Here is a 57671-nt window from a genome sequence, read left to right on the forward strand (position 1 = left end):
TTCCCCTGTGTGATCCCGTACCTACGGGATCATGGGCATTTCATCTGTTTAATTTTGACTAAAAACCCTGATGTTGATACTTGTTCCAAATACTAGTCAAAATTCATTAAAAAGAAAAGAATGAACGAAAAGGCTTTGTGAAGGAATCGTCAATTACCTGCCTTCACTGAAGGTTCTTTTGAAAATAACCTGGGAATCTTCAGGCAAAACAGTCCCAAAATGACTGCAATGGCCAAAACTCCAACAAGAATCCATTTGGAAGTAGTAAAAATGGATGCTAAAAAGGCGAGACTATCGTGTCTTTCAGGCAAATAATAAAGGATATTCAAGGCTAAAATATTCTCAAAAAAATCCATAATCATAATGGAAATCGGAATCCAGACAAATCCCCTCCTACCCCAAAGCTTTATCAAAACTCCGGAAAAGAATAGGCCATAGACAAACAGGTACGGCATATCCAATGCCCATAGTCCAAAACTGTACAGCTTCCGCTGTTCTGCATCCAATTGGCCCAATGAAGCATAAGCATCATCGGCAGAATAGGCAAACATCAAATCCAAGGCGTGGTCTTTTGGCATAAACTGACCAAGAAGGACGTTGGCAAGAACAAAAAGACAAAACAGCAACAGAAGATTCTTCCACTTGCTGAGGAATACATAAACAGAATTCATGGGTGATGTAACGTTGGGTTCGATGGATAAGGTCAAAAAAAACAAGTTATTTTCAAACTATTTTTTTGTTTTTTTATCGATCTCACAAAAAAAATAGTCAAACCTTACGTTCCAGAAAAACCGGCTAAGAATTACAGTTTAAATATTTTTTCATCATCCTTAAACCAAGCTGCATACATCGGGTAATTCTTGGCCGTCCGGAGTATGACCGCTTCCATCTCAGTACCCGTGTCTTTCACTTTTTTTGCAGGCATCCCTGCATAGATCGAGTTAGCTTCCACCACAGTATTTGCGAGTACCACCGCACCGGCAGCTATCACTGCCCCTGAATGAACCACGGCCCCATCCATTACGATGGCACCCATTCCTATCAGCACTCGATCATGGATCGTACAGCCGTGGACGCAAGCATTATGCGCTATTGAAACTTGACTTCCAATATGGGTTGGCGCTTTTTGATAAGTACAATGAATGATGGCCCCGTCCTGAATATTGGTATCATCGCCGATACGGATTTCATGTACGTCTCCCCGTACCACCGCATTAAACCAAACAGTACAGTTTTTTCCCATCACCACATCTCCGACTACAGTTGCGTTAGGAGCCAACCAACAGTCTTCTCCAAATTCAGGCATTTTGCCCTTTACTTTCATGATTAATGCCATTGATTCAATTTTTTTATCTTCTTATTAACAAAACCTTAATGCAAATCTGAATTATTATTTTCCTTCTGAATGAACTTTTTTTTTCCTACCGGGTTTTACGTGTATATACATATAAAATTGAGAAATCAATCCAAAAAAAACACAATGAAATTAACCAAACAAATCGGACTATTCGTAGCCGCGTCAATGATGGCATTTGCCTGTGGCGCTCCAAGTGACACTGTAAAAACTGGCGATGCTCAAGAAGTATCAGAATCCACAGGTCAAGTATTGGCACTAAAAACAGATGCATCAACTATCGCCTGGAGAGGCTATAAGCCAACAGGCCAACACTTTGGTCAAATCCCAGCCACTACAGGTTCTCTTGTAGTAGCCGACGGAACAATCAAAGGAGGCACTGTAACCTTTGATATTACAGGTCTGACTATTGAAGACTTGGAAGCAGGTTCAGAAAATCACGGCAAATTGTATGGACACCTTCAGTCTGCGGATTTCTTTGATGCAGGAAATCATCCAACAGCTACTTTCGAAATTACAGGTGCTGAGCCATTTACTGCCACTGATGTGGTTGAAAGCAAAGAAGAGTTCACTTCTGCGAACACACCTAGCTCCGCAAGTTCTTTGTCTCCTCAGGCACCTACACATTGGATCAGCGGAAACCTGACCATGAGAGGTACTACCAAAAACATTAAGTTTCCTGCTGCAGTTACTATTGCTGACGGAACTGTAAAAGCAAAGGCAGGTTTCAACATAGACAGAACGGCTTGGGGTCTTGCTTACGGTGACGAAGCTACTGCTGCTGACAAAGCGAAAGACCAGTTTATCTACAATACCGTATCCCTGGTATTGGATGTAACTGCTCAATAAATACCAAAACCCAATGTTAATAGGAGGGATTCTACGGGATTCCTCCTTTTTTTGTATCAAAATGAGCGCATATCCCTTTTTCTATCCGATGGCCTTTCCGCAATGGAAGGAAAAATTACTCTACTGGGCTGATAGCAGGTTTTCCTATTTCGCACTTACACAAGGGAATGAGCACAGTTATCCTCAGAATCCTTTTGACTCCTGTTTCTTTGCGGGCAATAAAGAGCTGTCGGAAAATGATTTATGGCAGAAAAGAGCTTTTAAAGTTGGAGTCCTTGGCTATGATTTCAAAAATCAAATTGAAAAATTGGAAAGCAACAATCCTGAATTTTTCAGTTTGCCTGATCTATGTTTTTTTGTGCCTGAGTTGATTTTCAAAATTGATTCAGAAGGAATTTATGCCTCAAGCAGGCTTTCCGCGGAATTTTTGAGCGAAATCGAGACTCAAGTCATTCCGGAAACGGGATCCGTCACCTGCAAAATTTCTCCGCAGATTACCAGAGAAAGTTACCTCAAAAGTGTCCAAAACATCCAAAATGAAATCTCGGAAGGTAATACCTACGAAGCCAATTTCTGTCAGGCCTACTCCGGGGAATTTGAAACATGGAGTCCGATTGCTGCATTTTTGAGATTGAATCAACTTTCAAGAATGCCCTTTGCAGCACTTTTTAAGGCCAAAAACAACTGGCTGGTGTCAGCATCACCTGAGCGTTTTTTAAAAAAATCCGGGTCATCGCTGATCGCACAACCCATCAAAGGGACAATACGAAGAGGTGAAACAGCGTCTCAAGACTCGGAAAATCGTAAAAAATTGTTGGCAAGTGAAAAAGAGCGAGCCGAAAACCTGATGATCACTGACCTGATGCGAAATGATCTTGCACGCGTTTCCAAAACAGGCACAGTCCGAGTAGAGGAGCTTTTTGGGATTTATCCCTTTCCGAGAGTTTTGCAGATGATCAGTACGGTGTGCTCAGAACTGAATCCCGATACTTCGCTCAAAGAAATCATCCGGGCAACGTTTCCGATGGGAAGTATGACCGGAGCACCGAAGATCAGCACGATGAAAATCATTGAACGGGAGGAAAGCTTCAAGCGGGGCTGGTTTTCGGGAGCATTTGGCTGGATTGATGAATCTGGAGACTTTGATTTTTCAGTGATCATCCGTTCTATCATTGCTGATTCGGAAGCAAAAAAGCTCTATTTTGGAGTGGGAAGCGCGATCACCATTGATGCGTCAGCAGCGCAGGAATATGAAGAATGCGAGCTGAAAGCCCAAGCCATTTTGGAACTGCTTCGTGGAAACTAATCAAGAAAACCTCCCCTCTATTCGCAAAATTATCCATGTGGATATGGATGCATTCTATGCCTCCGTGGAGCAGTTGGATCATCCGGAATGGAGAGGAAAACCGCTTGCAGTGGGAGGAAATGAAGTACGGGGTGTAGTAGCTGCGGCAAGCTACGAAGCACGGAAGTTCGGTGTCTATTCTGCTATGTCCTCTGCATTGGCGGTAAAGAAATGTCCAAATCTAATCTTTGCAAGGCCACGGTTTGATCGCTACAAGGAGATTTCAAATCAGATCCGGGAGATATTCTACGAATACACGGACTTAGTCGAGCCATTATCTTTGGATGAAGCTTTTCTGGATGTCACCGAAAATAAAATGGGATTGAAATCTGCAATTCTGATCGCTAGGCAAATCAGGGCCAAAATCAAGGAAAAAACAGGGCTCAATGCCTCAGCGGGTGTCAGCTACAATAAGTTCCTGGCAAAAACCGCCTCAGATCTCAACAAACCCAACGGACAGGCTGTAATTCTTCCTGAAGAAGCAGCCGCATTTTTGGAAAAATTGCCCATCGGGAAATTCTTCGGTATCGGCAAAGTAACTGCCGAAAAGATGCAAAATCTGGGCATCCACACAGGTAAGGATCTCAAAGAATATTCACTTCAATTTCTCATCAAAAAGTTTGGCAAATCGGGCCTCCACTATTTCAATATTGTACGGGGGATCCACCTGTCAGAAGTCCAGCCACACCGGGTCAGAAAATCATTGAGTGCTGAAAACACCTTTGAAAAAGACCTGATCACGCTTCAAGAGTTGGAAGAAAATCTCCGGCCTGTTTTTGAGGAAGTCATCAAACGTATCGAGCGGAATGGAATCAAAGGACGCACAGTCACCTTGAAAATCAAGCATTCCGATTTTACTTTACAGACTCGCAGTAGAACATTGGAACAATATCCGGATGAAAAAACCTTTTGGAAAATTGCGCTGGAATTACTTCATCAAGAAGAGATTTTGCAGTCCGTCCGGCTTTTGGGACTCGGGCTATCCAACTTGAATGTCACCGAAGAACAAATTCATTTTGGGGAACAGTTGAGGATACCTTTTGAATCAACTGCTTTTTGATCCCAAAGTATTTTTCTGGAATGGGCTACCATTTTTTAATTTCTTCCTCCATATCCTCCTTAGACAGGAAATTTCCAGCATTGATTCTAGCCTTTGCTAATCGAACTCTTTCTATCAATTCATTTTTAGAAATACGAAATCCATAAGTTGAAAAATCTTCCGCAGAAAGTTCTTTTGCAAAGTCCAAAAGTATTCTTAGGAAATCTGCATCCCCACGATCGATCAAGGAATGAAGTTCTTCTCTCAATTCGGCAGTTTCCATCTTCAATTTAGTTTAGTCCAAGATATTAGATTTTGTATGCTAAGTTTTTGAATTCCTTCTTTTAGTTATTTCGATTTAGAAAGCTTATGTCTCTTCTTTTTTGATTTTAAGAAAATTACCAGTCAACCCTGCCATTTTGTCCGCATTTTCGTAATTTCGCAACTTCATTAAGCACTTTCAAGTTTGAAAATCACCAAACTTGAAAATTATTCCAACAGACAAGAAAATTCCAGTTCATGGATCTGATTAAAGATATTGACATTATCTCTGCTGAGGAGGCACAAGCCTGCGACTTCAAGACCACAGCAGACGAAAACACCGGCAAAACAAAAAAACTCTACATCGAAAGTTACGGCTGTCAGATGAATTTCTCTGATTCCGAGATCGTCGCTTCAATCATGAAGGAGAATGGTTTTGACACCACTTCGGATTTTGAGCAAGCTGATGTGATTTTTTTAAACACTTGCTCGATCCGCGAAAAAGCCGAATTGACAGTCCGAAAGCGACTCAGCCAATTTCAAAAGGCCAAAAAGAATAAGCCAGAGCTAACAATTGGCGTTTTGGGTTGTATGGCAGAGCGATTGAAAGAAAACCTGCTGACGGAAGAGAAAATCGTGGACATAGTCGTCGGTCCGGATGCGTATCGTGACCTACCCAACCTAGTTTCGGCAGCAGAAGACGGGGAAAAAGGAGTAAACACTTTCCTCTCCAGAGAGGAAACCTACGCGGACATCGCGCCGGTTAGACTGAATTCCAACGGTGTCACCGCATTCATTTCCATCATGCGCGGCTGTGACAATATGTGCTCGTTTTGCGTGGTACCATTTACCCGAGGCAGAGAGCGAAGCCGTGATCCCTATTCCATCCTCGCTGAAGCGAAAGACCTTTTTGAAAAAGGCTACAAAGAAGTAACCCTTCTCGGTCAAAACGTGGACAGCTACAAATGGTCTCCTGAAGAAAACAATAAGGCAAGGCTAAACAAAAAGGAAGACGAAGTGACTCAGGTCGTCAACTTTGCCAATCTGTTGGAGATGGTTGCACAGATCAGCCCTTACCTCAGGGTACGTTTTTCCACTTCACACCCCAAAGACATTACTGATGAAGTCTTGCATACCATTAAAAAGTACGACAACATCTGCAATTACATACACCTGCCAGTGCAAAGTGGAAACAGCCGTGTCCTGGACTTGATGAACCGAACTTACGATCGGGAATGGTATCTCAACAGAGTTCGGGCAATTCGTGAAATTCTCGGTGAGGAATGCGGAATTTCATCCGATATGATCACCGGTTTCTGTACTGAAACAGAAGAAGAGCATCAGGACACCCTGTCTTTGATGGACATTGTGAAGTATGATTTCTCCTACATGTTCTATTATTCAGAACGTCCGGGAACTTTGGCAGCGAAGAAATACGAAGATGATATCCCTTTGGAAATCAAAAAAAGAAGGCTTGCTGAAATCATCTCTAAGCAAGCAGAACTTTCCTTCGGGCGAAATAGGCTGGATCTCCATCAGGAGCAATTGATACTGGTTGAGGGATTTGCCAAGAAATCCAATCAACAACTAAAGGGCAGAAACACTGCGAATAAAGTGGTGATCATTCCTGCTGACCAAGCCAAAAAAGGCGACTATGTGCGGGTAAGAATCTCTGAAGTTTCTCAGGCAACTTTATTCGGTGAGGTGTTGGAAGTAAATCCTGTCTTGATATGATCATCCTGACTTCATTGCGAGCGAAGCGAAGCCTGACTTCCGGACAGGCAGGCAATCTTTTTCCTGTAAAACCACGATTTGCATGATCACACCTCAAGAAATTCAAAGCGTCAAGCAGCGCTTCGGGATTATCGGAAACAGTCCTTTGCTGAATCACGCCATCCAGGTAGCCATGCAGGCCTCTCCAACCGACATGACTGTATTGATCACAGGAGAAAGTGGTAGTGGAAAGGAAAGTTTCTCGAAAATCATCCATTCGCTTTCCTTGAGAAAGCATGGCAAATTCATCGCCATCAACTGTGGCGCGATACCTGAGGGAACGATCGACTCGGAGCTTTTCGGACATGAGAAAGGTTCATTTACCGGAGCGCACGAAGCCCGTAAAGGTTATTTTGAAGTCACGGACGGCGGTTCCATTTTCCTGGATGAAATTGGAGAATTACCACTTGGAACTCAAGCCCGCCTACTTCGTGTCCTTGAAAACGGGGAATTCATCAAAGTGGGTTCCTCCAAAGTGCTCCGAACAAATGTCCGAGTCATCACCGCTACGAATGTGAATTTGCTCAAGGCTGTGGAAAAAGGGAGATTTCGGGAGGACCTTTATTACAGACTAAACACAGTACCTATTTATGTTCCGCCACTTCGTGAGCGTGGGGAAGATGTGGTGCTTTTGTTCCGGAAATTCACCGGCGATTTCTCTGAAAAATATCACGTGCGCCCGATTTCTCTCAATTCGGAAGCTCAGGTTTTATTAATGAGATATGCATTTCCGGGCAATATCCGCCAGTTGAAAAACATTGCGGAGCAGATTTCTTTGCTGGAAGAAACCCGGGAAGTCAATGCTCAGACACTTGCAAAATACCTTCCGGCGGATTCTTCGCGACTTCCAATGGCCTTAAACCATGGTTCGGGATCTGAGAATATTGATTTTTCAGAGCGGGACATTCTGTACAAGGTCCTTTTTGATATGAAAAAGGATATGAACGATCTCAAAAAACTTGTGTTGGAATCCTACCAAAGCGGTGGCATCAACTCCAATATAATGCAGAAGCATCAAGGACTTTTTGAAGATCTGGAGACGGGTTATTCTCAGAATGAATCGACAGACAGCGGTTCATCTTACAAGGTTCCATTAGTCTTGGAATCTCAGAAAAACGCATCACACAACAATGAGGACTACGAAGAGGACGTTATCGAAGACATCATTCATGAGGAAGACGATAATTCGCTTTCTCTGGAGAAAAAAGAAAAAGAAATGATTCTCAGAGCTTTGCGAAAACACAACAACAAGCGGAAATATGCAGCGGGGGATTTGGGGATTTCAGAACGTACGCTTTATCGAAAAATCAAACAATATGAAATTGAATAGGTTTTTCGCCCTTTTCGCAGGATTGAGTCTTTTCCTTTTCCAGTCATGCTCTGTCAAATATAGCTTCACTGGAACTAACATAAACTATGAGTTGGTGAAGACCTTTTCAGTAGAAAATTTCTTCAACGACTCGGGTGGAGGACCTGCCAATATGGAGCAGCGCTTCACAGAAGCAATCAAAGAATACTATCAGCGAAACACCCAACTTGAACTGGTTCGGAATAATGGGGATTTGCAGTTTTCAGGGGCGATCAGCAGGTATTCACTTACGCCACAGGCCGCAGTGTCCAGTGGTGACTCCAATCTACCTGACCGTGCAGGTCAGATGCGATTGACAATCGTAGTAGATGTAGATTACATTAATCTCAGCAATGAGGAGGAAAGCAAAAAACAGACTTTTTCCTTTTTCAAAGATTACGACCCCCGAACAGTGACCTTATTGGATGTTGAAAATCAATTGGTGGAAGAAATTTTCGAGGTAATTATCCAGGATATCTTCACTGCGACAGTTGCCAATTGGTAATTTTACTATCTTCAATCCAAAACCCGGAAAGTGAACGCAACCCAATTCCTCGACTTAATCCAAAAAGCAGATCACCTGGAAAAGGCGGATTATCTTCAACTGAAAAAAGTCCAGGAGAACTTCCCCTACTTTCAGATTCCCCATGTGTTGGCAGCGAGGTATGAGTTTTTGAAAAGTAAGGGTGCCAAAAGTCAACATTTAGCTCAGGCAGCTATCACCAGCCCGGATCGGATTTGGCTTAAAAAACTCATCGAAAAGCAGGTCCCTGAAGATTTCAGATCCTTCCAAGTCAATGACGACCTTCTTCCTGAAGAATCTGAAAGCGGACTGGATGCTGCGAAAAGAACAGCGTCCCTGAAAAATCTGGGACTTCAACTGAAAGGACAAGTTCCTGTAGAGGATGAATCGATAGTCGAAAAGCCAAAACCTAAAAGACGAAAGCCACCTCAAGACGATCTGATCGAAACCATCAAACGAAAGGAAAAGCGGGAAATCATTGACTCCAAGAAGCAAGAGCAGATTGATATGATCAAGGCGTTCAGCAAGAAGGAATTCAAGCTGGCAACAATCAAAGAAATCGAGGCAAACAAGAATACCGAAAACTTGGCGGAGACCAGCACCAAACTTCACGAAAATCTACTTTCCGAGTCCTTTGCCAAAATTTTGGCCCAGCAAGGCAAAAAAGGGATGGCTAAGGAAATATATGAGAAGCTGGCTTTGAAGTTTCCCGAGAAAAGGGCTTACTTTGCGGACTTAATTGAAAAACTGAAAGAATAATATAAACCATATGTTTACCGTATTAATTACCATCATCTTAATCCTTGCAGTATTACTGATTTTAGTAATTCTGGGTCAAAATTCAAAAGGTGGCGCCGGAGCGGCTTTCGGAGGCAGTGCTTCCCAAATCATGGGGGTAACCCGAACAGGAAATGTTTTGGAAAAAGCTACCTGGGTTTTGGCAATCTCTATTTTGGTATTGTCTTTGGCATCTTCAGCTTTCTACACTACCAGTCAGCCAAACCAATTCTCCTCTCCAAATATTGAAAGTGCAAAACAGCAAGTAGTAGCACCTGCATTTGGAGAACCACAAAATGCTCTTCCGGCAGTAGAGACTCCGGTAGAAGGCGATACTACAGGAAACTAAGTCAAACACCGGAAATAGCTAAAAAAGTCTGGCCGTAGGGTCAGACTTTTTTTGTGCCGTTGTGAGTGTCATCACTCACAACAGGAGTTCAGTGAGTGGAGACACTCACTGAGGCGGGACAATAATCGATTGAATAGTCTGGTCGAAAGGTCAGACTTTTTTTGCGCCGTTGTGAGTGTCATCACTCACAACAGGAGTTCAGTGAGTGGAGACACTCACTGAGGCGGGACAATAATCGATTGAATAGTCTGGTCGAAAGGTCAGACTTTTTTTGCGCCGTTGTGAGTGTCTCCACTCGCAACAGGAATTCAGTGAGTGGGGACACTCACTGAGGCACCTTCTTTAGGCATGTACTCACTGAGGCAGGTAAATTATGACACAGACTTAAGCAAAAGCCTTTTACTCAGCGGGATCAGGGTCTCCTCTATTGGAAAAACATGAGGGCTGTGGACTCTCCAGGTCGCTGGATTCGGGAGTTCTTTAACTTCACGAATCAGTTGCATTTTTAGCTTTTCGAGAGTGTTGACAAGGTTTTTTTGAAAAATGCCAAGCAACCAAAAGGTAATGCTTCTGAATTTTTCACCCGCCATCTGCAGCATATTGGATTTATATCGAAAAGCATGCACGTCGGAGCTTGACTCTCTTGTCATCAGCACAAATCCTTCACGATTGTAGATTGGCAAAATACCAACCGGTTCAAATTCCACTTGTTCCTCCACAAAATCATAAATGGATTTTCCTTCTTCGATTTGCCGTGTGATTCGAGGCAGGGCAAAATCGGTAATCTGTGAAATTTCTTTCATTACTTCACCGTCCTCAACTTTGGGCTGGTACTGAAGTTGGACACTTTGAAAATCAATGCCATTAAGTGCTTTTGGGAAAAGGTTACTCAGCTGAGTTTTTCCGGAATTTAACTCGTGCAAGACCCGGTGATGATCAATCAGATCCGAAAGGACGGGATAGAGTTTGACGGCCTGAAATTCCCGGTTTGCTTCCTGCAGGTAGGCTAGCAATTGGTACTTTTTGTATTCGAAATCGATCAACCCTTCGGTGATCCAGTTTTTAGGCAATGTTTTCATGGGTATGAAGCGAAGTTTAAATGGGTAATGTTGGTTTGTATCAAAATAGTAATTTCTGACATTTTTTACACGGCCGAGGGAAAAAATGACAGACTTTATTGACAAAAAAGTAACAACAATTCCCGTCAACCTCAGACTTTCCCAGCCGATTTGTCAGCCTTTTTGACACAAAAGCCCTTGGCACAGGAAGTGCTATTAGGGCAGTAGCATTTAATTCAAAATCTAACCTTAAACAAATTAATACTATGTCAAACGTGAACATCAAACCTCTTGCAGACCGAGTTTTGGTACAACCAGCTGCAGCTGAAGAGAAAACTGCTTCCGGACTTTATATCCCGGATACTGCAAAAGAAAAACCTCAGAAAGGCACAGTAGTCGCAGTAGGCAACGGAAAAAAAGATGAGCCCTTGACTGTAAAAGTGGGAGACACCGTTTTGTACGGAAAATATTCCGGTACTGAACTTAGCGTAGAAGGCAAGGATTTCCTCATCATGAGAGAGTCTGACATTTTCGCTATCCTTTAATCAATCAACCTGAATCAAAACCAGAAAATATTAAATATTATGGCTAAACAATTGTTTTTCGATACAGATGCGAGAGATCGTCTGAAAAAAGGCGTTGATGCATTGGCAGACGCAGTAAAAGTAACTTTAGGCCCAAAAGGTCGAAATGTAATCATTGACAAGAAATTCGGAGCTCCGATGATCACCAAAGATGGTGTGTCAGTAGCAAAAGAAATCGAATTGTCAGAACCAATTGAAAACATGGGTGCCCAGCTCGTGAAAGAAGTAGCATCCAAGACTGCTGATAATGCAGGTGACGGAACTACGACTGCGACTGTTTTGGCTCAGTCTATTTTCAACGTAGGTATTAAAAACGTAGCTGCAGGAGCAAACCCAATGGACCTTAAAAGAGGTATCGATAAGGCTGTTGCAGCTGTTGTTGCTAGACTCAAAGAAAACTCCAAGCCAATCTCTACTTCTAAGGAGATCGCGCAGGTAGCCACTGTATCTGCTAACAACGACGAAGAAATCGGTAAGATGATTTCTGACGCAATGGACAAAGTAGGAAAAGACGGTGTCATCACTGTAGAAGAAGCAAAAGGTACTGAAACTGATGTGAAAACTGTAGAAGGAATGCAGTTTGACAGAGGATACCTATCTCCATACTTTGTGACCAACACTGAGAAAATGGAAGCAGAATTGGATCAACCGTTCATTTTGATCTATGACAAGAAGATTTCTTCCATGAAGGAATTGCTTCCTGTTCTTGAGCCGGTAGCGCAGTCAGGCAAGCCCTTGTTGATCATCTCCGAAGATGTTGACGGAGAAGCATTGGCAACTTTGGTAGTAAATAAAATCAGAGGTGCTTTGAAGGTATCTGCAGTTAAAGCTCCTGGTTTCGGTGACAGAAGAAAAGCTATGTTGGAAGACATCGCTATCCTGACCGGTGGAACTGTAATCTCTGAAGAAAGAGGTTTCAAATTGGAGAATGCAACGCTGGATATGTTGGGTAGGGCTGAGAAGATCAACATCGACAAAGACAACACAACCATCGTAAACGGTGCTGGAGATTCAGCTGCAATTAAAGGCAGAATAGCTGAAATCAAAGCTCAGATTGAGAAGACTACTTCTGATTACGACAAAGAAAAACTTCAGGAAAGACTTGCCAAGCTTTCCGGTGGTGTAGCCATCCTGTATATCGGTGCTGCCACTGAAGTGGAGATGAAAGAGAAAAAAGATCGAGTTGACGATGCATTGCATGCAACAAGAGCTGCAGTACAAGAAGGTGTAGTAGTAGGTGGTGGTGTAGCACTAGTAAGAGCAGCTGAAGCACTTATCGATCTGAAAGGTGAAAATGAAGATCAGGACACAGGTATCAACATCATCCGTTTGGCAATCGAGTCTCCATTGAGAACAATTGTATCCAACGCAGGTGGAGAGCCTTCTGTAGTGATCAACAAAATCAGAGATAACAAAGGAAATTATGGCTATAATGCAAGAACAGACGTTTACGAAGATCTGTTTAAAGCAGGTGTTATCGATCCTACCAAGGTGACTCGTTTGGCACTTGAAAATGCCGCTTCTATTGCAGCGTTGCTATTGACCACCGAATGTGTAGTAGCGGATGTAAAAGAGGATTCTGCTGCTATGCCTCCTATGGGCGGTGGCGGAATGGGTGGCATGATGTAATCCAAATTCCACAAAAAACGAAGGAGGTCCATTGGGCCTCCTTTTTTATTGGCCTGATTTATAGGCTCCATATCAATGAAAAAAATAAAAAGGAGGGAAATACTTTTCTAAGGTAGAGGAATAATTGTATTTTGGATGACTAACAGACCTCGACCACATACTTAAAATTTTAATGATTCACTTTGATGCCATTTTTTTAGTGGATGATGACCCCATAAACAACCTTATCAATAGGAGACTTTTGGGTAAAGTGGGGATTGGCGATCAAATAGACGAATTTTTAAGCGGTGAGAAAGCTTTGGAAAAAATCAGTGAATTAAATCCCAATGACAGCTTATTGATTTTTTTGGATATCAATATGCCGGTGATAAATGGTTGGGAGTTTCTAGACAGATACTGTGAAATTTTTCCTGATCGGGAGGACAAAATTGTGATTCTCTCTAGTTCAATTGACTTCCAAGACCGACAGCGGGCAAATGAATATTCGATCGTTTCGGGATTTCTGGAAAAGCCCCTGACTATTGATAAAATCAACGGGCAAATGGAAAGATATACTTAGGGGCTATCTACTTGATCACTTGATCAAGTCTCTGCCAAATATCCCGCATCAGTAGAAAAGGCACTAATGCATCCCCTCCTGAACTTCCCATCCGGATGATTACCAGATTCTGAGAAGGAATCACCATCAAAAATTGGCCGTTTTTTCCCATTGCCTGATACATATCGGCAGGAGCTTGAGGAATTAGTGATCCCGGAAGCACAGCCTGTGACCCGGGAACCATATAGGAGGCTTTGCCATTCAACCAAGTCAAATAGCCATAACTCAAATTCAGATTTTGAGAAGCTTGGGATAATTTTTCAAAATAATCACCCAACCAAATGGAAGTTCCGTTCCAGTTTCCTTTTGCCAACAACAGCAATCCAAATCTGGCAAAAGACCTCGCATCGGAGTAGAAGATATTATTCATTCCAGTTTGTTGCCAAAAGCCTTTCATCCCAATTTTATCGCCCAGTTTCTCTTTGAAAAATGTTTGGTAGGGTTTGCCTGAGGCTTTTTCCATTACCTTTTCCAATAAGGTATAAGTGGCATTGTGATAACTCCATCGAGAACCGGGCTTTGCCAAATACTTCAGACCGGCCGGTGATGTATCATCCAGATTGGCAACTTTGTCATCAATCCCTGTGGTAAAAGTGAGCTGGTGAATCAATCTGATTTCCCGTTCCTGATTGCGGGACATGGAAGTCCAGCCTTCACCAAGAAACTTTTGAGTACGGTCGTTGGTGCTGAGCAGCTTTTCCTGTTGGGCCAGACCTACTAGTGCCGCAGTGAGCGTTTTTCCAGCCGAGGCCCAATACCAAAGCGAGTTTTGGTCCATCTCCCCTGCCCCCGTGAGCTTCCTTCCCCAATACTCCTCCACGACGATTTTTCCATCTTTCAAAATGATGAATGCCCTGGTATCCTGAGTCGGAAGCCAAGCCAGCAATTCAGCCAAAGCCATCTGGTCCCAACCGAGTTCTGCCAATGGCATCTTTTCCCATAAGGCGGATTCATTTGGGGGGAAATACAAATTAGGTACCGGGACTGGTTTGGGCTTTTGAGCCTCAACACAGGAGAACACAAAGAACACACCGAATCCTATGAGGATCTTGATGAAATTGTTCAGTGTAATAGAAAAGATGCTGTGTCCCATGATTTATTTTCTTAGAGTGTATTAAATAAATTTTTTCAAATCTTCACTGAAAAGCTTTGCTGAAGGCAAAAGGATCAGGCGATTTTTTTTTTCCGGATTTTCTTTGAAATAGGCAGTAAAACCAAAAAGTGCGATTGGTTTGCTCGCTTAGGATTTTTTTAGTTTTAAGGTCTATCAGACGACCCGAATGGATTAGGGTTTTTTGTGCAAAAGCAGAAAGTGAAAGTGTCAGGAAAACTCCTGCAAGTATAAGTTTCTACATATAAGGGTTGGTCGGTCTTTATATCAATTAAGATAATTGATTAATCCGAATCTGTCAGTTTAGAATGACTTCAGGACTTTTAATTTTTGAATATTAAACATTTAATCAGAATTTTGAGAAAAATGCCAAGCAAGTGGGAGATGCTCTACACGCAGGCAAGCCACTGGCGGGTAAACACGGAGTTTAAACCCCATTGCTTAAAATGATCATCGAATCAGCCTTGGAAGGTGAACTGGATTATCATCTGTATTGACTACTTAAATTGATCTATACGACCAATCCCATTGAAAGCTACCACAGAATGGTTCGAAAAGTCACCAAAACCAAAGGCTCATTCAGTTCAGAAAATGCTATCTTAAAACAGATTTATCTGGCAACCATAAATATCCAAACAAAATGGAAGGGTACTATTTTCGCCTGGCCTTCGATCCGAAAGGATCTGATCGCTTACTCTGAAGATCGTTTTAACCAAACTGAGACAGTTTAAAGAACACTCCAGTCGGGGAATCCAGAAGCCTTTTGTAAAAATCCTCAAATTGAAGGGTGACTTTTTGGAGGGTATGGTCAGACAGAACTAATTTACGAGCATTTGAAAGAATAGTTTCTTTTGATTTGGCATCCAGTGCCAATACCTCTTCTAGCGCCGATTCAAACCCATTTTGATCATTTGGAGGTATGCACCAGCTAGGCTCCCCATTCTTTAAAACTTCCGGAATTCCTCCTACTCCATAGGCTATAACAGGTATTTTTAAACACATGGCCTCCAAAATTTTTGAGAAGCAATTTGTAAAATGCCTTTTGCACCGAATTGGAAAGATAATACCCCAGCACTCCCGCATTGTTGAAAATCAATTTTCCCCGATAAGGATATAGTATTCGGGCCAAGGCTGCAAATTTCAAGGTATCCCCACCATTAGCTTGGATGATGTCAGCCTGGAAATCAGTGATAAATGCTTGGAATTTCCTCCAGCATCCGGGACTCCAAATCTCTTTTGTCGAAGTCAATCCAAAATGCACTACCGGGAAGGGAAGATTAAATTCACCGGGATAAAGTGAAATCACTTTCAGGGTATGACCAAGCTTTTCCAAGTGACCTGCCAATTGACAGGCAAAGATCTCCTGACCTCTGGATTGCCTGGCATGGATTAAAAACAGTATCCTCATCTTCTGGAATAAAAATCTAAGAATACCTCTTCATACATATAGTCGAGTTTGTTTTTGCCGGGTTCCTTCAGGTAGATGTCAATGTCAATTGGATCTTGAGCATCTTTTGTTTGATAAATATTGATCAGGAATCCCAGCCGATTGACAAAATAAGCCTCGTTTCGGTGAACCTTGTCCATGTACTTGACAGTACAGTATCCCAGGTCCCTGATAAAAAGATCCTTCATCTGGATATCGTCTGTAAAATCTGCCGAGTCTGATTGATCATCCTGAGTTCCTGGAGTCAATCCTAAATCCAGACTTTGTCCACTCAAAAAATCATATTCGTACTGGATACTGATCATGGAAGAGGAACGATGAAGTACTCCACCCTATCCCTGATAAATGCCCGAAAATTCATCAGGGTGGGCAAATTTAGTGGAGTCCTTGATCCGTATCCGATTGAATCGTGGTTGAAAGGCAGCCTTATCGCCAGAGAACCCAATCTTCTGAGATAAGACTGCATCAAGACATTTTCTTAAGAATTCAAAAGAAGATTCAGTGAAGCGATTGCTTGGTAATCCTTATGCCAAACTTGCGAAAAAGAAATAATGTAATTTCCAGAAGGCTAAAGTGTTTTCCTTTCTGATAGAAAAACATCAGGCTGAGCAAAAAAACTGAATCCGTCAAGTTTGGACAACCGGACACTAAAACCAGCTTCTCGGGCGAGATTGTCAACGGATTTCGTGTTGAAAACAGAGAAGAATTTTTTGATTAAAATTTTATCTTTTTTCTGTATAAAAAATTGATATTCTATTATTTAACTCCAAAATATCCGTGTCTTTGGAGAAGAAAAAAGGCAATAAACCGCAAAATAAACCGCCTTTTTAAACTAAAAAACAAGATAAAAATATGAGCAAAAGGAAGAAAGACCCCAATGAGTATCTACGTTTTGTTCACAATCAAACTCACCAACAAGGTTTTAGCTCGCTAAACTGACGGCTATTGCCTTACGGTAGATAAATCTGAAGACTGCATTATCGTAGGCACAAGTTTGAAAACTTGGGCCAATCGGGACAGGGGAATCATTCAGTTCGGATTATGGAAATATTTGCGTCTCGAATAATGAATCACTAATATTCGAACGCTTTCTTCATCCACTGCCCTTTTTTATTCTTTCGCCAAAAATGAAATCCGGAATATTTACCATTAGCCTTGACTTCGAACTTCTTTGGGGAATATTTGATAAGGTTGGTGCGCGGTACAAGCCAGAGTATTTTTCGAATACCCGTAAGATCATCCCCAATATGTTGGAGCTATTTGGCAGCAATGGAATCTCGGTAACCTGGGCGACTGTAGGCATGTTGTTTGCCGAAAATGAAGAGGAATGGAAGTTCTATTCCCCGGCTTACCTTCCCTCCTACCGGGACAAAAAGCTATCGGCATACGAATGGGCCAAGCTTAACGGAATACGTCCGGAGGTTCATTTTGCCCCGGAATTGATTGGCCAAATCTTAGCTACACCTTTTCAGGAACTGGGTTCGCATACCTATGCCCATTATTACACGCTGATGCGGGGCCAAAGCCCGGAACAATTTCGGCAAGACCTCAGGGCCACTCAAAAAATCGCCGAGGATAAATTTGGACTCAGGATGAAGTCCCTGGTATTTCCCCGAAACCACATAAACGAGCTATACCTGGGGATTTGCCTTGAAGAAGGCTATGACTATGTCCGGGGAAATCCCAAAAACTGGTTTTGGCAGGAGACCCAACATGAAAGTTTCGAGAAAAAGCTATTTCGGTCTGCGGATTGTTTTTTCGAGGTGGGAGAAAAATCATCTTTTGGAATTGATGAGATCCGGGAATTTGACAATGAGCCTTTGATCCTTCCTGCTTCGCGGATTCTCAGACCTTTAAACCCACTAAACCCGCCTTTTAATTCCGTTCGCTTAAGAAGGATTTTTAGAGAAATGGAACTTGCCGCAAAGCATAATGAAGTCTATCATTTATGGTGGCATCCCCACAATTTCGGAAATGCCCCTGATCAAAGTATGAAGGAATTGGGTCAGTTGATCCAGCATTTTCAGAAGTTGCGTGAGCAGTATGGGATGGAGTCTCTGTCGATGGCAGGAATGGGAGAAAAAGCAAAAAGTCGGCTTTTGACGGTTTAGCTGGGTTTTGTTGAGGGCTTGGGATTTGGTCAAGAGCAGGCAGTTGTCCGCTGTGGGGGTGACCCGGATCCAAGCTTGGGGGATTAATCTTGACAGGGCTGATAAACAGGTCTGCTGAAAATCCATCTCCGTTTCGCTGGCAATTGTATCCCTCCGAGGAACTACATCTTGATGTGCTTTGCTTTATGAGCTAAAGTTGCGTGATGAACAAGACAAGTATTGAAAGTATCCCTCCGAGGAACTACATCTTGATGTGCTTTGCTTTATGAGCTAAAGTTGCGGGATGAAAAAGACAAGTATTGAAACCTACTATGAGCTGTTTTACAGATGGCAGCGATCAGGATTGAGTAAAGCTGCTTTTGCGGATCGAGAGGGGATTTCAAAAGTGAGTTTTTATTCTTGGTGCAAAAAGTTTGAAACCAAAACCGACTCACCTGGTTTTCAAGCAGGGTTTTCCAGAATCGAATTGGCTGAGGCTACTGAGATGACCGCAGCGATGTACTCCTTCATGGCCAGCTGCAAAAAGAATAACCTCAATGAATTTGACTGGCTCAAAAATGTCTTTGAAAGAATCCAGAGCATCAACCACAAAAGCCTCTACCAACTGTTACCCTCAAACTGGAAGAAATACCGACCTATATGATTTTTTTTAACTTACAATATGGGTTGGTCGGAGGGATACGTTTATTTCACTCAAAAAAGGCATCCTAAGTTTTTAAAACATTCAAAAAATACCCTATATAGGGTATTTACATCCTAATTTTTTTAATCCACCTTTGGGGCGTGTTAAGTTTTAAATCAGGCAATAGCCAAACTAAAAGGCCTCTGGATTCCAGAGGCCTTTTTTATTACCTGTCGAAAACTAAAAACAGATTGTGAAAAATCAACTCAAGCGATCAACACAATGAGAGATTTTTTTTCAATTATTTTTTAAGGTCATAAAAAACCTTCTCACAAGGTTAATAATCTTCCCATCAGGAGCCATTCATGCTCAATCCAATTGCTCAGGAATTCCTATTTTTCAAATACCTGATATTTTTTAATAAGTGGAACTTTTATCGCCAAGTAAATTAGGGCTGTTGCTATCAGAATGGCAGCTGCTACTAATGATGTAGGATAAGATTGGGGATAAATGAAAAAAATCACATTAACACAGATTTGAATAAATGCCAAAGCTAAGGCTATCAAGACATGATCCTTTTTCAATTGATTTGCGAAAATTTGGTAGAGATGCGTTCTGTGGGGTTGAGCAACATTTTCTCCTCGAATTAGACGCTGTCCCAACGTGATGAAGCTATCTGCTCCATATACCAAAAGGAAGAGGATAATGGTCCAGTTATTTGAAGCCAAGTACCACTGCACTAAAAAATAAATCATCAAATATGCCAAAGAAATACTTCCTATATCACCTGCAAACATAATTGCTTTTTTACGCAGGTTGAAAATAAGAAATACCAAAATTGCCAAAACAATATATTGAATCAGACTTTCATCAAAAACAGGCATATATTCATGAATGGCCAAAAGGGATCCAAAAAACACCAAACCATACAGTCCGGTAATTCCGTTAATTCCATCCATAAAATTGATGGCATTAATAATACCCAAAGACACAAAATATAAGATGGGCAAAACCCACCAGGCTTTTTGATCAAAGACTCCCAAATCATAAAAAGCCATAGAAAGTGCCAGAAATTGAACACCAAAACGAAGTTTTCTGGAGAGTGTGAACATGTCATCCATCATGCTGACTACCGAAATCCAAACTAAGCCTAAAACCATCCAGGTGTTCAAAAAATCAAAAGATACCCACCAAAGAACAACTGCTACAGGAAAAAGGATACCCCCTCCTCGGACTGTGGGTATGGTATGGGAGGATCTCTCATTAGGTTTGTCAATAATATTAAATCTTCTTGCCAGTCGTAAATAGACTAATCCAACCAATAAAATCGTCAGGAAAACAAGGGAATTACTCAACATCATATGTACGAACTAACACAAAAACTTTTCGATTTCATTTCAATATTTTAAGATTTGGTCTAATTGAACGAAATCAAAATTGACCCAAATTAATATGCGAGTTCCTTTTCTGGAGATTTATAGATAGAGACGAATTCTTAAATAAATAATTGGAAACAGTTAACGGATCAATATAAAGACTCCTGATTTCTCAATTCTATCTCCCCCCCTAGTCATGAAAACACCTCTATAAACATAATTTCCATTAATTGCTGGATTGCCATTATGAAAACCATCCCAGCCTCTATCCTCAAGTGATTCTGCCTTATAAATCAATTCCCCCCAGGTATTAAAAATATAAAACTCCATTGAAGAAACACCTCGGTGATAAGGTTTGAAATATTGATTTTTTAGTCCATCTGGAGTAAAAGCATTGGGAACCATAATGGTATAGTCAGCATTTACGGTGATTACAGTTTGGTAGATTGAAATACACCCTATCGTATCAATAGCCGTCAAGGTAACAATATACTTGCCTTTTTCTTGAAATTGGTGGGTTGGATTTTGTTCTCTACTTGAATTTCCATCTCCAAAATCCCAGTTCCAAATCAAAACATTTCCAACGGAAAGATCTTCAAAAAACACATCTTCCTGAATCTGAACAATAGTATTTGGAACTAAAATTCCATCACCCAAATCAAATTTATATTCAAAATTCGCTACAATTTCTTTGTCGGCAATTACGACTCTGATTCTCTGGTTCGGATTCCAACAGCCAGTTCCTTTTAATGATGAACTTACTCTATAGTCACCTGAAAAATTCACTTCGTCAATTTCATCAAGTCTCATTGAAACTCCAGATGGGCTCACCACATTGTAATCGTACACTTCGGGGTTGAACCCTTCAATGTAATCTGTCAAATCTACTGTCCCAAAAGGATCACAAACTATGGAAGGATTTGAAACTCTCAAGTTGGGGATAGCATGTACTGTAACTTGCACAGGCTTCGGAGAAATTCCGCAGATACCCGGACCTGTGGCCATGATGTAATAAGTATAAGGAGAATTGGCTGCTGGCAAGCCTTCAATGTTTAATTGCCCATTTGGAGAAATACTATAAGTTACATTGCTTACTGTTCCATTGGAAATCTGATTATTCCCTGCTGCATCAAAAGACCAAGTATAGACCGGATTAGCAATATTGGATGGCAAAGTAGGTGTCAGCAACCCAGTTTCGCCTTCACAGATCACGTCATCAGCAGCGCTGATGGTACTTGGTATCTCATTCAAATCCAGAGAACCCGGCACTTTGTAAACACAGCCCTGATCATCTGTGATTTCAAAATTATAAACTCCTTCTCTAAGGTTTGAAATAGTAAGAAGGCCTTGTGAATTAAGAGTCAGGGTCCGGATTAAGTTACCATTTTGAATTACGGCAATGGAATACGGCTCATAACCTCCTTTAATTTCGAATCTTACCTCTCCGTTGTCGGTATCACAAGATGGATTATCTAAAGCAAGGTTTTCCACTACCAAAGCTGCTGAAGGACCTGTGACTACGATATTGTCTAAAGTTACACTACATCCTTCAACAGTCCTTACTTCTAAAGTATGAATACCTGTAGGAACTTTGAAGGAATTAAAGTTGACAAAAGCACTGCCATTGAGGCTGTAGGAATAAATTCCTGATCCCCCGCTAGCATTTACTTGGATTGTTCCCCCATCGCCAAAACAAACTTCATTGGCTATTTGAAGGGTTGCAGTAGGTATTTCGTGAACCTTGACAGCACCAATACCTGTGAACCCTGGACAAACACCAGCTCCAGAGGCTGTGACATAATAGTTGTAATCAGATGCTGCCGCAGATAGTCCGGATATCGTAAGCTGTCCATTTGCTGGATTGATCTGATAGATTACGCCATTAGGGCCGGGTACTGGACTGCTGTTGATCGGCAATGTTTTAGCTGCATCAAAGAACCATTGAAAAACAGCTCCAGGTGCTAACGGATCAAGCTCAGGGGATAAAACCGCTGTTTCTCCAAAGCATATCTCCACCTTATCAACCAGTATCTGAGTAGGGCCATCAACCATAGTAACACTATTGGTTGTTACAGAACAGCCTTCTTTATCTCTGACTACGATATAATAGGTGCCAGGACGATATCCATCAAGTGTGATTTTGGAAAGGGTAGTGTTTTGAGAGCCTTGACTTAGGCCATCTTTGAAAACTTCTATGGTATATGGTACCCATCCTCCTGTGATTGTGAGTTCAAGTTTACCATTGGGTGCGCCACATCCCGGATCTATTTTAGTAAGTGGAGTTGCAGCCAAGGGGCCTTGAGGTCCCTCGATTTCAAAAGCAAGGGTCTGAGCACAAGTTCCGGCAGGTGTATTAACTATTAATGTATAGTTACCAAAAGGCAGATTGAGGGCTTCTATTGCTGCTTTTGTGGTAGGAGCACCTGAGTTCAAGCTAAATGTGTAAACTGGTAATTCATTTGAAATTCTAATTTTACCATTGGAGTCACCAAAACAAACAATAGGATCTGTCACAACCTGAACTGTAGGTGTCTCAAATACAGAAATTTCAACTTTCAGTTCCGCTCCTGTGCAGACTACATAGAAGTAGTAGCTATAATCCCCTGCTGGCAGACCTTCGATGACCAATTCAGGATTTAACCAATCTGTATCATCAATTGTATATTTTACTCCAGGCCTTGCGGGATCAGGTCCGTTTTGGATAAGTCCAGTTTGCCCGGGCCCCGTGTACCATCTCACCTCGGTTGCAGCTGCCGGAGGCAAGGAAGGATCAGGAGCTAAATGGACCGGACGAATCCTTACAGGATCCACAGTACAAGTATTAATAGGTGGTACCAGTTGGTATACAGGATCGGAGGATTCCTCAATAAAAAAATCGAAAATTGCCTCACAACCCTGCAAATCCGTCACTTTTAAGTAGTAAGTATCAGGGGCTAAGTCCAATGCTTGGGTAATAGTGCCGGCAACTAGTGGACCATTCACAGACCCCTTCCTCCACTCCACTTGATATCCTCCCCAACCACCCGAAATAACTAAGTCCCGGATATTCCCATTATTAAGATTACAGGAAGATCTTTCTATTGTGGGCTGATTGATAGCTATCGGTTCTGTAGGGCTTTCTACCGTTACGGTTGTTGTATATGTACAGGAAATATCATTCCGTATTTCAATGATATAATCTCCAGGTGCCAGATTCAAATACGACAAACTTTGAGTAAAAGGTGAACCGTTAATACTTAATTCAAAAAATCCATTTCCTCCGGTAGGATTAATTGTCAGCGAACCATTAGTGTCTCCAAAGCAAGTAATTGGACTTACATCTATGCTTGCAGTGATGCCTGACAAAACTTCTACTTCTGCCAATTCAATTATAGTACATAGCTGTGGACCCGATACCTCCATAAAATACTGGTATGCTGGATTTACCTGAAGTCCAGTAATACTCAGAGTGCCAGTTCCAGCAGTGATTTGGTAAGAAACTCCGTCTGCGTCAGTTTGTCCCGAAATAATTTCCTGAGTGGCAGAGGCATCTTTAAACCAACGGATCTGGAAAGATCCAGCCGTAGCAATCTGGGGTATTATCGTCGCTGTATTACCTACACAGATCTGAATATCCATTGGATCTATGGTGACAGGATCAAGTGGATCGTTAACTAGAATTAGTGGTTGGGAATTGAAAACGCAACCCGACGCATCAGTCACTTGAACGACATAGCTATCCGGCGCCAAATTTTCTATCAGGTAATTTTCTCCTGTTTTCGTAAGGTCAAAGTCGGCAATTGGAGTGTTGTTGATCATCAAAGTATAGCCGGAAGTGCCACCCTGAACTGTAAATGAAAAAGAACCATTATCAAGGTCACAATTCGGGTTGTTCTGATCGAGATCAATAATTTCCAAAATCTGCGGTTCGGTAATTTCCAAGTTAGCCACCACAGTATCACAATTACTTACCTTATCGACTATTCGGATCTGATAGGTCCCTGCCTGTAAATTTTCGAATATGTTCGAATCCTGTGCTCCGGTATATCCAAGAAGTTCATAGGTGTAATCCGCCGGATCCAAACCTGTAGCCATAATAACTTCCAACGCTCCATCCCCACTTTGATAGCAGGTCAGATTGGCTATTTCCACCTTTTCGATTACCGGATCAGGAGATACTACAATTTCAACTCGCTGATCGGGCTGTGTACAGATATTTGTTCCTGATATGGAAAGTATAAACTCATAAGTACCTGGTGCTAAGCCGGAAATTTGTAACTCAAGTGGAGTCTGGGGATTTCCGTCATCTTGGAAGGTATAGGTGATACCAGCAATTGTGGTATTACCCGTCAGAACATTTCCCAGATGGTTGGTCCATGTGAATACGGGTTGGGAGTTACTTAATTCAATGATTTGAGGTTGAACAATGGCTGTTTCCCCTTCACAGATAATCAAATCATCTACTTCAAAAACAGGATTTGGAAGTTCTGTCAAATCAACCGGAAGAGAACTGAATTCGCAACCATTGGCATCAGATACAGTCAAGACATATCGGCCAACAGTGAGTTTTGTAAAGGCAAAACTAGCATTTGGGGTTTGAGTTAAAATAGGATTGGATACGACAGCACCATCTCTGGTCAAATTTTCAAAAGTATAAGGCGGTGTCCCTCCACTTGCTTCCCAAGTGATAAATCCACTATCATTGATACCACAGGATATTCCATCTGAAGCTATTAAAGCGAGAGTTATGGGAGACGAAGGACCAGTTAGGGTAACCGGCTGTTGAATTGTACAACGGGTTGCCGAAGTGACTATCGCATTATAATTACCCTGTGGCACACCCTCAAAAACCGCAGTGCCCGCATTAATCGAGGAAGGAGAAATAATCTGACCATTAGCAGTATTTACAAGTGTAAATGTATAAGATGTTGTTCCCTCTCCCCCAGAGGCAGAAAATTCCACTTTTCCTCCTTCTCCAAAACAGAGTTCTGGACTTACACTTATTCCCGAGATTTGGAGCGGAGACTGAATAGGAAGAATAGTGAATGGAATCACATGTCTGAATAAAGGCAGTCCATCGCTACCATTTTGCCCAGACCGAAATTCATCTCCCAATTGAAAAATATAATCTCCAGCAATTAATCCACCCTGTATAATTTCGCTTTGACCCGGTGTCAGGAAAGTCCAATCCACTACAATTGCCCCTGCTGAAGAAAGAATTCGCCATTTCTCGTTACCTGCTGTACCATTTGAAGCCACACCTGTGACTGCAAGATTATTTAGCCTTACTCTTATAATACCCAATTCGGCACAAGTCTCAGGCAAAGGTGTGTCTTGAAAATCAGGATTAAGATTTGGAACGATATTGATTATTACTGATTCTTGCGCAATTCCGATACAGCTGAGTGTTGTAGTGACCTCAACCGCATAATCACCAGCTTGGGTAGCCAGATAAGTTGTATTTGTAGCGCCAGGGATTTCCACTCCATTTCGAATCCATTGATAACTATAAGCCGGGTTAGTTTCACTGGACTCCAATAAAACCCTGACATTTCCAACCTCCTGTTGTTCCCATACTAAGGGATCAAGCGTAGTAATTATAGGATTAGGTTGAGGATTGATAATAATTGTGATGGGCTTAGGATCAGAAACTTGACCGAAATTGTCCGTAGCGGTGTAATACATGGTAGTCACACCAGAATACCCAGGTTGAGGAACAAACCTAACCTTAGGTAACTCAATCCCACTTTCCTCGACAAGAAGCACCTCGAACTGCCCCGCCAATTCACCGGTGACATCATCATAAGCTGGTCTTGCTGTCCTCTCTGGACGGCAAAGCAAGTCAATACAGTTACCAGTAGGGCAATAGACCGTTGGAGTGGACAGAGGGGAAGTTGGGAATGGTATACTAGTCCCACTTGCAGTAACCACATCTAGTGCTTCTTGGATATCGTAGTAAAGCTGTAAACATCGGATAAATGCGTTTGCCGCATCATTTCGAAGCTCTACATCCAATTCAAAAGTATTGATTTCCCCTTCGCAAACCTCTTCCTTCAATGGCTCAACAATCGGTTTTTCCAATTGATCTTCATTGGATACTTGGACAGTTACGTTTCTAATTTCATGAAAATTTGTTTGAATTCCTGTGGCTGCAGCAAAACCAACTTTCAAAAGCTCTGGGGCTGGAAAAGGATAATTTATGGGACCATTGAAAACATTTATCAACCTAATCCCTCCAAGACCTGAATCATTTACCAAAATTTGAACTTCAATTGTATAACCCTGACTTCTGTCATTAATGTCAATAGGGTTTAAGTCGATAAAAACCTTTCTAAATCCCTCATCTGGACATGAACCTGAAAATGAATCAGTATCTAACTCAAACCTATCCGGATGGAGATAGGGAGTAGCATCCGCATACAAATCAGGACTACCCGATATTTGGTATATCCCTGTAGAAGCAGGGTCAAAAATTCTTCCATCAATAAATTTATAGGAATCCCAACGCGGACCTACAAATGCAATTCCAGATTTCCATGCATTTTCCCTGTCTCTATTCTTTAAAGGAACTGAAAGGTCTCCATCTGAAGGCCCTCTCACTACTACCGAATGCTTAAATAAAGGTCTCATTGGAGTATTAGGACCATCAATAGGATTTTCCATTCCTCCATTCCTTCCATCTCTGGAATTTCCAAAATTCCCTAATTCGTCAAAACCTATACCTAAGTAGGCTCCTTTAAGTCCTTGAGAAATTAGATTTGTTTCAACGCCAAATCTAACGGGAGTATAACCAAGAGCTCCTCCAGTTCCCCCAATCTCAAATTCGCCTGATGTAATTGATCCATCAAACATAAAAAAGCTAAATCCATCAGCTCCGGTCCCACCCCAACTTGAAAATTCAAAAGAAACTTTAAGACCAAATGCAGATGAAAATGGAATGTCCACGAAAACATAACCATTTTCATTTTCATTATTGGATGTCAGTTGTAGCGAATTTCCTGTTAGTAAAACGTTAGGATTAGGCGCTCCCCCCATCAAAGTTCCATTCCAAATTGCATTGGGTCTTGGATCAAAGCCTACAAAAGTCTCACAAAAAGGAAATCCTTCACGAATTGGAATCACGATATCGCTAGGGTTGAGAATTCGGGCGTTTTCTCTTTGGACTAAGGTATCTGCGGTTTGTACTTTTGAATCGACTGATTTTAAGGAAAGTGAAGAAGTATTCTCTGTAAAAAATGTTGAAATTGGAAATATACCAGTCAGCACAGAATTTAAAGCAAAACTTGCTCCCCAAGCACTAAAAAGTAAGGCAGCTAAGACTGCTATTTTTTTGTAGACCTTTACCTGCATGTAGTATTACCTCCTGACTAACAACTCTATAAATTTATCCTTTCAGATTCAATACCAAATCTTATCAAAAATAGCACCACTTTGATTCAATTCAACTGAATCCAATATTTTAAGAGTTTAAAGTTAGTGATGTACAGACGATCCACTCCTTTTGAGCAGATCTTTTTTCGGTGAAAAATTCTATCTGACCCTGTGAAAATTCAAATGCCTGAATTTTTGACTAAGGAAACATCCTGGCGAAACACACAGCATAATATTCTTCTGCACAACCTACGTTTTGGATGGATTCGTTTTTGTTTTCCTTAAGAAGAGTATTAGCCGAATGAAGCTCCATTTCAAAATATCTAAGCACTTTTGGAAAAAAAGTAGAATATAAGGCAGAAACAAATGGGTGTATAAGACCTTTAAATGGCCCCCTTCAGACTCCATTTGAAAGAAGTAAAGACATATTTGCTTGAAAGTTTCGTGTTTCTTGAGATCACGATCTCACATTTCATTTTGATACGGCTCTGCATATAGCAATGCCAAATTCCGAATCATATTTAATATAACCTTAGAGCTATATTTTACAGATAAAATCTAAAATATAGCTTCTATTAAACCTAACCATAAGCCATAACTGGCTAAAAATAAATCCTGGCTTTGCTTAGTTTAAAGAAGAAAAACGGAGGAAGGAATCTATAATTGCTGTGATTGATTAGATTTGCACTGGAAAAAATATAAAAGAAATTCTTAGATGAAAACAATTTTAATTACGGGCGGTACGGGATTTTTAGGTAGAAATCTCGCTTTAAAGCTTAAAAACGAGTATCGGGTAATTTTGACCGGTAGAAACAATAAGCAAAACCTTTTTGCCACCAAGTATACAGGCTGCCAAGTTGCACCATTAGACATTACCAATATTGAATCAGTACGGGACGTTTTTGTTGAATTTAAGCCGGATATTGTCATCCATGCCGCTGCTACAAAATTTGTAGATCTTGCCGAAAAATACCCGATGGAATGTGTGGATGTAAACGTCTTGGGATCTCAAAATGTAGCTAGAGTGGCTGTAGAAAGAGCAGTTCCTTCAGTGATCGGGATTTCCACTGATAAAGCTGCTCCTCCCGTCCGTAACATTTATGGGATGTCCAAGAGTGTAATGGAACGGATATTCTGTGCTATGGACGGAAAAACGACTACGAAATTCACTGCTGTGAGATACGGAAACGTTGCTTGGTCCACGGGGTCTGTATTACCTATCTGGAAAAAAATGCATGAGGAGACAGGGATTATCGGCACTACCGGTCCTGAAATGAGAAGATTTTTCTTCAGTGTCGACGAGGCAGTTCAATTGGTAATCACAGCTATGGATAACATTGATCTTGTCAAAGGCAAGGTTCTTTCAAGACATATGAAAGCCGCGCAGATTGAAGACATTCTTCAAACATGGATCGAAGAAAAAGGTGGTTCATGGGAAAAAATAGATGGCCGACCAGGCGAAAGAGACGATGAGTTTCTAATTGGCGATCTTGAACTTCCTTACACTGAAGAAGTAATGATGGGCGGTATCAGGCATTATCTAATTTCCTTCAACGACAAGGTAGCAAATCCAATATCTTTTGGGCTTTCGTCCGCCAACACGGAACGGTTGAGCAGAGAAGAAATTCTGTCTATCATCAATAATCCCCCAATAGAGGAAAGATAATTAGATGAGTAAATTACATCATGCATTAATTATGGCAGCGGGCAGAGGGACCAGAATGGCTCCTCTTACCAATATCATTCCTAAGCCAATGGCCCCATTATGGGGCTCCACGCTGATTGCCAATGGTATTCAAAAACTATTGCCTCATGTCCCACAGCTACACATTACTGTTGGTTACAAAGGGGCCGAGCTAGCCAAACACGTGATTGAGCTTGGGGTACATTCGGTATTCAATACAGAGGGTAAAGGAAATTCCTGGTGGGTTTTCAATACCCTGATGAAAAAAATTGATGAGCCAGTTTTAGTTTTGACCTCCGATAATGTAACTGATCTCAATATCGACTTGATCCTAGATGAATACCAAAGACTAGGACAACCTGCATGTATGGTTGTACCCGTGGTCCCAATTGAAGGCCTTGTTGGTGATTTTATTCATCATGAGCGGAATTTGGTTTTGAAGTTGGACAGAAATGATCCAGCCCCCACCTATTGCTCAGGTATTCAGGTGATTAACCCATTCAAAATCAATCAATTAATAGAACCAATGGAGGATTTCGGTGACTTGTGGTCACAATTAATCCAAATTAATCAACTCTTCAGTTCCTCAGTTTTACCTGACAAATGGTTTACTGTAGACACTTTAGAACAGCTAACTAAGATGAATAATCAAAAAGCTTAACCACTTTTTGCAACTCACTGCTATGCACAATCATTCAAAAAAAATACTGGGAATATCAGCCTTCTACCACGATTCTGCTGCTGCCATCATCGAGGATGGGAAGATTATTGCAGCTGCTCAAGAAGAGCGATTCACCAGGGACAAACACACCCCTGACTTTCCTTTAGAGGCAATTCGCTACTGCCTTGAGGAATCTGGTTTCAGCATAGATGAGCTGGATGCAGTAGTTTTTTATGATAAACCGCTACTTAAATTCGAGCGGTTGTTAGAAACCTACTATAGGTTTTCTCCCAAAGGATTTCTTTCATTTGCCAAGGCCATGCCTGTGTGGTTAAATGAAAAAATGTTTTTAAAGAAAATGATACGAGATGGGCTTAATGAAATTGAGCCTTACAGCCGCAAAAACCTAAAATTACTTTTCCCCGAGCATCATCTTTCTCACAGTGCAAGTGCCTATTACCCTTCGCCGTTTGAGGAGTCAGCAATTTTAACGATTGACGGAGTAGGAGAATGGAGCACGGCTTCCATTAGTCATGGAAAAGGTTCATCCATAGAAGTGTTGAAAGAGTTAAACTTTCCTCATTCAGTCGGATTACTTTATAGCGCTTTCACCTATTTCTTAGGTTTTACGGTGAATTCCGGCGAATACAAATTGATGGGACTTGCGCCATATGGTAATCCTGAGGCTAAGGAAACTTCTGATTTTGAGCAGCTCATTAAAGATAACCTAATTAAAATCTTCGATGATGGCTCCATTTGGCTAGATCAAAGCTATTTCAATTATGCTACCGGGCTTCGTATGGTCAAGGATGATAAATGGAAAACCCTATTTGGTTTTGATCGAAGGGATTCTGAAGATGAGCTCCAGCAGCACCACTGCAACCTTGCCCTTGCCATTCAGCGTGTGACAGAAGATATCGTAATCAAAATGGCTTTAGAAGCCAAAAAACTTACCGGTTCCAAGAATCTTTGTATGGCAGGTGGAGTAGCGCTCAACTGTGTAGCCAATGGAAAGCTTCAGGCAGCCGGGATTTTTGATGAGATTTATATTCAACCTGCTGCGGGTGATGCGGGAGGGGCATTGGGTGCAGCGTTGGCTGCCTATCATTTGTATTTTTCGAAAGAAGAAAGAAAAGTCACCCGTCCGGATGCTATGGAAGGTTCCTATTTAGGCCCATCCTATTCTGACAAAGAAGTGCTTCAAGTCATCCGAAAGGTGAAAGCTGTCTACCATCACTTTACCGATCTCAATAAGATGAATGAGGTGGTTGCAGGTGAACTGGCAAAAGGTCAGGTAGTGGGATGGTTTCAGGGAAGAATGGAATTCGGACCCCGTGCCTTGGGAAACAGGAGTATTCTGGGGGATGCCAGAAATCCTGAAATGCAAAAGAAGCTCAATTTAAAAATCAAATACCGAGAGGGATTTCGTCCTTTTGCCCCGTCTGTTTTGGCGGAGGAAGTAGGGAATTATTTTGATTTGGACAAACCTTCACCTTATATGTTGTTGGTTTCACCAGTTAAGGAATCCCGAAGGACTACCTTGCCTACAAATTATCACGATTTGGGGCTTTGGGAAAGGCTTTATCATGAGCGCAGTGATATTCAGTCCGTAACGCATCTGGATTTTTCTGCAAGAATTCAAACTGTGCATGAGGAAACCAATCCAAGGTATCATGCATTGATTAAGGAATTTCAGCGACAGACCAATTATGGACTAGTTGTCAATACCAGTTTCAATGTGAGAGGAGAGCCTATCGTCTGTACTCCACATGATGCCTATCGCTGCTTTATGAGTACTGAAATGGACGTGCTGGTCATCAATGATTTTGTGTTTATGAAGCAGGAGCAGCCAGATTGGGAAAATCGGGAAAAATGGGTTGTAAATTTCAAAATGGACTAAAATGTCACTTGTAAATAAGAAAGATATTCGGTCTTTTTTCTTGATTACGCTGCCTACTATTTTGGTGATGTTAATCATCGTGGAAATTATCTTGACTTGGGTAGCTCCCGTGGCTGATCCATTTGAAAGGTACAAGAATCCGGATCAAACGCAGTCGAATTACATTGAGTCTCAATTTAAGCCCAATTCCAAATTCACCTTTGAAATTGAGCAACGACTACCTGATATGGATTCGGTGGTGATATTTACCACAAACAATATGGGTTTTAGAGGAGATTCTATTATTCTGCCTAAACCTCAGGAAGAGTACAGAATTTTCATAGTAGGTGGAAGCACCACTGAAAATTTATTCATCGATGATTCTTGGGGCCTGGAAAGAAAAGTTCAGGAGGCGCTCCAGGACTCTTTAAAATCTAAAATCGTTAAGGTTTACAATGCGGGAAAATCAGGTGATGGAAGTCCGGATCATCTGGCGATGTTAGCCCATCGGCTCACACACTTACAACCTGACTTGGTAGTATTATTTCCCGGAATAAATGATTTAAATCGACTTTTTGGGGGGTATGATTATTTACATTTTCCAAACAGAATTGCTTCGGAAAAAACCTCGATCCTGAAAAGTTTAAAGTTTTTCCTGAGCAATTTCCAATTGTTTAGGAGATTGATCAACGTACTCAATCAAGAAAAACCAGATGCACGGACTTCTATTTTTCTTAAGACAAATTATGCCGATAAGGTAAAAGAGGTAATGGCATTGCCTTTGGTAGAGGAGCTTCCGGATGCGGATTTTGGGATGTTTAGAAGGAATATTTTAAGTTTTGCAGGCATATTAAAAGCTCAGGGCACGGACATGCTACTGCTGACACAAACCCACACCTGGGGTGATATTTCAGATGAATTTCTTAAATCCAATCATTGGATGGTCGGTGTGGGAGATGTCAGGTATCCCGAATCAAAGTTAGCCGTGGCCTTGGGGCAGATTAATGGGATTTTGCTTAGTATTGCGGAAGAGCAAAAAATTCCTGTGTTGGATCTCGAAAAAGAAATTCCCAAAACTTCCGATTATTTCTATGACGACTGTCATTTTAATAAAGGTGGAATTAGTAAAAGTGCCGAATTGATTTCGGCTTCGATAGTGTTAAATTTTAAAACTGATTAATATGGATTTTCTCAAAGATCTCTGGTCATTTATGAAAGAAAGGAAAAAGTTTTGGCTTGCTCCTGTGATCTTCATTCTGTTGCTGTTGGGAGTACTGATTATTTTTGGTGGAGGAAGTGCATTAGCTCCGTTTATCTACACCTTATTTTAAAGCAAGCTATACATGAAACCTTTAAAAAGTAATCCTGCACAAACAGTCTTGGTCATTTGTACCGGTTTGGTGTTGGTCTATTTTATTTTTGATCTGCGCTGGGTTCTTTACTTGGCATTTGGACTGGGACTCTTGAGTATCCTTTCTACATGGGTCAGCAAGAAGGTAGAGTGGGTTTGGTTTAAACTTACCTATCTGCTAAGTCTGATCGTTCCCAATATTTTGTTGGGCATGATCTTCTTTTTATTTCTTACCCCAATTGCCTTTTTGGCTTCCTTATTTGCCAAGAAAGACTCGTTTCTATTAAAGAGACCGAAAGAGTCAGCTTATCAAGTAATAAATAAAAAGTATAGTGCCGCAGATTTGGAAAATCCATGGTAGATTTTTTAGTAGATTATAAGAGTTAAGGACTAAGTACCACAAACTGTTTAATCGTTGAAGTGACTAGTTGTTAAGAGGGAAGCGGAAATAAAGCAAACAAAAAGGGCTGCTACATTCATGAATGTAGCAACCCTTTTTGTTTGTCCTTCAAACTTACAAACTCCTTCTTTTTAACAAGTTATGGTTCTTATAAAGGAATCAAAAGTTGAAAAGTATCTATCCCCGGAATGGAGATTATACTGCATAAACAGATGGGTCGATTTCAGGTTTGTTGACCCTCATAAATTCCACTGCATTGGAAAGCCCCTGCTCAAGTGAGAATTGAGGTTCCCAGGCAAATAAGCTTTGAGCCTTGGAATAATTACAGATAAGCTTCATCACTTCGCTTTTTTCAGGACGGATTCTTTGATTTTCTTCGATGACAGGTTTGTTGGTTCCACAGATTTTTTGGACCATTTCCACTATTTCACCTATAGTCACTCCTCTACCCGTGCCGACACTGACCACTTCACCGGAAGTATTATCTGCCAAGGCTGCCATCATGTATCCTCTTGCGGTGTCTTTGACATAGAGCATGTCTCTTACTGGATCTAAAGAGCCCAGGCGAATTGCCGGAGAATCATCACTGAGGACTTGGGAAATGATCGTAGGGATAACGGCTCGTGTGGATTGTCTGGGGCCAAATGTATTGAAGGGTCTGAAGATGCATACAGGAAGGCCAAAAGAAAGAAAATAGCTCTCAGCAATCTTATCTGCACCTATTTTGGTGGCAGAATAAGGGGATTGTCCCTGCATGGGATGTTTTTCGTCTATAGGGGCATAGAGTGCTGTGCCGTACGTTTCAGAGGTGGAAGTCACCAACAGCTTACCGGTCTTGTGTGAGCGTGCTGCCTCAAGCATATTTAATGTCCCTGTAATATTGGCAGAGACATATGCTGCAGGTGCCACATAGGAATAGGGAATTCCGATCAAGGCTGCAAGGTGAAATACGATGTCCTTTCCTTCAGAGAGCTTATTCATCAAAAATCCATCCTGAATATCACCAAAGACAATACGGATGGAATTAAGCACGTCTCTCTCAAGGAATCTTAAATTAGAGATATGGGAATTTGAATTGTAGTGTACCAATGCAGTGACATCGGCACCTGCTTTTACAAGTTCTTCGGTTAAGTGGCTACCTATAAAGCCACCTGCTCCAGTTACTAGGACTTTTTTACCTGTATAATTCATTTTTTCTTCAATTAAAAAGATTTTTATAATCCAAATTAGCCTTCTCGTAATCCTGGTGTTGCCCGATATCGAGCCAATATTCCTCGATTGGGAATGCTACCACAGGATGATTTTTTCGCAGCAGACTCTCCATCAGATCGGTGATATCATAGAAAGTCCCCTTTGGGATAAGTTCCAAAACTTTGGGACTCAACGCATAAATTCCTCCACTGATCCGAAACGAATAAGTGGGCTTTTCCAAAATAGATGTCACCTGATGTCCTTCTGTTTGGATGACACCATAGGGAACTTTGGTCTTGTAGGAAGCACTTCCTATGGTCAACTCAGCCTGCTGCTCCATGTGAAAATCCAGGACTGTCTTATAGTTAAGGGAAGTGAGTAGGTCACCGTTCATAACCAGAAAAGGCAGACTCAACTGATCTTCCAAATATTTGACTGCACCGATTGTACCCAGTTTGATCTCCTCTTTGAAATAGCGGATGTTCAAACCAAACTCAGATCCATCTCCGCAGAACTCTTCGATATGATCAGAAAGGTAATTGGTACAAAGGAAAATATTCCGGAAGCCAAAGAGATGCAGTCGCTCCAGGATAGTCTGAAGGATAGGCTTATTTCCTACTTTGAGCAGGGGTTTAGGGATGTTTTGGGTCAGTGGTTCCAGTCTTATTCCTCTCCCTCCTACCATGAGAACAACGGGGTTTTCGACAGGTGGGAAGCTCTTTTCTGGATCGGGAGAAAGCAAGTGTAAAACCTTTCCTTCCTGATCACATACCGGAATCATTTTAAACCCCTTTTCTTCAAAAAATTTCAGATCAACTGAAGCTTGTTCGTGGGTGGAAATAAAGAATGGATGAGCGTTCATCAAAGCAAGGATGGGTTCGTCCAATTGAGCACCATTTAAAATCCCCCTTCGGATATCCCCATCGCTTACAGAACCAATGAGCTTTTCCTCGGGGTCAACTACAAACAACAAACCTTTCTTGTTTTTTTCGATTCTCCCCATTGCCTCTCTTACTGTACTGGAAGGGAATGCAATGAATTCTTCCATCCTTTTTTTATCAATGAGCATAGTTTACCAATTCATTTACATAAGATTCCAGCGTAAACATTTCTTCAAAATTGGTCAAATTTCTAAAACGATCATCAGAAATTGAGCGCATGTTATCATAAGGTTTGACGGGCTCAAAGTTGCGCTGGTATTTCACCCTAAATTTCTCTTCAAAAAGGTCTATCAGTTGGTGGATATTGAATTTATCTTTTCCAATAATGTTTAGGATAGGATCCTTGATTTTGTCATAGTTATCCAAAACCTGAACGATAGCTTGGCAAAGGTCCTCCACATGCAGAAAGAATCTCAACAAAGAGCCATCGTTATTGAAATCTAAAACCCGATCTGATCCTGCCGTTCTTTTGAGGTAAGCGAATACCCCTTTGGGTTGGGTGGAGCCATAAATGTTTGATAGCCGAAGAATTAACCTCCTGTCATCCGGTAAACCATTCAGAATCAATCGTTCCGCTACCAATTTAAGCGTGGAATAGGGTGTTTCCGGGTTGCAGGGAGAGTTTTCTTCCGCAAAATCTCCGGATCCATAAACACCAACACTTGAAAGCTGGATCAATACGGTGGAATCTGCACAGGCCGAAACCAAATGCTGAATACCCACTGTATTCTGCGCAAGGCACGATTCGATAGGCCGGGTAATTTGACCTGTCAAATTGATCACAACATCGAATTTCGCATTCCTTATTTGGTCAAAATCAGGACAATGTTCTAAATCGACCCTAAGGCTACCGGGATTTTTTGCGGACCTGGAGGCGGAGTATACCCTTGAAAACCCGTGGGTATTTAACTTTTGGAAAAGATGGGAACCGATGTACCCTTCTCCACCCAAAAGGAGGATTTTACTTTCCTTCGTAAAAGATTTTCTGAATACTGACAGTGGCAAGGTCCAGGTTTTTTAGAATTTGGACAATTTGATCAGCTGATTGGCCTTCCCCATATGGGTTTTTAATTTGGCTGACCATCTTTCGGAAATCCTGATCAAAAAGCGCTTTTTTTATAGCTAATTGTATTTGGGATGCATCGTTGGGGACATCAATTACATTGGCTGCACGTTCCCTTCCCATTTGTCTGTTCCCGATGTTTACTGCCGGAATTTTCAAGGTTGGGGTTTCGTGAATTCCGGAACTGGAATTACCTACCAATGCCCAGGCATTTCGGTACAAGTTAACGAACTTGAGTGTAGGTAACGAAGGGATCCAGGTGAAGCCGGAGGATTTGATTTCCTCGATGATTTTGGAGTGTCCTGCATCGTTATTGGGAAGAAGAAATACAACCTGAGCTTCAATAGTCTGAAGCGCCTTCATTGTTTCTCTAATCTGGTCAATGGAAGACATTGCTTCTGTAGTCACCGGATGTTGGATGACCAGCACAAATGGCTTAGCAAAATCGAGCCCAAATTCCTCTTCAAGTTCTTTAGGGTCCATGCTCGGGGTATTGACCAAGACATCAATGGATGGGCAACCCACTACATAAATGTCCTTTGGATTTTCACCCAATCTCACCAACCTATCGCGTGCGTCCTCTGTTGCGGGGAAGTGGATGTGGGAAAATTTGGACATGGCATGCCGGATGGATTCATCGATACTGCCAGTGACTTCTCCTCCTTGAATGTGAGCTACAGGGATATTCATGTGGGCTGCAGCTACTGTCACTGCGAAATTGCCTCCGATATCAAACCCTGAGAGTACAAGGTCCGGCTTGGATTTTTCAAGCTCGAAGGTGACATCTCTCAGTACTCTAGCCATGGATCTAACCATCTCAGCACCGGAATCCGGGGCATTAGAATCAAACATGGGGATTTTGGCATCGATGGTAAAGCCATCATTTTCGATATAGTTGACATCTTTTCCATGTAAATCCAAAAGACAAATGCCTGTGACTACCAGGTAGATTTCAAAAAAAGGATCAGCCTTCATTTTTTCCAAAATAGGCTTATATCTACTGTAGTCGGCTCTTCGCTCAATCAATACAAATACTTTCATTTATTAGTTATTAAACAGTTTTGAAAATTCAGTTCTATTTTTCTATTGAATATTTTCCCAGACTACCTGGATATCCACTTCCAAGGCTTTGGATGCTTTCTTGCCTAAAACGGATTCGTAATGTTCGGCAAGAATCCCACCCTTTCCGGGTCTTTTTACCCAAATATTTTCCCTGGTAAATTCTTCGCCGGCAGCAATGGGCTTGATGGTACAAATTGTAGCAAATGCAAAGTCAATAGTAGGCTGTTCTTCTGCCACAGGTTTCTTCTCTCCTCCCCGCTGCAATTGCAGGATTTTGGCACCTTCAATCAACTCCCGACAGGCTTGTTCGTCCATGGAACATACAATGTCGGGGCCAATTCTTTCCATGTGGTCAGTGAAATGCCTTTCGAGAATGGATCCTCCCAAGGCTACAGCACCGAAGCAGGCATGATTACTTTGCGTATGGTCACTCAATCCCACCACGGTTTGGGGAAATGCCTGCTGAATCTGAACCATCGCACCCAGTCTCACCAGGTGATCAGGTGTTGGATAAAGATTAGTCGTGTGCAGCAGTGCAAATTGAACCTGATGCTTCTCCAGGATTTTGACAGATTTACGAACACTCTCCAAGTCATTCATACCTGTACTAAGGATCATAGGCTTACCGAATGAGGCAATGTGCTCCAACAGGGGATGGTTATTGCATTCACCTGATCCGATTTTAAAGGCAGGCACATCCCAGGAGATCAACAGGTCAGCAGCTGCTCTTGAGAATGGGGTGCTGATAAAAATCATTCCCTGCTGTTCGACGTAGTTTTTCAATTCAAGCTCATCTGAGGCAGAAAGCGCACAAGACTGCATGATTTCGTAAATACTCTCCTTGGTATGTGCCGGGATTGTATTTTTAGCGGCGCTGCTCATTTCATCATCCACGATGTGGGTTTGATGTTTAACCATTTCTACACCAGCTCTTTTGGCGGCATCAACCATTTCTTTGGCGATGGTAAGGGACCCTCCATGATTGATCCCAATTTCGGCAATTACTAATGGGGGGTAGTCATATCCGATTTTTCGACCGGCTATTTCTATAAATGGATTAGTCATGTTCTTTTTCTTTTACCAGACAGAGTAACCTCCATCGATGATTAAATTGTGTCCAACTACATGTTTTGAAGCATCAGAGGCCAAAAATACAATTCCTCCATTCATGTCAGATTTGTTGGCCATGTCTCCTGAAGGATTGAGTTGCTTGTATCGCTCATAAAACAAGCCTTCGTGACCATTCCAAACTCCACCCGGCGAAAGCGCATTCACACGAACATGCTTATCCGCCCAGAGGGTTGCCAGATACTTGGTCAGGGAGATAACTGCATGTTTGCTAACTCCATAAGCTACGGGTTGAAAAATACCAGTACCCGGATAGATTCTATGATTTGGACTTACCACGCCGTAAAGACTTCCGATATTGATGATCGAACCCCCTCCATTTTGAACCATATGCTGACCGATTATTTGGCAGCCCAGAAAGGTACCTTTGAGGTTAATATCCATGATTCGATCCCAATCTTCCTCAGGGAAATTTTCGAATCCTGCTTCGAAGTTTGCCGTTTTGGATTGGTTGGTACTGGCAGCTCCATTGACAAGGATGTCAATTTTTCCGAAATGCTCAATCCCATGAGTCAGCGCTTCTTTCCAGGACGTGGAAGAAGCCACATCCAGACGGATAGGCCTGATTATCTCGGAGGAGATTCCCAGTTTATCGATCGTTTCTTGACATTTTTCCAGAGAAAGATCTGCCAATATCACTTTGGCACCTTTCTCTACTAATGCAGAAGCCATCTCAGGGCCTAACAATCCAGCCCCTCCTGTAATCAGAGCGACTCGGCCTGACAAGTCAAACAGATCTTTACTCATTTTTTATGCATTAAAAATTCTATCAATTCGAAATCCAATTTTGAATCTATATCAATTGCCCGCTCTCTGGGCATGGGATAGATTCTGCAGGGCGCTTTGCTCCAATGCGGATAGTTGTAGAGCGCTGATTTTTTTATCACAAATGCTGCAGGAGAAAGGCTGTACACCTCAGGAGCATCCTGTCTTCGGACTATTGGTTTTTCCGATTTCTTGACGATTTCAGCCAAACCATCCGGTCTGACTTCCATCATGTTGAAATATGGATTTCTTTCCGGTTCGTATCCAGTGATGACCACTTCCGTCTCAGGATGATCCAAGGCCAATTGAATGGCGCCGTCGATATCCTGGGAGGATTTCAGTGGTACAGTGACATCCAAATCCACCAAATAGTCTACTTGAACTCCATATTCTTTTTCATAAAATTCAAGCGCATGAATAAATACAGGCCATTTACTCGAAGTATCCGAAGCCAAGTCTGCAGGTCTTTTAAAAGGGACTTTTGCCCCAGCTTCCGATGCAATCTGCGCTATTCGTTCATCATCTGTCGAAATAATTAAATCCTGAATCAAGCTACAGCCTTGCGACTGACGTATGGAATGTACTATGAGAGGAATACCGTCAAGTAGTTTGATGTTTTTATCAGGAACGCCTTTAGAGCCTCCCCGGCAACAAATTGTAGCAAGGATCATTTAATATTTCGAATTGGGGATATTGATAAAAAGGACTTTGGAAAAGACAAGGAAAATTTCAGACATTCATTACTGCCAATTAACAGCACGTAATTTTTGGGAAGAATAAGGTTAAATGTCAAAGTTAAAGTCTACAGTTTGGAAAGGGGAATTACAACCTGACAAAAGTATGGGATTCTGAAGATTTCTTTGCAGCCAAGACCATTTTTAAAGTCTCCAATCCTTCTTGAAAACCAGTTAACCGTTCATCCTCCTGCTTTTGTATAAAAGCAGAAATAATCCTCAAAAATCTGTCATTTCTCTCGAAGTCGATAAAATCAAAGGTTTGAATATTTGCTTTTTCGTCAGTCCAAAGCACTTTTTTTGTTGCAAGGTCCCAAAGTAGTGATCCATGAGTCCCTGTAATGTGGCAATATCGGGTCAGATTACGCTGATGATAATCCAGATGGAGTGTTGCTGTCAGACCTGAGTCAAACTTAATCAGAACGTCAGCGAGATCCTCTGTTTCTATTTCAAGTTCGGGGTTAGACTGATAAAATGCACCTAAAGTCGAGGCAGGTCCAAAAAGCCAAAAGAGGTAATCAAACTCATGCACTAAGTCGAGTAGCACTCCTCCTCCTTTTGCTTTGAGGGCACTGCTGCCAAGCCGATGATCTTCATGAGGTCTCCAATCCGGGAGGTATTGACCGACAAATGCTGTTGCGCTCAGTACACGACCAATTCCACCTGCTTTCAGAATTTCATTGACTTTATTGAGGCCGGGATCAAAACGGAGGTCAAAACCCAGGAAAATATTTTGGTGAGGTTGGAGAATACTCATCACATCCTCCATCCCCTCCCAAGTGTGGCTGACAGGCTTTTCCAAAAAAATTGAGGGAATTCCTGCTTTTATTACAGGAATCAAATCATTCAAATGCCTGGCTGTAGGAGAACAAATCAGTGCATGAGTGAAATCGATCGTGTCAGGAATATCTTCAAACTTGGAATAAACGGGGAAATCAGGCCAATGAGAGGGAAAAACATTTCTTTGGGTGATCAGGGTGATGTTTTTGTAACCTAAAGACAGCAAGTTGGAAACATGTCTAACTCCAATAGACCCCAAGCCTATCACTATAATATTGACTGCAGTATTCAACTTAGCTTGATTTTTTGAATTATAAATTGAGAGGAAATTTCCATTTTTTTGATTTAAACCAATATTATTGTGGAAAGACTATTAACTATTTAGAATGATTGATACTGCTTTAGCCGGCAAAGTATTGAAACCTACTGCGTTGATTTATTCTTTACTGGCCGCCTTATATTGGATATTTTTTTTATCGCCCGGAGATGGAGATGAAGGTTTGATGGCTTTATACCTAGATGAATCGAAGATCAAAGGCTTTTACTGGCTTATCCAGGCAGGAAATTTCTCTATCCCATTCTCATTACTTGCATATCCGTTAAGCCTTTTATTCCCAAGTTATTTAGCTCTGAGATTCAGCAGTTTGCTCGGAGCAGTATTTTTGTATTTTTACCTCGATAAAGCACTGAATTTCAAATCAAAAAATTTCAGAATCCATTTATTGTTTTACCTTTCTTCCGGTTCTTTTCTCTTGGGAACGAATGACAACTTACTATTTTGCCTATTGACTGTATTTTTTACCGAAGTTTATTTAGTACTGGTGAAAAGACAGGAAAGAGTTCCCCGTTATGCCTTAATTTCAATGGTTACTGCCTTATTTACCAGGCAGATGGCCGTGATCTATCTCCCAGTAATCTTAGCCGGTTTATTTTTGGTTTATTTCCGAAAGAAAATCTTTTGGAAAGAATACCAAGCCATTATAGTTTCTTCGCTGTTTTGGTTTGGGTTGAACCTACCTTCTATTCAAGCTAATGGTTTTATCAGTTTCGATAACAAAGACACTAAATCACAATTGGGAATGACATGGGTTCAGAGACAATATCTTTCCCAACTTTCAGCCAATGAAGGTGAAATTCCTCAATTTAGCCATGTCACTTGGGAAGAAACCTATAAGTACGTTCAGGAAAATGGCCAGGAAAGTCTTCCAAGGACCAGTTTAGAAGCGCTTGTTTTTGATCCCATTTTGACTCTTAAAGAGTTTATAAAGGATTTTGGCTTCATGATTTATTCGGGATTCAGACAATGTGGTCTAGCCGTGTTTTTTCCAGTTTTGGGGATATGGCTCTTTTTTAAATCAGGAAACAAAGGGATTGGATATCTAAGTTTGTCACAATTGTTTCTGATGCTCGCTATTTCATTTATAATAATTTCTTATGTCGAAATCCGATGGCTAGCGCCTGTATTTATTATGGGGTTGATTGGACTGCAAGAAAGTATTCGGTCCAAGCAGGTCCCTGTCCAAATGGACTTAATTAATCAATTAACTCTGCTTGCATTAAGCCTTTACGGGTTTTACAGGTATGTTACCTTAATTCAAAATACGGAAGTGTTTCAGTCCTTTCTCTGAAAAATCCATTCTTTCATATTCTGCTTCAGACTGTTCGGGAAAAGTCTTTTGATACGATCCAATGGAGTCATTCCTTCGGGAAACCTCATAGCAAAGGGCGAATCCTTCTGATAGAACCAATACAATGATTTAATTGGATGGGGGTTGGTATAGTGCCATGGCTTATTTGGTCCAGTAAAATGGATCAATATCGGGCTGTTTTTAGCCTCAAGGATTTCTTCTGCTGTCCAGTCTGTACTATTTAAGTCAAAGTCTTCTCTGTAAACAATGGGCTGTTGATTCAATGCCGGCGGTAACCTTTGCCAGTTTCCATCTAAAACAGCATTTAAGGCACATTGATCCACAAATCTGATTTTCTCGGGATTTTGGGAGATGAATGCTATGGCTTTGGAACCTATCTCCTGCTTTTTCCAAGCTTCGGAATTGACCAGCATTACCCCTGAATTAAAGTACCTAGCACCGACACTCATTCCCAATTCCTTTTCCCACTTGAATATGGGATCTTCCACTGCTGCAAGTATTTGGTCCGTGAGGGGTATATCCAGGAGCGGAAGAAGAGATCCATGACAAATGATGTCCGAATCCAAATAAATATACTTAGGGTCTGAAATCAATTGAGGGATCAAAATCCTAAAATAATTGGCAGGTGAAAAATGGTGTAAAATGGGGAAATCAGAAAAAGTGGAGTCCTCTACAGGAATGACGGTAATCACAGATCCCTGGGAAACTATCCTACGGTTTACTTTTTCAGTCCAATCTTTATCATGGGATGAGCAAAATAAGTAAAACTTAAAGAAATAGCCTGGATGATTTGCCATCACCGAGATCATGGTGACTATTGCATAGTTTTTGAACTTTCCGTCCGCGCAAAATACAATCGGTATAGGAAATTCTTTTCGAATCAATTCAAAAAAATTTTAATGAACGTGCCGATTGAAAAATTATTCGATGTGGTTGATTCACCCGACTCTCTCATGATGGATTATTTTTTTGGATGATGATTTTTGCCCCAAAGTAATAATTGATATTCAAGATCTTACCAATATGTTTAACTAGTGGTAACAGTATTTTTCTTTTGCCTTTACCACCAGCTTTCTTATACTGAAACCAAACATCCATATTAGGGTAAAACTCCATCCTAGAAACTCTCACAGTAGTATTACCAGCAAACTTTTTTGCTTTGGACTTCATCCAAGAGAAGGAGACATAATCGTGCAAGATAGGAGGATAAGGCCAGGAAGGATCATGGTCGCTAAGTCCAAAACCGAACCTTTTGGCAATGGGTACCTTAAGAAATCTTGGTAACCAATGTATAAATAATTTCCCTGTGTCGTGGTGATCTCTAAAAGTCCAGCGATTAGGTGTACTTATAAAAAGAATCCCTCCATCATCTTTTACGAGTGAAAAAACCTTTCGAAAATATTCTTCCTGATCCCAACCAGGAATATGTTCTAGAACTTGAATAAAAAAAACAACATCATATTTTTTATCAACTTTTTCCGGATCAATGTCCTTTATATCAAATTTTTTGACCGAACTGTTTTCCAAGTCAAGATTTTGCAATCTGATTTTTGTGAGTTCTACTGCTCCGGCATCCACATCCCAGGATTCCAGCATTTTGCATTTTTGAGCTAACTTCCACGTAAGGTTACCATCTCCACAACCAATTTCCAGAATAGATGCATTTCTTAATGGTTGGTAGTAACGGTCAATCACTTCCAATTCAGTAGTGTAATAACTGTCTAATTCTCTGTCAGGAAGATTCTCCCATAGCTGATTGGGTGTAATCCTACTTTCATAGGAACCTTGATATTGACCCTCAGTATGCCACTTATAATAATTTTCTTTAAACTCCTCACTTAATTTTCTGAAATTTGAGTAGCGATCTTTTTTTACTGTCATTAGACTTGGGTGAGTTATTGTTTCATTTAAATCTAATTGTAACTGCCATATCAGGCAACCTTATAGGGCAAAAAATCAAATACATTTATGTGATTATCTATAATTCTGCCAATTAGTTACGGTTGTATCTTAGATGTTGCGGATAATCATCCACAGACGATAGACAAGAAAATTCTGTTATTAGTGAGCAAGAGCATATACAAACAAATTTATAATCTGATTATAATTTAAGCTCCCTAACATAACAAATTCCAAAGCGGGAATGATGGATTAAATGTCGGGTATGCGCACTTCCTGCATCTTTCAAATCCTGAATATGATCACCGCCGTATAGAAATCCAATCTTGTTTTGGGAATAATTTTGATTGACTTCCTTCCAAAAAGGTAAATCAGGGAGACTTCCTAAGGAGGGTTCGTCTACTCCAATTTTACCAAAAAGGATAAAGTCCCACTTTTTCTCCAAAATAGAACTTTTAATTTCCTCATCGCACCAATCAATCAATTCCTCCGGATGATTTCGCTGAAGTCTCCTAGTATAGCCAAAACCCCTTCCATAAAGTTTTGAAGCTTCTTCTTCCATGAAATCTTCATAACTAAATTTCAATTCAGGATAGGAAATACAGACTCCCCCTGATTCCTTCAAAACCCGATTGAGTCCTATGAAGGTAAACTCTCTTGAGTAATTAGGACGAGGATCACAAGTCAATAAGAGTATCTTAGCTTGAGTTGGAAGCTTTGCTATTTCCAAAACCCTTTTGCCCATAGCCTCGGTAGAAGCGTGATTTCTGGAATACTCCAAGATTTGTGAAGCTAATTCCTGATATCGTTCTTTCTGTTCTTGGGTATCTTTCCATGGGATTAAGTCCCGATTAACCTGCTTAAGTAATTTTTTGGGGAGATTCTCCAAGATCCCCTCAGGACAGGAATCAATGTCTCGAAATATAGGTAAACATCCATTGGCTATGATTTCAAGATGTCTCAAGCAATCCCAACCCCCTTTTTTCCAGGTGAATGCAAACCGTGCAGACTGGTACATTTCAAAATAAGCCTGTTCTGATTCAAACCTGTAGGTTTCTCTAAATCCGGGGATAACTTCAGCCCAAACTTTATCCTTTGAGGGAATAGCATCCACAAAAAGCTCAGCAGGAAAAGAATAGCCGAAAGGATGGATGTGTTTTTTCCGTTCCGAGAGATTGAAATAAGCAGGATAAAATCGATTTAAAACCCGAAAATATCGGGTAATCATAGCCTTAGTATAGGTTGCAGATTTAGCTTTTACTTTATCGAAGAAATTCAATTGTTCGATTTGTTTAAATCAGATAGTTGTTTGAGTAAGATCAGCCTTTTACCTACACCCTTCCAAAGGTATCTCCCAAAATAAAAAGCGGCACTTGGAAGATTGATTTTTTCAATTTCCGTCAAGACTTTCCATAAGTCTGCGGCATTTCCAAAAAACGAAGTGGACTGTGAACCCTGTCTGAATCGATAATTTGAAAGTGGAAGATTTATTCCTTTGGCTTTAAATCCCTGTTTCAAAATTCTAAGATGAAACACATAATCTTCGGCTTTAACCACATTTGCCTCCACAATTGGGATTTCAACTTGATCTCTATCGATCATCAAAGTGATAATTGAAAACGCGGGATTTCCAAGCAATTGGCTGTAGCTGACTTCTTCCTGAAACTTGACATTGCCTTTGCCCATGAAGTCTCCGTCCTCAGTTATTCGCTGAAACATGGTAAAGGAAACCGGTACATTTCCAGCAAGCATAAAGGCCACTTGAGTGCTTAGTTTTTCTGGCTCAAAGGTGTCGTCTGAATCCAAGAAACACAGGAATCTACCTGTTGCGGTTTTAATCCCGAGGTTTCTGGCTGCCAGAGCGCCACTGTTTCGATCTAGGGAAATGACTTTGATTCTTGGGTCCGAGTCCGCATATCCTCTACAGACTTCTATAGAATTGTCAGAGGAGCAGTCGTCAATTAACAGTAGCTCCCAATTGGTATAAGTTTGGTTTTGAACCGAGTCAATCGTCATCCCGACAAATTTACCGGTATTGAATACCGGAACGATTACAGAAATCAAGGGACTTTGACTCATTTAGTTGTATGAATTTCTATGGATTTTTTAACAAAATCCGCAAAAGCTTTGCTCCAGTATTGAAGGGAGTTTTTTTGAAATTCCTCACTGAGGTTTTTGCTAATTCGCGAATAAAGCTCAGGATCAGAGGAGAGTCTGAGGGCCGCTTCAGCAAGTTCCTTAGGATCTCCGGATCTCACAAAAAGACAGGTTTCCATATGCTTAAGTTCATTTGCTATACCTCCTACTTCGGTGGAAACCACCGGTAAAGCGAAGGCTCGAGCTTCATTAATGATTTTTGGAAGTCCTTCACTATAGGAAGATATCATTAAGAGGTCGTGGTTTTTGTAAGCATCAAAAAGCGTAGTACCGAAAGGTACATAGCCTTCAAATGTGATTAGGTTACTTAATCCAAGTGATTTAACCTGCTCTGTCGCTGCTTCTCTTGAGACGCCTTCACCGATGATGCTAAGACTAACATTTTTCTTTTGAGCGATCAATTTTACAGCTTGAATCAGGATATTCAATCCTTTTTCCGGTTCGAGTCTGCCTACAAATAATAGTTTAACTGAGTCAAAATTCTGTCCCACTCTGGGCGAAACTGCAAACTCCTCCGGAACGATGGAATCGCTTATGAAGGTGGAGGCTTTGAAGTCAGGAGAAAGTCTTTGATACATTTCTTCTCCTACTGTAACCAATATAGCTTTAGGATGAAAAAAAGAAGCGTATCGATAGACCATTCGAGTGAACAAAATTCCGATTGCCCGTTGGATTCCGCTATACCGGACCTGAATCAGAGCTTCCAAGTTTTGCCTAACAAAAAGGACAACAGGTTTGTTCGAGCCAAACATCCAAAGGATTAGAAAACTGATGGGATGCGGCCATGTAAGCCAAAACAGGTCAAAATCCTTCAGGTGACTTTTCAAGAGCTTGTAGGATTTCCAAAGAAGTCCAGGATTCTTCAGGAAATCAGCCACACTGGAATAATAGGGGAGTTCCAGAAGATGATTGGCTTGATCCGAAAAAAAGTAAAATCCTTCGGAAGATTCAGGAGAAAGCCTAGAACCTAACTTAAAACTTTCAAAATGATCTTGGCAGGTAGCTTTTATAAAAAGAATGTGAGAATCGTCTCCATAAATAGAACCATTCCTTTTTTTGAGAATAAAATCGTTGTAAGCAAAAATCTTCATAGAACTAAACCGGAAAATTAAGCTACCGGGTTATTGAATTTCCAAAAATTTGGCTGGTTGGTCTTTTTGCTGTCCGGATAGATTCTTTGGTTTGGCTGCCTGAATGATTCCCACACAGGAAATCCCCATCAAAAGTGGTGTGATGTAGGTTCTGGTCGCTGAATGGAACGTTGCCAAAAAGCCGATCAAAAAACAGGCAACCAATAAACCTTTACTGATATTTTCGGGTGTTCCATTTCTATTGAGAAAAAAAATCCCCAAGAAAAGGAGAAAAATAATCAATCCTAAGGAACCATGTTCAGCCAAAAGTCGGGAGAGCTCCACATGGGGAGCATAGCCTTTATAGTCATCTCTCAAAAATGTGGAAGCCCCTACCCCTACTCCCATTGCCGGATATTCAGCAAAAAGCTCTACATCTTCGAGGAAGATGTCTGACCTATTCGTGGTAATTTTGTTCAGATTTTTATCGGCACTACCAGCCAAGGTCCCCTGAGTTTCCCCCTGATACCTGAGCAAAAGCATCCCCCCTGTTATAGTGTTGGCGACGATCATTACCAAAAAAAGCATGATCCCAAGAGGAATCACATATTTTTTAAAATTAGGTATGGCCAATCTTCTCCGATCTTTAATCGAAAGTCTTGCGAGATAATACATTAATACTAAGATTCCTAAGAATCCTCCAATCATTCCACCTCTGGAAAAAGTCAGCAGACCTTGTATGGTAAGTAGCGCGAGGACTACAATATCCAGCATTTTGTATCCTGTAACCCGGTAGCTCAAAAGGATACATGAGGCCATCAAAAAAACTCCTAGGCCAAGAATTGTAGATACTTGATTCGAACCAAACCCACCTGCAGTTGCAAAATTAGCTCCAAGGCTAAATTCTACCGAATCCAAATCAGGTGTCTTGATTATAGTATAAACCAAAACAGATATGATTGGAAAAAGCATGAGTTTGGACCAACTAATGAGCGTTTTTAAATTGATTTTTAAGGAAGAGAAAAACCATACTGCAAATCCAATATTCAAAAGGCCCAAAAGATTGAATTTGACATCATTGAATTCTACACTACCGCTCTCATCGAAAAATGCCGCAGGGAGTGCCAAAATAACAATAATAAGACCCAGACTTCCCTTTACCGTATAATTTCTGGAAATCATCAACCCTAGAGGGCATAGAAAAAGCAAAATGTATTTTCCTAACTCATAGGGTAAAAAGGGATCTGCTTGTGCCAACCTTCCCAAAGCTTCAAATGAGGCAAAATAAATGATGATTTCAGCAATTAGTCTTGGACGATCTTTGGAACTGACACTGAAAAGATTAATAGATGAATACAAGAGTGCCAAATAAAAGAATCCAATTACAGGGAACTTATTGATAGTAGAAGCCCCTCCCAATAAAGCATGGATTAGGAACCAGAAAAAAGAAAACTTATACTTTTTAAGCTCTGTTAAAAAAACTCTCATTCCTAAGTCCTAATTAAATAAAGTGCTATACTCCTTAAAAAATTTGTCACCCCCAAACTCGGACAATAGTTTTTCTTTAAAGAGTAGTGATTTGGAAAATGCCTCCTCATGTTTTTCAATTATCTTAATCATTTGGCTCTCTAACGACTCCGGATTATTTGGAGAGGCCAAATATCCAAAACGTCCCTCACCCAGCAACTCAGGACAGGCCCCTACTGCAGAGCACAAAACAGGGACACCACTAAGTCCGAGCTCCAAAACAGAAACAGGCAGCCCTTCCACATCAGAAGAGAGTACCGCAAACCGTGCTTGGTCAAACCAGTCTTTCAGTGCAATTACAGGTCCTGTGATTGTAATTTTTTTTTCCAATTTTTCTAATTGAATTAATCCTTGTAGATCCCGAAGATACTCTTCATCCTCGCAGGTTCCAATCAAGGCTAACTTAAGCGTAGGATTTGTTTTGGCTACTTTCGAAAACGCAAGAACTAAATTTCTGTGATTTTTAGGCTTTTTGAGATTTGCCAATGAAATAATCCAATTCTTACTGCTTCGGTCAACTGCCTGATCAGAAATCTTATCCGGGAAATTCCCGATAAATTTACTTTTGGGAATGCGAGGAAGTTCTTTTTTGACCCACTCCAACAAATCCAAATTAACTGCAATAACACTGTCTATTCCATTTTGGATAAATTTCACCTGTTTTCCGAACCGACCATTGTCAGACGAAAAACCCCCATAATGTGCATGCCAAATAACCTGAGTTTTCGGCAGGAAACCCCCCAAAATTGTGGCCCAAAAAATAGAGGAGTCATGTGCATGGATTACGGAAGGATTAAACGATTTAATTCTTTTTAGCAAGTCAAAAAATGTAATGAAATCCAAAGTTCGCTTTTTAGAAAGAATCACTAATGAACTCTGATCTTTGACTAACACCCCCAAAGGGCCTCCTTTTCGAGTGGCAACGAGCAAATTTGGAATTCCTTTCTCACTAAAGAGATTTGCCAAATTCACAGCCATTCTTTCCCCTCCCCCGATATCGAGCGAGTCAATCAATTGAACGACTCTCATTCAAATTTCTCAATTTCGGTCTGAAATTTCTCTAAATTAAATCCTCTTGCCCAAGACATGGCTGCAATACTGGTTTGCTGGAACAGCGATTCATCATTCAAAAAAGGGAGCAAGGCCTGATATAATTTCTCAGGATCCTTAGATAGTAGGACTCCTCGTTCACCGTCTTTACCGACCATCTCAGGTACACAGCTTACCGCGGAGGTGAACGGCACACACCCCCAAAACATGGCTTCGGCTACCGCTTTGGGCCATCCTTCTGTTCGGGAAATAAAAATCAAAAAGTGAGACTCTTTAAGGATTTCCTTGATTTCAGCTGCGGTGACATTCCCCAAAAAACTAACATGGTCTGAAAGTCCCATTTCACCGGAAAGTTCTTCCAGTTCCTGACGCATCACGCCATCTCCGCAATAAGTAAACTCAAAATTAATTCCCTGGTCTACTAGTATTTTACTTAAGTAAATTCCGATTTCCGGATTTTTCCCATCATAAATGGCTCCGATGTAAACCAGTTTCAACTTTTGTCTAAGAGAAATTTTCTTAATTGGCTCTTCCTCTTCTTTCCTGTAACTGGCTGTAAAAAAAGGAACTACATTGGGGGAATTATCCGGCCAATTACCATACACCAGCACTTTAGCATTTCGTGTAAAGTGAGTTGAATTAGCTATCCAACGTTGAATTTTATAGGTCAGGGGTTGGATGGATTCCGGATCCCAATTTCCTGCATATTTAATGGTTTTGAATTTGGAAGGAAAGAGCACCTGAACAAACATCGCCAAGAGACCCATATTTCCCGGGATTCTGATATGGATGTGGTCAGATTTCCACATTTCCATAAAAGTCCGAATGAGAATATAGGGTATTTGTACAAGTGATTGGAATCTGGCTGACCAAGACTGGATATGATATGCTGGTACGGATTCGAATTCCAAGTTGGGATGATCATAAGCCAAATCGATCTTTCCGGGCTTTTGAGAACTGATCAATGGGGCGAGGACAGTAACTTTTTCCTTATTTCGAATCCAAAGATTCATCTCTCTTACATAGGGTCCATACCCATAGTATTTCCCATTTTCTGCATAATGATGGACACAGGTAATGATTAAAAAATTACGCATTAATTACTTGGTTGTAAAAGCTTAGATTTTCATGAAGAACGGGTTCAAATCCAAAATTTTCTTGAATCGTTTTTCTGGCGGCCCGCGATATTTCCTGCTTTCTTCCCAGCGCTTCAAACGCCTCCCTGATCGTCTCAGCAATACTTGAAACCTCCAAAGGATTACACAGAAATCCGTCTATGCCATGCCGAATTGTTTCAGGACCGGGTCCTTTATCTGTGAAAATTACAATCTTACCCATAGCCATCGCCTCCGGTGCTACCAATCCCTGAGTTTCCATGAAGGACGGAAAAATACATATTTCGGCACTTTCATAAATTCCGGGGATTTGATCATGAGGTACTGGATCGTGAAGTTGGATATGAGATTCCAGTCTCCCCTTAATCATCTCCCGGATCATCTCTTTGTATGAGTCACCATTTGAGAAGTACCAGTCTTTGCCATAGATGTCCAGATGTACATTTGGAAATTGGTCTTTGACCTGATCAATTGCCAAAATTAAATTCTTTACTCCCTTTTTTTGACAAACCGTGCCGACAAATACCAAGCTGTGTGGGTTGGGATTTACAGAATCAGGTGAAAAACTGAATTTTTCGCAATCAATGCCTCCCCTAATTTTCATAACAGGTTTGTCGTTAAAACTTAAAAATTTATTTGTGTGTGCTTTAACGTATTCAGAAACAGCTATAAAGGCATCTGCTTTTTTGAAAGATCGTTTTTCCTGAAAGCCTTTCCAGAACTCTATTTTTCTATTTTCGGATTCTGCAAAAAAGTGATGCCCTCCATGAAGTCGTATTATGAATTTTACCCCTTTGGGTTTTTCCAAGAAAGCAAAAGCCAACTCAGATCCCTCCACAATGTCCAGGGGGGTTTTTGCATGAATTTCTTGAAGTTTTTGGTTTAATCCTTTTGCAATAAACCACCAGTTGATCGCTTTTATTTTAGGGTTAGGGATCCGGATAATTCTAACTCCCTCGACTACATTATCTTCCAAAGCATTCGAGTTATTTGCTCCTAAAACAGTTACCTGAATACCCTTTTTGACAAGTACAGGAAGAAAAGTATTCAAAAAAACGCCGACTCCTCCTGGGCTAATACCAGGCTTGGGGTATTCATGCGTCAAAAAACAGATATTCATTGTTTACTATTTTGAAGTTGAGTTAACCAATCAGCAATTTTTTGAGATGCTAAGATTCCTTCTTCCTCAAACACTATTTTTTCTTTCCATTTATTTCGATCCGGACCTACTTGGTAGGGATGCTCAATGGCCTGAATGATTTTGGATTCTATCTCTTCCGGAGAGTTGATCCACCCGACAGGATTCAAGCCATCCATGGTCCTGAAATGTTGGAATTGATAAGTGCGTTTGACAGACCAAGGATGGTCAGGTTTTACATCGTAATTGACATAAAGACCCGGCTTATCAAATTGAGCAAAATCCAATGCCATGGTTGATCCTACATTGATGACCGCGGCGCTATGTCGGGCTAGATTTACCAATACCGCGATATCCTCATAGTATGGAAAGAAAGTGTTCCACATCTTTCCATGCTTCCATTTTGGCTGCATCAATACAATATTGGGGTGCTTTTCTAAGATGTCCACATAGCGATGATGTCCTTCAACTGGCACAGGTCTAAATAGGATTTGAATATTTCTATGCGCTTTTAGATTTTCTGCCAGATCATTTAGATAAAGTGGATCATGAGGAGAAGTCAGGCTATCATCTCCTGAGAAACAAACCCAGTGTTTATGAGGATCTAATCCATTACTTCCTGCAAATTCTTCCCGAGACTGGAAAACCTCCGGATTTTTATAAAAGTCAAATTGTGGTGTTCCAACGATATGAACACGTTGCTGGTCTATATTGGGAAAGTAGATTGCCAATTCATCCTTCATATAAGCGGACCATACCAAGTAGTCATCCGCGCGCACAGGAAGTCGGCCTTTGGGCAAGTTATCCCAGGAAAATATTGCTGCTACCGTTTTGATGCCCAAATCCTGAGCGGCCAACATGGCAATACCGGCATTTGGCATCCGCTGGTGGGTACAGAAAAGGATGTCCGGATTAATATTTTCGAGTTCCTTTTTGTATCTAAAGTAGGCGTCGGATTTTCGGTTTTTGGATTTGACTATGTTCTCAACCGCAATGATTTGCTTATCTGATTTGATAGTTTTACCAAGCAGCGCAGCTACAAAATTCGACACTTTCCCTTTGGTTGTTTTCTTTGGTAGCCAATTGTCCATTATGGTTGGATTGGCCAATTTTCTGGAATTAAGTGACAGTCGGGCATAGCTGACACTGTCACGCAAAAGCTGAGCAATAGGGTCCTCCCGATGATTAACAAATGGGAATTCACCGGGAAACAATCCTACATGCAGTTTTTTTGACTGGATGATGACCTCCGGATCCAAGCCATGCCAGATTACAATCTCTGCTCCGGCAGCATTGAGAATAGGCAGAATAGGCGAATACAGGTAGTTTCGAATACCTACTCCATCAGGGATCAAAAAACAAACTCTCATTTTAGGGGGATTAAGAAGTCTTGGATTGACTCGACTTCGTCTAAATTTTGAAGAAAAAGTGGTTTGAGTTTCAGAATTTGATCTTCCGGCAAATCCCACCATTTAAGGAGCAGCAGCTCTTCTACAATTTTATCTGAAAACCGTTTTCGTATAGGTTTTGCCGGGTTTCCGGCTACAATAGTGTAAGGTTCCACATTTTTCGTAACCACCGAACCTGCAGCCAAAATAGCCCCATCCCCGACTTCTACCCCAGCCAAAACTATAACTCCATGGCCTACCCATACATCATTCCCGATACGGATGAGCTGTTCTGTCTTCAAGGTTTTCAGTTCTCCATTAAAGAGCTGTCTATTGATGTAAGTGGTTAAATGGGAAATAGGGTGATTGGTAGAATGGAAAGCGACATCTCTTCCTATCTGGCAATATTTACCAAGAATGGCTTTACCTCCGAAATAATTGTTTGTCCCTAAAGTGGTGCGGAAACCCAGCTGGGTTCTATCCGCAAAAGCACAATTCTCAGGGATCAAATTGCCTCCACCAAACTGGACATGATGAACACCGGTGGTCCAGAAAGAGACTTGATTTCCCTTTCCTACTGTATAGGTAGGTTTGGATATCCGCTGTAAAAAACGTCTGATTTTGTCTGATAGTGCCATTTAATATTTCTCTTTCATCCCCAAAAACCCAAAGAATTGCTTTCTGAATCTGTAAAAAAGATTGACCCACAGAAACTGTCCTACTAGGACAGCCAACTTTGAGATGGGCTGAGCTGGAGGGATGGAATACGATTCGATGTTTGATTTTTCAATAGACTTTAAATCGGAAAGTGTGTCCCACATCCAGGTTGCGGGAGTATTCCCCATATGGTAGGCAAAATTACCTATGGTCGCTAACCTAAGAAACCCTGAACGATCATTTGGATCATCCAAATAAGCTTCTTCACTGCCTCCTTGCACCCTGAATTCACATACTTTGGTGGGACTGTTTTCGAATACTTCCTTTCTAAAAGTGCCTACAAAATGTCCACAGCCAATTACTGCTTCTTGATTTTTAGGATTGGCAATGACCAAATACTTTTGAAGGTGAATGGGATCGTAAAGTTTTGAGCCGACACTTTTTTGAAAATTATCCATTCCTTCAGGATCTTGCACATCCCTGAATCGGATTTTACCCTTGAAAAGTCCATAGTACAAAGTGCTCCCAGTACTATATAAATATCCTTTGCTACTGGGAACCGGGGAGACCATTCCTGCTTCAGGAAAATTCTTGAAAACGGCATAAGTTTCATCTTGCCAGTCCTTCAGAAATAAAACATCAGAATCCGATATGGTTACAAGGGGCTCCAAATTGCTCTTGATTATCGAATAAATGGCATTTATTTTTCCCAGATTTTCTTTGGTATAAAAAACCTGATCTATCAGAGGATAGGTTTCTTTATAGGAATAAATCAATTGCTCTACCTCTTTACAGCAACCGTTAATAATAATAGAAATTCGTGTCTTTTCGTGACTTGTATACAATACTGATTCAAGACAAAGCTTAAATACTTCTTTGGCATGCTTAAAGTATTCCTCTTCCAGATTGGGAATGTAAACAGAAAGTATTACCCGATGCGTGGAATCAAGATGAATCCTGTTATCGGTTTTTGAGGGGTTTATTCCTTGTCTCATGTATCGGACACTTCTTCCAACATGTTTTTTATTTGTTTTTTCACCTCCAGATTGGAATAATTCTCCAAGTACCTCTTGCGAAGAGTAGTTTTGTATTCAATAATTCTTTCAGGTGGCAGGATCGAAAATCTTCTGATCTTTTCTGTCAAATCTTCTGTATTATCAAAAATCATTTCAGGGTCGCTAAGCCTCTCCCGCATGGCTCCCACGGGTCTGGAGAAAATGAGTTTCCCTGAGGCCATAGCTTCTATTCCTGTCATAGGACCTGTTTCTTCGGCGCTGTTGATTATCAAGGCGTCAATTTGTGTGTAAAGCTGTGAAATTTGATCCGGAGCTATAAAGCCAGCGATTTTCACATTAGACAAACCAAGGGCATCGATTTTGGCCTGATAAGAAGTTTGAAGTGCACCGGTCCCAAAAATGATCAAATTTAAATTCGGAAGATTGGCAAAGACAGTGATCACCTGCTCCATCTGCTTTACTTCCATGAAGAGCCCAATCATGGCAAAAATCTTGAGATTTGAATCGATTTTCAAATCCAAAAGAGATTTTTCAGCGAGTGTGGTTTGATCTATGAATACTTTTGGGATGCTATTTTCAAATCCATGAAACAATCCAGGAGCATGAATGATATAATTCCTGGCTACACTACTTAATTTCTTGTGGTGAATTTTCAAAGCTGAAAAATCATGGACAGTTCCTGTAAATCGGATTGAAACCGGTACCGGTAAGGATGACTCAAAAATTTTTATTTCCTTGGATTGATGGGTAATGAATAAGACTAGGTGATTAAATGAATGAGCAAACGCGTACCACTTTTCTGAATTATAAAAATCATTCCGCTGGTTTCGAAAAAATCTTGAAGACCAAACTCTCAAAACGAGATTTCTAAGTCTTGGGAACCAACTCCAAAGAGTTGGAAAAACTAAATGAACCGATTCGACCATTATTGCATTTTCCAAGCCAAATCGGCTGTTAAACATGGAAAAGACAGAAACTTCGAACTGCTCCTGTTCCAAAAACCTGGCCCAAACCCGCATTTCTTCAAACCTTCCGCCCAAACCTTGATCATTAATGGGCCCCACTAACAGAACTTTAGACTTCATTCTTAAAACTCCTGCAACTTGACCATTCTGGAGAAATAATCGTCATTTTGGATCAGCGAATCAAAATCTCCGGATGAGCTAATTTCACCGTCCTTTATTAGGTAGATCCTATTGACATTTTTAATGGTACTCAATCGATGAGCGATCAGGAGCAAAGTATATCTACCTTGAAGTGAATTGATATTTTCCTGAATTACTTTTTCCGAATCACTGTCCAAAGCTGAAGTTGCTTCATCGAAAACTATAATTTCGACCTCTTTGAATAATTCTCTGGCAATAGAAATCCGCTGTTTTTGACCTCCACTGGCTCGGACTCCATTATCACCAAGTGGAGTATCCTCTCGTAATTCGAGGTTGTTTATAAATTCATTCAGGTTGGCAAGGCGAATTGCCATTTCGAATTTTTCTAGATTTGGCTGATTTTTTTCAGCCCAAAAAGTGACATTATTGAAAATAGTATCATTAAAAATTACAGGTTCTTGGGTAATGTACCCCACTCTTTTTCTTAGGTCATTAATGTTGATCTTTGACCGATCCGTTTGATTTACTGTCAAAAGTCCCGCGGTAGGCTCCAATAGTCCGACTATCAAGTTGACCAATGTCGTTTTTCCGCTTCCACTGGGACCAACAAAGGCTATGGCTTCTTTGGGTTGGATGGTGACTGATATATCTTTTAGGATTTCGACACCATCTTTGAATTTGAATCCTACTCTTTGGAGGCTGATTTCACCGATTCTGGTAAAATCATCGTAGACTTTCACATCTTCTTTTCCTCCA

The 57671-nt window shown here is 41.0% G+C and carries 50 protein-coding genes and 3 pseudogenes (1 of these 53 running past the window's edge); 21 read left to right on the forward strand and 32 right to left on the reverse strand.

All coding sequences use genetic code 11. From position 1 onward, the window contains the following. Positions 1-149: 149 nt before the first annotated feature. Complete coding sequence (locus BLQ81_RS11020) at positions 150-671, reverse strand: hypothetical protein (RefSeq protein WP_092730016.1); 522 nt, start codon at positions 669-671, stop codon at positions 150-152. A gap of 131 nt (positions 672-802) precedes the next feature. Further along, on the reverse strand, positions 803-1336 hold the full coding sequence (locus BLQ81_RS11025; RefSeq protein WP_092730017.1) for a gamma carbonic anhydrase family protein: 534 nt from the start codon (positions 1334-1336) through the stop codon (positions 803-805). Positions 1337-1480: 144 nt separating this feature from the next. Here BLQ81_RS11025 and BLQ81_RS11030 point away from each other — a divergent pair, with 144 nt between their 5' ends. The 3 genes from BLQ81_RS11030 (at position 1481) to dinB (ending at position 4608) form a co-directional block, all read left to right on the forward strand. Next, complete coding sequence (locus BLQ81_RS11030) at positions 1481-2203, forward strand: YceI family protein (RefSeq protein WP_092730105.1); 723 nt, start codon at positions 1481-1483, stop codon at positions 2201-2203. A 61-nt stretch (positions 2204-2264) separates the two neighbouring features. Continuing rightward, positions 2265-3509 (forward strand): anthranilate synthase component I family protein, encoded by a 1245-nt coding sequence (locus tag BLQ81_RS11035; RefSeq protein WP_092730106.1) that lies wholly within the window; start codon positions 2265-2267, stop codon positions 3507-3509. Beyond that, a complete protein-coding gene (gene dinB / locus BLQ81_RS11040) occupies positions 3499-4608 on the forward strand; it encodes a DNA polymerase IV (protein ID WP_262481054.1) in 1110 nt (369 codons plus the stop codon). Before BLQ81_RS11035 ends, dinB begins: the two co-directional genes overlap by 11 nt. Positions 4609-4633: 25 nt before the next feature. Here the strand turns inward: dinB and BLQ81_RS11045 are convergent, their stop codons facing one another. Next, positions 4634-4870, reverse strand: a complete 237-nt coding sequence (locus tag BLQ81_RS11045) for a hypothetical protein (protein WP_092730018.1) — start codon at positions 4868-4870, stop codon at positions 4634-4636. Positions 4871-5106: 236 nt separating this feature from the next. Here BLQ81_RS11045 and miaB point away from each other — a divergent pair, with 236 nt between their 5' ends. From miaB to secG, 5 genes are all read left to right on the forward strand, one after another. Next, entirely contained in the window at positions 5107-6582 is a 1476-nt protein-coding gene (gene miaB / locus BLQ81_RS11050; RefSeq protein ID WP_092730019.1) for a tRNA (N6-isopentenyl adenosine(37)-C2)-methylthiotransferase MiaB, read from the forward strand. Positions 6583-6664: 82 nt separating this feature from the next. Continuing rightward, a complete protein-coding gene (locus BLQ81_RS11055) occupies positions 6665-7951 on the forward strand; it encodes a sigma-54-dependent transcriptional regulator (RefSeq protein ID WP_092730020.1) in 1287 nt (428 codons plus the stop codon). Further along, positions 7938-8474 (forward strand): LPS assembly lipoprotein LptE, encoded by a 537-nt coding sequence (gene lptE, locus BLQ81_RS11060; protein WP_092730021.1) that lies wholly within the window; start codon positions 7938-7940, stop codon positions 8472-8474. The genes BLQ81_RS11055 and lptE overlap by 14 nt, the downstream gene beginning before the upstream one ends. 30 nt (positions 8475-8504) lie before the next feature. Beyond that, a complete protein-coding gene (locus BLQ81_RS11065) occupies positions 8505-9251 on the forward strand; it encodes a hypothetical protein (RefSeq protein WP_092730022.1) in 747 nt (248 codons plus the stop codon). A 10-nt stretch (positions 9252-9261) separates the two neighbouring features. Continuing rightward, positions 9262-9618, forward strand: a complete 357-nt coding sequence (secG, locus tag BLQ81_RS11070; RefSeq protein ID WP_092730023.1) for a preprotein translocase subunit SecG — start codon at positions 9262-9264, stop codon at positions 9616-9618. A gap of 371 nt (positions 9619-9989) precedes the next feature. On the opposite strand, the gene BLQ81_RS11075 is transcribed toward secG, so the two are convergent. Continuing rightward, positions 9990-10697 (reverse strand): hypothetical protein, encoded by a 708-nt coding sequence (locus BLQ81_RS11075; RefSeq protein WP_092730024.1) that lies wholly within the window; start codon positions 10695-10697, stop codon positions 9990-9992. A 245-nt stretch (positions 10698-10942) separates the two neighbouring features. Here BLQ81_RS11075 and BLQ81_RS11080 point away from each other — a divergent pair, with 245 nt between their 5' ends. The 3 genes from BLQ81_RS11080 to BLQ81_RS11090 all read left to right on the forward strand — a co-directional run bounded on the left by BLQ81_RS11080 (position 10943) and on the right by BLQ81_RS11090 (position 13448). After that, positions 10943-11221 (forward strand): co-chaperone GroES, encoded by a 279-nt coding sequence (locus BLQ81_RS11080; RefSeq protein WP_026970168.1) that lies wholly within the window; start codon positions 10943-10945, stop codon positions 11219-11221. A 39-nt stretch (positions 11222-11260) separates the two neighbouring features. Beyond that, positions 11261-12889 carry a chaperonin GroEL gene (gene groL / locus BLQ81_RS11085; RefSeq protein ID WP_092730025.1) on the forward strand — a complete coding sequence of 543 codons (1629 nt, stop codon included), beginning with the start codon at positions 11261-11263 and terminating at the stop codon, positions 12887-12889. 172 nt (positions 12890-13061) lie between these two features. After that, a complete protein-coding gene (locus BLQ81_RS11090) occupies positions 13062-13448 on the forward strand; it encodes a response regulator (protein WP_092730026.1) in 387 nt (128 codons plus the stop codon). A 7-nt stretch (positions 13449-13455) separates the two neighbouring features. Here the strand turns inward: BLQ81_RS11090 and BLQ81_RS11095 are convergent, their stop codons facing one another. Then, positions 13456-14580, reverse strand: a complete 1125-nt coding sequence (locus tag BLQ81_RS11095) for a serine hydrolase domain-containing protein (protein WP_092730027.1) — start codon at positions 14578-14580, stop codon at positions 13456-13458. Positions 14581-15095: 515 nt separating this feature from the next. On the opposite strand from BLQ81_RS11095, the pseudogene BLQ81_RS22945 reads away from it, so the two are divergent. Continuing rightward, positions 15096-15329: pseudogene (locus tag BLQ81_RS22945) on the forward strand (transposase); the annotation flags it as partial. Here BLQ81_RS22945 and BLQ81_RS23110 read toward each other — a convergent pair. From BLQ81_RS23110 to BLQ81_RS11110, 3 genes and pseudogenes are all read right to left on the reverse strand, one after another. After that, complete coding sequence (locus tag BLQ81_RS23110; protein ID WP_092730029.1) at positions 15307-15681, reverse strand: glycosyltransferase; 375 nt, start codon at positions 15679-15681, stop codon at positions 15307-15309. The pseudogene BLQ81_RS22945 and the gene BLQ81_RS23110 overlap by 23 nt on opposite strands. Continuing rightward, positions 15587-16006: pseudogene (locus BLQ81_RS22730) on the reverse strand (glycosyltransferase family 4 protein); the annotation flags it as partial. The pseudogene BLQ81_RS22730 and the gene BLQ81_RS23110, both read right to left, overlap by 95 nt. Continuing rightward, complete coding sequence (locus BLQ81_RS11110; protein ID WP_092730030.1) at positions 16003-16350, reverse strand: transposase; 348 nt, start codon at positions 16348-16350, stop codon at positions 16003-16005. The pseudogene BLQ81_RS22730 and the gene BLQ81_RS11110, both read right to left, overlap by 4 nt. An 822-nt stretch (positions 16351-17172) precedes the next feature. On the opposite strand from BLQ81_RS11110, the gene BLQ81_RS11115 reads away from it, so the two are divergent. Both BLQ81_RS11115 and tnpA read left to right on the forward strand, forming a co-directional pair. Then, complete coding sequence (locus tag BLQ81_RS11115) at positions 17173-18156, forward strand: polysaccharide deacetylase family protein (protein WP_092730031.1); 984 nt, start codon at positions 17173-17175, stop codon at positions 18154-18156. 283 nt (positions 18157-18439) lie between these two features. Continuing rightward, a complete protein-coding gene (gene tnpA / locus BLQ81_RS22735; protein WP_245693242.1) occupies positions 18440-18799 on the forward strand; it encodes an IS66 family insertion sequence element accessory protein TnpA in 360 nt (119 codons plus the stop codon). A 371-nt stretch (positions 18800-19170) separates the two neighbouring features. Here the strand turns inward: tnpA and BLQ81_RS11125 are convergent, their stop codons facing one another. Together BLQ81_RS11125 and BLQ81_RS11130 are read right to left on the reverse strand one after the other, a co-directional pair. Then, positions 19171-20139: an MraY family glycosyltransferase gene (locus BLQ81_RS11125; RefSeq protein WP_092730032.1), complete on the reverse strand. Its 969-nt coding sequence runs from the start codon at positions 20137-20139 to the stop codon at positions 19171-19173. 156 nt (positions 20140-20295) lie between these two features. Further along, a complete protein-coding gene (locus BLQ81_RS11130) occupies positions 20296-27483 on the reverse strand; it encodes a PKD domain-containing protein (protein WP_092730033.1) in 7188 nt (2395 codons plus the stop codon). A gap of 736 nt (positions 27484-28219) precedes the next feature. Here BLQ81_RS11130 and BLQ81_RS11135 point away from each other — a divergent pair. From BLQ81_RS11135 to BLQ81_RS11155, 6 genes are read left to right on the forward strand one after another with little or no spacing between them, the layout of a single operon-like run. Then, entirely contained in the window at positions 28220-29170 is a 951-nt protein-coding gene (locus tag BLQ81_RS11135; RefSeq protein ID WP_092730034.1) for a polysaccharide biosynthesis protein, read from the forward strand. Between the two features lie 4 nt (positions 29171-29174). Continuing rightward, on the forward strand, positions 29175-29849 hold the full coding sequence (locus BLQ81_RS11140) for a nucleotidyltransferase family protein (protein WP_092730035.1): 675 nt from the start codon (positions 29175-29177) through the stop codon (positions 29847-29849). Between the two features lie 22 nt (positions 29850-29871). Beyond that, positions 29872-31749, forward strand: a complete 1878-nt coding sequence (locus BLQ81_RS11145; protein ID WP_092730036.1) for a carbamoyltransferase family protein — start codon at positions 29872-29874, stop codon at positions 31747-31749. A gap of 1 nt (position 31750) precedes the next feature. Then, complete coding sequence (locus tag BLQ81_RS11150; RefSeq protein ID WP_092730037.1) at positions 31751-32908, forward strand: SGNH/GDSL hydrolase family protein; 1158 nt, start codon at positions 31751-31753, stop codon at positions 32906-32908. Between the two features lies 1 nt (position 32909). Then, the gene (locus BLQ81_RS22275; RefSeq protein ID WP_175454217.1) at positions 32910-33059 is read left to right on the forward strand and encodes a DUF5989 family protein; all 150 of its coding nucleotides are present in this window, start codon (positions 32910-32912) and stop codon (positions 33057-33059) included. A gap of 12 nt (positions 33060-33071) precedes the next feature. Continuing rightward, complete coding sequence (locus BLQ81_RS11155; protein ID WP_092730038.1) at positions 33072-33440, forward strand: hypothetical protein; 369 nt, start codon at positions 33072-33074, stop codon at positions 33438-33440. A 234-nt stretch (positions 33441-33674) separates the two neighbouring features. On the opposite strand, the gene BLQ81_RS11160 is transcribed toward BLQ81_RS11155, so the two are convergent. The 8 genes from BLQ81_RS11160 to BLQ81_RS11195 all read right to left on the reverse strand — a co-directional run bounded on the left by BLQ81_RS11160 (position 33675) and on the right by BLQ81_RS11195 (position 41435). Beyond that, the gene (locus tag BLQ81_RS11160; protein ID WP_092730039.1) at positions 33675-34670 is read right to left on the reverse strand and encodes a GDP-mannose 4,6-dehydratase; all 996 of its coding nucleotides are present in this window, start codon (positions 34668-34670) and stop codon (positions 33675-33677) included. Positions 34671-34677: 7 nt separating this feature from the next. Beyond that, positions 34678-35739, reverse strand: coding sequence for a nucleotidyltransferase family protein (locus BLQ81_RS11165; protein ID WP_092730040.1), 1062 nt, complete (start codon positions 35737-35739; stop codon positions 34678-34680). Beyond that, positions 35729-36616: an NAD-dependent epimerase/dehydratase family protein gene (locus tag BLQ81_RS11170; RefSeq protein WP_092730041.1), complete on the reverse strand. Its 888-nt coding sequence runs from the start codon at positions 36614-36616 to the stop codon at positions 35729-35731. The genes BLQ81_RS11165 and BLQ81_RS11170 overlap by 11 nt, the downstream gene beginning before the upstream one ends. Further along, entirely contained in the window at positions 36573-37715 is a 1143-nt protein-coding gene (neuC, locus tag BLQ81_RS11175) for a UDP-N-acetylglucosamine 2-epimerase (RefSeq protein WP_092730042.1), read from the reverse strand. The genes BLQ81_RS11170 and neuC overlap by 44 nt, the downstream gene beginning before the upstream one ends. A 42-nt stretch (positions 37716-37757) precedes the next feature. Next, complete coding sequence (locus tag BLQ81_RS11180; RefSeq protein WP_092730043.1) at positions 37758-38801, reverse strand: N-acetylneuraminate synthase family protein; 1044 nt, start codon at positions 38799-38801, stop codon at positions 37758-37760. Positions 38802-38813: 12 nt separating this feature from the next. Then, positions 38814-39611: an SDR family oxidoreductase gene (locus BLQ81_RS11185; RefSeq protein WP_092730044.1), complete on the reverse strand. Its 798-nt coding sequence runs from the start codon at positions 39609-39611 to the stop codon at positions 38814-38816. After that, positions 39608-40300 carry an acylneuraminate cytidylyltransferase family protein gene (locus tag BLQ81_RS11190; protein WP_092730045.1) on the reverse strand — a complete coding sequence of 231 codons (693 nt, stop codon included), beginning with the start codon at positions 40298-40300 and terminating at the stop codon, positions 39608-39610. The genes BLQ81_RS11185 and BLQ81_RS11190 overlap by 4 nt, the downstream gene beginning before the upstream one ends. A 151-nt stretch (positions 40301-40451) precedes the next feature. Then, positions 40452-41435, reverse strand: a complete 984-nt coding sequence (locus tag BLQ81_RS11195) for a Gfo/Idh/MocA family protein (protein WP_092730046.1) — start codon at positions 41433-41435, stop codon at positions 40452-40454. A 94-nt stretch (positions 41436-41529) separates the two neighbouring features. On the opposite strand from BLQ81_RS11195, the gene BLQ81_RS11200 reads away from it, so the two are divergent. After that, entirely contained in the window at positions 41530-42771 is a 1242-nt protein-coding gene (locus BLQ81_RS11200; protein ID WP_092730047.1) for a hypothetical protein, read from the forward strand. On the opposite strand, the gene BLQ81_RS11205 is transcribed toward BLQ81_RS11200, so the two are convergent. From BLQ81_RS11205 to BLQ81_RS11270, 14 genes and pseudogenes are all read right to left on the reverse strand, one after another. Then, on the reverse strand, positions 42756-43676 hold the full coding sequence (locus BLQ81_RS11205) for a glycosyltransferase family 8 protein (RefSeq protein ID WP_092730048.1): 921 nt from the start codon (positions 43674-43676) through the stop codon (positions 42756-42758). The genes BLQ81_RS11200 and BLQ81_RS11205 overlap by 16 nt on opposite strands. A gap of 67 nt (positions 43677-43743) precedes the next feature. After that, positions 43744-44673 carry a class I SAM-dependent methyltransferase gene (locus tag BLQ81_RS11210; RefSeq protein WP_092730049.1) on the reverse strand — a complete coding sequence of 310 codons (930 nt, stop codon included), beginning with the start codon at positions 44671-44673 and terminating at the stop codon, positions 43744-43746. Between the two features lie 220 nt (positions 44674-44893). Then, entirely contained in the window at positions 44894-45970 is a 1077-nt protein-coding gene (locus tag BLQ81_RS11215; protein ID WP_092730050.1) for a hypothetical protein, read from the reverse strand. Next, positions 45967-46770: a glycosyltransferase family 2 protein gene (locus tag BLQ81_RS11220; protein WP_092730051.1), complete on the reverse strand. Its 804-nt coding sequence runs from the start codon at positions 46768-46770 to the stop codon at positions 45967-45969. Before BLQ81_RS11220 ends, BLQ81_RS11215 begins: the two co-directional genes overlap by 4 nt. Then, the gene (locus BLQ81_RS11225) at positions 46767-47939 is read right to left on the reverse strand and encodes a glycosyltransferase family 4 protein (protein WP_092730052.1); all 1173 of its coding nucleotides are present in this window, start codon (positions 47937-47939) and stop codon (positions 46767-46769) included. The genes BLQ81_RS11220 and BLQ81_RS11225 overlap by 4 nt, the downstream gene beginning before the upstream one ends. A gap of 30 nt (positions 47940-47969) precedes the next feature. Beyond that, positions 47970-49406: an O-antigen ligase family protein gene (locus BLQ81_RS11230; protein WP_092730053.1), complete on the reverse strand. Its 1437-nt coding sequence runs from the start codon at positions 49404-49406 to the stop codon at positions 47970-47972. 9 nt (positions 49407-49415) lie between these two features. Next, positions 49416-50474: a glycosyltransferase family 4 protein gene (locus BLQ81_RS11235; protein WP_092730054.1), complete on the reverse strand. Its 1059-nt coding sequence runs from the start codon at positions 50472-50474 to the stop codon at positions 49416-49418. After that, positions 50471-51592, reverse strand: a complete 1122-nt coding sequence (locus tag BLQ81_RS11240) for a glycosyltransferase family 4 protein (protein ID WP_092730055.1) — start codon at positions 51590-51592, stop codon at positions 50471-50473. The genes BLQ81_RS11235 and BLQ81_RS11240 overlap by 4 nt, the downstream gene beginning before the upstream one ends. Next, positions 51585-52730 (reverse strand): glycosyltransferase family 4 protein, encoded by a 1146-nt coding sequence (locus BLQ81_RS11245; protein WP_092730056.1) that lies wholly within the window; start codon positions 52728-52730, stop codon positions 51585-51587. Before BLQ81_RS11245 ends, BLQ81_RS11240 begins: the two co-directional genes overlap by 8 nt. Continuing rightward, entirely contained in the window at positions 52727-54118 is a 1392-nt protein-coding gene (locus BLQ81_RS11250; protein ID WP_092730057.1) for a hypothetical protein, read from the reverse strand. The genes BLQ81_RS11245 and BLQ81_RS11250 overlap by 4 nt, the downstream gene beginning before the upstream one ends. A 154-nt stretch (positions 54119-54272) precedes the next feature. Further along, positions 54273-54414, reverse strand: a pseudogene (locus BLQ81_RS23230) (DapH/DapD/GlmU-related protein); the annotation flags it as partial. 360 nt (positions 54415-54774) lie between these two features. Beyond that, positions 54775-55788 (reverse strand): glycosyltransferase family A protein, encoded by a 1014-nt coding sequence (locus BLQ81_RS11260; RefSeq protein ID WP_092730059.1) that lies wholly within the window; start codon positions 55786-55788, stop codon positions 54775-54777. Next, positions 55785-56894 (reverse strand): glycosyltransferase, encoded by a 1110-nt coding sequence (locus BLQ81_RS11265; protein WP_092730060.1) that lies wholly within the window; start codon positions 56892-56894, stop codon positions 55785-55787. The genes BLQ81_RS11260 and BLQ81_RS11265 overlap by 4 nt, the downstream gene beginning before the upstream one ends. Positions 56895-56896: 2 nt before the next feature. Further along, positions 56897-57671: the 3' end of an ABC transporter ATP-binding protein gene (locus BLQ81_RS11270; protein ID WP_092730061.1), read on the reverse strand. 1025 nt of this gene lie beyond the right edge of the window; only the last 775 of its 1800 coding nucleotides appear in the window; its start codon lies beyond the right edge, outside the window; the stop codon is at positions 56897-56899.

It is taken from the genome of Algoriphagus alkaliphilus, from assembly GCF_900103735.1.
Lineage (GTDB): Bacteria > Bacteroidota > Bacteroidia > Cytophagales > Cyclobacteriaceae > Algoriphagus > Algoriphagus alkaliphilus.

Coding starts and splice junctions, on each gene's coding strand:
- BLQ81_RS11020 (WP_092730016.1), bottom strand. CDS start 671: ATGAATTCTGTTTATGTATTCCTCAGCAAGTGGAAGAATCTTCTGTTG.
- BLQ81_RS11025 (WP_092730017.1), bottom strand. CDS start 1,336: ATGGCATTAATCATGAAAGTAAAGGGCAAAATGCCTGAATTTGGAGAA.
- BLQ81_RS11030 (WP_092730105.1), top strand. CDS start 1,481: ATGAAATTAACCAAACAAATCGGACTATTCGTAGCCGCGTCAATGATG.
- BLQ81_RS11035 (WP_092730106.1), top strand. CDS start 2,265: ATGAGCGCATATCCCTTTTTCTATCCGATGGCCTTTCCGCAATGGAAG.
- BLQ81_RS11045 (WP_092730018.1), bottom strand. CDS start 4,870: ATGGAAACTGCCGAATTGAGAGAAGAACTTCATTCCTTGATCGATCGT.
- miaB (WP_092730019.1), top strand. CDS start 5,107: ATGGATCTGATTAAAGATATTGACATTATCTCTGCTGAGGAGGCACAA.
- BLQ81_RS11055 (WP_092730020.1), top strand. CDS start 6,665: ATGATCACACCTCAAGAAATTCAAAGCGTCAAGCAGCGCTTCGGGATT.
- lptE (WP_092730021.1), top strand. CDS start 7,938: ATGAAATTGAATAGGTTTTTCGCCCTTTTCGCAGGATTGAGTCTTTTC.
- secG (WP_092730023.1), top strand. CDS start 9,262: ATGTTTACCGTATTAATTACCATCATCTTAATCCTTGCAGTATTACTG.
- BLQ81_RS11075 (WP_092730024.1), bottom strand. CDS start 10,697: ATGAAAACATTGCCTAAAAACTGGATCACCGAAGGGTTGATCGATTTC.
- BLQ81_RS11080 (WP_026970168.1), top strand. CDS start 10,943: ATGTCAAACGTGAACATCAAACCTCTTGCAGACCGAGTTTTGGTACAA.
- groL (WP_092730025.1), top strand. CDS start 11,261: ATGGCTAAACAATTGTTTTTCGATACAGATGCGAGAGATCGTCTGAAA.
- BLQ81_RS11090 (WP_092730026.1), top strand. CDS start 13,062: ATGATTCACTTTGATGCCATTTTTTTAGTGGATGATGACCCCATAAAC.
- BLQ81_RS11095 (WP_092730027.1), bottom strand. CDS start 14,580: ATGGGACACAGCATCTTTTCTATTACACTGAACAATTTCATCAAGATC.
- BLQ81_RS23110 (WP_092730029.1), bottom strand. CDS start 15,681: ATGCGGGAGTGCTGGGGTATTATCTTTCCAATTCGGTGCAAAAGGCAT.
- BLQ81_RS11110 (WP_092730030.1), bottom strand. CDS start 16,350: ATGATCAGTATCCAGTACGAATATGATTTTTTGAGTGGACAAAGTCTG.
- BLQ81_RS11115 (WP_092730031.1), top strand. CDS start 17,173: ATGAAATCCGGAATATTTACCATTAGCCTTGACTTCGAACTTCTTTGG.
- tnpA (WP_245693242.1), top strand. CDS start 18,440: ATGAAAAAGACAAGTATTGAAACCTACTATGAGCTGTTTTACAGATGG.
- BLQ81_RS11125 (WP_092730032.1), bottom strand. CDS start 20,139: ATGATGTTGAGTAATTCCCTTGTTTTCCTGACGATTTTATTGGTTGGA.
- BLQ81_RS11130 (WP_092730033.1), bottom strand. CDS start 27,483: ATGCAGGTAAAGGTCTACAAAAAAATAGCAGTCTTAGCTGCCTTACTT.
- BLQ81_RS11135 (WP_092730034.1), top strand. CDS start 28,220: ATGAAAACAATTTTAATTACGGGCGGTACGGGATTTTTAGGTAGAAAT.
- BLQ81_RS11140 (WP_092730035.1), top strand. CDS start 29,175: ATGAGTAAATTACATCATGCATTAATTATGGCAGCGGGCAGAGGGACC.
- BLQ81_RS11145 (WP_092730036.1), top strand. CDS start 29,872: ATGCACAATCATTCAAAAAAAATACTGGGAATATCAGCCTTCTACCAC.
- BLQ81_RS11150 (WP_092730037.1), top strand. CDS start 31,751: ATGTCACTTGTAAATAAGAAAGATATTCGGTCTTTTTTCTTGATTACG.
- BLQ81_RS22275 (WP_175454217.1), top strand. CDS start 32,910: ATGGATTTTCTCAAAGATCTCTGGTCATTTATGAAAGAAAGGAAAAAG.
- BLQ81_RS11155 (WP_092730038.1), top strand. CDS start 33,072: ATGAAACCTTTAAAAAGTAATCCTGCACAAACAGTCTTGGTCATTTGT.
- BLQ81_RS11160 (WP_092730039.1), bottom strand. CDS start 34,670: ATGAATTATACAGGTAAAAAAGTCCTAGTAACTGGAGCAGGTGGCTTT.
- BLQ81_RS11165 (WP_092730040.1), bottom strand. CDS start 35,739: ATGCTCATTGATAAAAAAAGGATGGAAGAATTCATTGCATTCCCTTCC.
- neuC (WP_092730042.1), bottom strand. CDS start 37,715: ATGAAAGTATTTGTATTGATTGAGCGAAGAGCCGACTACAGTAGATAT.
- BLQ81_RS11180 (WP_092730043.1), bottom strand. CDS start 38,801: ATGACTAATCCATTTATAGAAATAGCCGGTCGAAAAATCGGATATGAC.
- BLQ81_RS11185 (WP_092730044.1), bottom strand. CDS start 39,611: ATGAGTAAAGATCTGTTTGACTTGTCAGGCCGAGTCGCTCTGATTACA.
- BLQ81_RS11190 (WP_092730045.1), bottom strand. CDS start 40,300: ATGATCCTTGCTACAATTTGTTGCCGGGGAGGCTCTAAAGGCGTTCCT.
- BLQ81_RS11200 (WP_092730047.1), top strand. CDS start 41,530: ATGATTGATACTGCTTTAGCCGGCAAAGTATTGAAACCTACTGCGTTG.
- BLQ81_RS11210 (WP_092730049.1), bottom strand. CDS start 44,673: ATGACAGTAAAAAAAGATCGCTACTCAAATTTCAGAAAATTAAGTGAG.
- BLQ81_RS11220 (WP_092730051.1), bottom strand. CDS start 46,770: ATGAGTCAAAGTCCCTTGATTTCTGTAATCGTTCCGGTATTCAATACC.
- BLQ81_RS11225 (WP_092730052.1), bottom strand. CDS start 47,939: ATGAAGATTTTTGCTTACAACGATTTTATTCTCAAAAAAAGGAATGGT.
- BLQ81_RS11230 (WP_092730053.1), bottom strand. CDS start 49,406: ATGAGAGTTTTTTTAACAGAGCTTAAAAAGTATAAGTTTTCTTTTTTC.
- BLQ81_RS11235 (WP_092730054.1), bottom strand. CDS start 50,474: ATGAGAGTCGTTCAATTGATTGACTCGCTCGATATCGGGGGAGGGGAA.
- BLQ81_RS11240 (WP_092730055.1), bottom strand. CDS start 51,592: ATGCGTAATTTTTTAATCATTACCTGTGTCCATCATTATGCAGAAAAT.
- BLQ81_RS11245 (WP_092730056.1), bottom strand. CDS start 52,730: ATGAATATCTGTTTTTTGACGCATGAATACCCCAAGCCTGGTATTAGC.
- BLQ81_RS11250 (WP_092730057.1), bottom strand. CDS start 54,118: ATGAGAGTTTGTTTTTTGATCCCTGATGGAGTAGGTATTCGAAACTAC.
- BLQ81_RS11260 (WP_092730059.1), bottom strand. CDS start 55,788: ATGAGACAAGGAATAAACCCCTCAAAAACCGATAACAGGATTCATCTT.
- BLQ81_RS11265 (WP_092730060.1), bottom strand. CDS start 56,894: ATGAAGTCTAAAGTTCTGTTAGTGGGGCCCATTAATGATCAAGGTTTG.